The organism is Gaetbulibacter saemankumensis DSM 17032 (genome assembly GCF_000425645.1).
In the GTDB taxonomy this organism is placed as follows: domain Bacteria; phylum Bacteroidota; class Bacteroidia; order Flavobacteriales; family Flavobacteriaceae; genus Gaetbulibacter; species Gaetbulibacter saemankumensis.
Genome location: NZ_KE384430.1, coordinates 1 through 57,671, shown reverse-complemented (window position 1 = coordinate 57,671; position 57,671 = coordinate 1). Strand labels below are relative to the sequence as shown.

The 57,671-nt window shown below is 34.3% G+C and carries 50 protein-coding genes, 1 pseudogene and 2 riboswitches (1 of these 53 running past the window's edge); of the genes and pseudogenes, 32 read left to right on the top strand and 19 right to left on the bottom strand.

Going from position 1 to position 57,671, the window contains the following annotated elements; translation table 11 throughout:
• On the top strand, positions 1–787 hold the 3' portion of the coding sequence (locus H611_RS0106980; RefSeq protein WP_027137680.1) for a M20 family metallo-hydrolase. 281 nt of this gene lie to the left of the window's left edge; the window shows 787 of its 1,068 coding nt (coding positions 282–1,068); the start codon falls outside the window, past its left edge; it ends in the stop codon at positions 785–787.
• Positions 788–822: 35 nt separating this feature from the next.
• Positions 823–2,097: an argininosuccinate lyase gene (gene argH, locus H611_RS0106975; protein WP_027137679.1), complete on the top strand. Its 1,275-nt coding sequence runs from the start codon at positions 823–825 to the stop codon at positions 2,095–2,097.
• A 143-nt stretch (positions 2,098–2,240) separates the two neighbouring features.
• On the opposite strand, the gene leuB is transcribed toward argH, so the two are convergent.
• Positions 2,241–3,359 (bottom strand): 3-isopropylmalate dehydrogenase, encoded by a 1,119-nt coding sequence (gene leuB, locus H611_RS0106970; RefSeq protein WP_027137678.1) that lies wholly within the window; start codon positions 3,357–3,359, stop codon positions 2,241–2,243.
• Between the two features lie 12 nt (positions 3,360–3,371).
• Positions 3,372–4,547 (bottom strand): 2-isopropylmalate synthase, encoded by a 1,176-nt coding sequence (locus H611_RS14100; RefSeq protein ID WP_084158162.1) that lies wholly within the window; start codon positions 4,545–4,547, stop codon positions 3,372–3,374.
• A gap of 148 nt (positions 4,548–4,695) precedes the next feature.
• Between H611_RS14100 and H611_RS0106960 the strand changes: the two genes are divergently transcribed.
• From H611_RS0106960 to H611_RS0106855, 21 genes are all read left to right on the top strand, one after another.
• Entirely contained in the window at positions 4,696–6,249 is a 1,554-nt protein-coding gene (locus H611_RS0106960) for a hypothetical protein (protein WP_027137677.1), read from the top strand.
• Between the two features lie 115 nt (positions 6,250–6,364).
• Positions 6,365–6,487: riboswitch (SAM riboswitch) on the top strand.
• A gap of 115 nt (positions 6,488–6,602) precedes the next feature.
• Entirely contained in the window at positions 6,603–7,877 is a 1,275-nt protein-coding gene (locus tag H611_RS0106955) for an O-acetylhomoserine aminocarboxypropyltransferase/cysteine synthase family protein (RefSeq protein WP_027137676.1), read from the top strand.
• Positions 7,878–7,891: 14 nt separating this feature from the next.
• On the top strand, positions 7,892–11,296 hold the full coding sequence (thrA, locus tag H611_RS0106950) for a bifunctional aspartate kinase/homoserine dehydrogenase I (protein WP_027137675.1): 3,405 nt from the start codon (positions 7,892–7,894) through the stop codon (positions 11,294–11,296).
• Positions 11,297–11,334: 38 nt separating this feature from the next.
• A complete protein-coding gene (locus H611_RS0106945; protein WP_027137674.1) occupies positions 11,335–12,498 on the top strand; it encodes a trans-sulfuration enzyme family protein in 1,164 nt (387 codons plus the stop codon).
• A 13-nt stretch (positions 12,499–12,511) separates the two neighbouring features.
• Positions 12,512–12,922 (top strand): RrF2 family transcriptional regulator, encoded by a 411-nt coding sequence (locus H611_RS0106940; protein ID WP_027137673.1) that lies wholly within the window; start codon positions 12,512–12,514, stop codon positions 12,920–12,922.
• A 182-nt stretch (positions 12,923–13,104) separates the two neighbouring features.
• Entirely contained in the window at positions 13,105–13,350 is a 246-nt protein-coding gene (locus tag H611_RS0106935) for a DUF2061 domain-containing protein (RefSeq protein WP_157515091.1), read from the top strand.
• Between the two features lie 7 nt (positions 13,351–13,357).
• Positions 13,358–13,978: a phosphoadenosine phosphosulfate reductase domain-containing protein gene (locus H611_RS0106930; protein ID WP_027137671.1), complete on the top strand. Its 621-nt coding sequence runs from the start codon at positions 13,358–13,360 to the stop codon at positions 13,976–13,978.
• Between the two features lie 25 nt (positions 13,979–14,003).
• Positions 14,004–14,909 (top strand): sulfate adenylyltransferase subunit CysD, encoded by a 906-nt coding sequence (cysD, locus tag H611_RS0106925; protein WP_027137670.1) that lies wholly within the window; start codon positions 14,004–14,006, stop codon positions 14,907–14,909.
• An 87-nt stretch (positions 14,910–14,996) separates the two neighbouring features.
• The gene (locus H611_RS0106920; protein WP_027137669.1) at positions 14,997–16,244 is read left to right on the top strand and encodes a sulfate adenylyltransferase subunit 1; all 1,248 of its coding nucleotides are present in this window, start codon (positions 14,997–14,999) and stop codon (positions 16,242–16,244) included.
• Positions 16,245–16,273: 29 nt separating this feature from the next.
• The gene (locus H611_RS0106915) at positions 16,274–18,379 is read left to right on the top strand and encodes a HEPN domain-containing protein (RefSeq protein WP_027137668.1); all 2,106 of its coding nucleotides are present in this window, start codon (positions 16,274–16,276) and stop codon (positions 18,377–18,379) included.
• 10 nt (positions 18,380–18,389) lie between these two features.
• Positions 18,390–19,148, top strand: coding sequence for a uroporphyrinogen-III C-methyltransferase (gene cobA, locus H611_RS0106910; RefSeq protein WP_027137667.1), 759 nt, complete (start codon positions 18,390–18,392; stop codon positions 19,146–19,148).
• Positions 19,149–19,163: 15 nt separating this feature from the next.
• Complete coding sequence (locus H611_RS0106905; RefSeq protein ID WP_027137666.1) at positions 19,164–19,742, top strand: precorrin-2 dehydrogenase/sirohydrochlorin ferrochelatase family protein; 579 nt, start codon at positions 19,164–19,166, stop codon at positions 19,740–19,742.
• An 18-nt stretch (positions 19,743–19,760) separates the two neighbouring features.
• Positions 19,761–20,813, top strand: a complete 1,053-nt coding sequence (locus H611_RS0106900) for an NAD(P)/FAD-dependent oxidoreductase (RefSeq protein WP_027137665.1) — start codon at positions 19,761–19,763, stop codon at positions 20,811–20,813.
• 83 nt (positions 20,814–20,896) lie between these two features.
• On the top strand, positions 20,897–21,667 hold the full coding sequence (gene epsC / locus H611_RS0106895; protein ID WP_035483642.1) for a serine O-acetyltransferase EpsC: 771 nt from the start codon (positions 20,897–20,899) through the stop codon (positions 21,665–21,667).
• Positions 21,654–22,544, top strand: a complete 891-nt coding sequence (cysM, locus tag H611_RS0106890; protein ID WP_027137663.1) for a cysteine synthase CysM — start codon at positions 21,654–21,656, stop codon at positions 22,542–22,544. Before epsC ends, cysM begins: the two co-directional genes overlap by 14 nt.
• A gap of 80 nt (positions 22,545–22,624) precedes the next feature.
• A riboswitch (SAM riboswitch) is annotated at positions 22,625–22,734 on the top strand.
• A 50-nt stretch (positions 22,735–22,784) separates the two neighbouring features.
• The gene (locus H611_RS0106885) at positions 22,785–23,792 is read left to right on the top strand and encodes a homocysteine S-methyltransferase family protein (RefSeq protein ID WP_027137662.1); all 1,008 of its coding nucleotides are present in this window, start codon (positions 22,785–22,787) and stop codon (positions 23,790–23,792) included.
• 3 nt (positions 23,793–23,795) lie between these two features.
• Positions 23,796–26,471, top strand: a complete 2,676-nt coding sequence (gene metH / locus H611_RS0106880) for a methionine synthase (RefSeq protein WP_027137661.1) — start codon at positions 23,796–23,798, stop codon at positions 26,469–26,471.
• A 9-nt stretch (positions 26,472–26,480) separates the two neighbouring features.
• Entirely contained in the window at positions 26,481–26,720 is a 240-nt protein-coding gene (locus H611_RS0106875) for a hypothetical protein (RefSeq protein WP_027137660.1), read from the top strand.
• Between the two features lie 281 nt (positions 26,721–27,001).
• Complete coding sequence (metF, locus tag H611_RS0106865; protein ID WP_027137659.1) at positions 27,002–27,958, top strand: methylenetetrahydrofolate reductase [NAD(P)H]; 957 nt, start codon at positions 27,002–27,004, stop codon at positions 27,956–27,958.
• 24 nt (positions 27,959–27,982) lie between these two features.
• A complete protein-coding gene (locus H611_RS0106860; protein ID WP_027137658.1) occupies positions 27,983–29,080 on the top strand; it encodes an acyloxyacyl hydrolase in 1,098 nt (365 codons plus the stop codon).
• Between the two features lies 1 nt (position 29,081).
• Positions 29,082–29,828 carry a head GIN domain-containing protein gene (locus H611_RS0106855; RefSeq protein WP_027137657.1) on the top strand — a complete coding sequence of 249 codons (747 nt, stop codon included), beginning with the start codon at positions 29,082–29,084 and terminating at the stop codon, positions 29,826–29,828.
• Here H611_RS0106855 and H611_RS0106850 read toward each other — a convergent pair.
• The 3 genes from H611_RS0106850 to gldA form a co-directional block, all read right to left on the bottom strand.
• Positions 29,814–31,001 (bottom strand): acetate/propionate family kinase, encoded by a 1,188-nt coding sequence (locus H611_RS0106850; RefSeq protein WP_027137656.1) that lies wholly within the window; start codon positions 30,999–31,001, stop codon positions 29,814–29,816. The two genes, H611_RS0106855 and H611_RS0106850, sit on opposite strands and share 15 nt — an antisense overlap.
• A gap of 3 nt (positions 31,002–31,004) precedes the next feature.
• On the bottom strand, positions 31,005–33,092 hold the full coding sequence (gene pta / locus H611_RS0106845) for a phosphate acetyltransferase (protein WP_027137655.1): 2,088 nt from the start codon (positions 33,090–33,092) through the stop codon (positions 31,005–31,007).
• 192 nt (positions 33,093–33,284) lie between these two features.
• Positions 33,285–34,178, bottom strand: a complete 894-nt coding sequence (gldA, locus tag H611_RS0106840) for a gliding motility-associated ABC transporter ATP-binding subunit GldA (protein ID WP_027137654.1) — start codon at positions 34,176–34,178, stop codon at positions 33,285–33,287.
• A 493-nt stretch (positions 34,179–34,671) separates the two neighbouring features.
• Here gldA and H611_RS0106835 point away from each other — a divergent pair, with 493 nt between their 5' ends.
• The 4 genes from H611_RS0106835 to H611_RS0106820 are packed head-to-tail and all read left to right on the top strand — an operon-like array spanning position 34,672 to position 38,583.
• The gene (locus H611_RS0106835) at positions 34,672–35,499 is read left to right on the top strand and encodes a prephenate dehydratase (protein ID WP_027137653.1); all 828 of its coding nucleotides are present in this window, start codon (positions 34,672–34,674) and stop codon (positions 35,497–35,499) included.
• Entirely contained in the window at positions 35,496–36,641 is a 1,146-nt protein-coding gene (locus H611_RS0106830; protein ID WP_027137652.1) for a pyridoxal phosphate-dependent aminotransferase, read from the top strand. The genes H611_RS0106835 and H611_RS0106830 overlap by 4 nt, the downstream gene beginning before the upstream one ends.
• On the top strand, positions 36,638–37,489 hold the full coding sequence (locus H611_RS0106825; RefSeq protein ID WP_027137651.1) for a prephenate dehydrogenase: 852 nt from the start codon (positions 36,638–36,640) through the stop codon (positions 37,487–37,489). Before H611_RS0106830 ends, H611_RS0106825 begins: the two co-directional genes overlap by 4 nt.
• An 11-nt stretch (positions 37,490–37,500) precedes the next feature.
• Positions 37,501–38,583, top strand: a complete 1,083-nt coding sequence (locus H611_RS0106820) for a bifunctional 3-deoxy-7-phosphoheptulonate synthase/chorismate mutase type II (protein ID WP_027137650.1) — start codon at positions 37,501–37,503, stop codon at positions 38,581–38,583.
• Positions 38,584–38,664: 81 nt separating this feature from the next.
• Here H611_RS0106820 and H611_RS0106815 read toward each other — a convergent pair whose 3' ends face one another.
• Positions 38,665–39,351: a porin family protein gene (locus tag H611_RS0106815; protein ID WP_027137649.1), complete on the bottom strand. Its 687-nt coding sequence runs from the start codon at positions 39,349–39,351 to the stop codon at positions 38,665–38,667.
• A gap of 40 nt (positions 39,352–39,391) precedes the next feature.
• A complete protein-coding gene (locus tag H611_RS0106810; RefSeq protein WP_027137648.1) occupies positions 39,392–39,844 on the bottom strand; it encodes a hypothetical protein in 453 nt (150 codons plus the stop codon).
• Positions 39,845–39,927: 83 nt separating this feature from the next.
• On the opposite strand from H611_RS0106810, the gene rsgA reads away from it, so the two are divergent.
• Both rsgA and dtd read left to right on the top strand, forming a co-directional pair.
• Complete coding sequence (gene rsgA, locus H611_RS0106805) at positions 39,928–40,878, top strand: ribosome small subunit-dependent GTPase A (RefSeq protein WP_027137647.1); 951 nt, start codon at positions 39,928–39,930, stop codon at positions 40,876–40,878.
• Positions 40,875–41,327: a D-aminoacyl-tRNA deacylase gene (gene dtd, locus H611_RS0106800; protein WP_027137646.1), complete on the top strand. Its 453-nt coding sequence runs from the start codon at positions 40,875–40,877 to the stop codon at positions 41,325–41,327. The genes rsgA and dtd overlap by 4 nt, the downstream gene beginning before the upstream one ends.
• A gap of 273 nt (positions 41,328–41,600) precedes the next feature.
• Here dtd and H611_RS0106795 read toward each other — a convergent pair whose 3' ends face one another.
• From H611_RS0106795 to lysS, 7 genes and pseudogenes are all read right to left on the bottom strand, one after another.
• Positions 41,601–41,879, bottom strand: coding sequence for a hypothetical protein (locus H611_RS0106795; RefSeq protein ID WP_027137645.1), 279 nt, complete (start codon positions 41,877–41,879; stop codon positions 41,601–41,603).
• 25 nt (positions 41,880–41,904) lie between these two features.
• Positions 41,905–42,036: pseudogene (locus H611_RS15015) on the bottom strand (phage integrase SAM-like domain-containing protein); the annotation flags it as partial.
• A 12-nt stretch (positions 42,037–42,048) separates the two neighbouring features.
• Positions 42,049–42,456 (bottom strand): Arm DNA-binding domain-containing protein, encoded by a 408-nt coding sequence (locus H611_RS0106790; RefSeq protein ID WP_394330437.1) that lies wholly within the window; start codon positions 42,454–42,456, stop codon positions 42,049–42,051.
• A gap of 82 nt (positions 42,457–42,538) precedes the next feature.
• Positions 42,539–42,733, bottom strand: coding sequence for a hypothetical protein (locus tag H611_RS0106785; protein WP_027137643.1), 195 nt, complete (start codon positions 42,731–42,733; stop codon positions 42,539–42,541).
• 262 nt (positions 42,734–42,995) lie between these two features.
• Positions 42,996–43,625 carry a hypothetical protein gene (locus H611_RS0106780; protein ID WP_027137642.1) on the bottom strand — a complete coding sequence of 210 codons (630 nt, stop codon included), beginning with the start codon at positions 43,623–43,625 and terminating at the stop codon, positions 42,996–42,998.
• Positions 43,626–43,804: 179 nt separating this feature from the next.
• Positions 43,805–45,670 (bottom strand): helix-turn-helix domain-containing protein, encoded by a 1,866-nt coding sequence (locus tag H611_RS14095; protein WP_027137641.1) that lies wholly within the window; start codon positions 45,668–45,670, stop codon positions 43,805–43,807.
• Positions 45,671–45,918: 248 nt separating this feature from the next.
• Positions 45,919–47,610 (bottom strand): lysine--tRNA ligase, encoded by a 1,692-nt coding sequence (lysS, locus tag H611_RS0106770; RefSeq protein WP_027137640.1) that lies wholly within the window; start codon positions 47,608–47,610, stop codon positions 45,919–45,921.
• Between the two features lie 230 nt (positions 47,611–47,840).
• Here lysS and H611_RS14655 point away from each other — a divergent pair, with 230 nt between their 5' ends.
• Positions 47,841–47,999: a YqaE/Pmp3 family membrane protein gene (locus H611_RS14655; RefSeq protein WP_084158160.1), complete on the top strand. Its 159-nt coding sequence runs from the start codon at positions 47,841–47,843 to the stop codon at positions 47,997–47,999.
• A 29-nt stretch (positions 48,000–48,028) separates the two neighbouring features.
• Positions 48,029–48,727, top strand: a complete 699-nt coding sequence (lipB, locus tag H611_RS0106765; protein WP_027137639.1) for a lipoyl(octanoyl) transferase LipB — start codon at positions 48,029–48,031, stop codon at positions 48,725–48,727.
• Positions 48,728–48,746: 19 nt separating this feature from the next.
• Here the strand turns inward: lipB and H611_RS0106760 are convergent, their stop codons facing one another.
• The 5 genes from H611_RS0106760 to H611_RS0106740 all read right to left on the bottom strand — a co-directional run bounded on the left by H611_RS0106760 (position 48,747) and on the right by H611_RS0106740 (position 55,043).
• Positions 48,747–49,709: a bile acid:sodium symporter family protein gene (locus tag H611_RS0106760; RefSeq protein WP_027137638.1), complete on the bottom strand. Its 963-nt coding sequence runs from the start codon at positions 49,707–49,709 to the stop codon at positions 48,747–48,749.
• 17 nt (positions 49,710–49,726) lie between these two features.
• On the bottom strand, positions 49,727–50,527 hold the full coding sequence (gene ppk2 / locus H611_RS0106755; RefSeq protein ID WP_027137637.1) for a polyphosphate kinase 2: 801 nt from the start codon (positions 50,525–50,527) through the stop codon (positions 49,727–49,729).
• A gap of 75 nt (positions 50,528–50,602) precedes the next feature.
• A complete protein-coding gene (locus tag H611_RS0106750; RefSeq protein ID WP_027137636.1) occupies positions 50,603–51,652 on the bottom strand; it encodes a nucleoid-associated protein in 1,050 nt (349 codons plus the stop codon).
• A gap of 285 nt (positions 51,653–51,937) precedes the next feature.
• A complete protein-coding gene (locus H611_RS0106745) occupies positions 51,938–54,367 on the bottom strand; it encodes an RNA polymerase beta'' subunit family protein (RefSeq protein ID WP_027137635.1) in 2,430 nt (809 codons plus the stop codon).
• Positions 54,368–54,443: 76 nt separating this feature from the next.
• A complete protein-coding gene (locus H611_RS0106740; protein ID WP_027137634.1) occupies positions 54,444–55,043 on the bottom strand; it encodes a ribonuclease HII in 600 nt (199 codons plus the stop codon).
• A 455-nt stretch (positions 55,044–55,498) separates the two neighbouring features.
• On the opposite strand from H611_RS0106740, the gene H611_RS0106735 reads away from it, so the two are divergent.
• On the top strand, positions 55,499–57,463 hold the full coding sequence (locus H611_RS0106735; RefSeq protein WP_157515065.1) for a putative porin: 1,965 nt from the start codon (positions 55,499–55,501) through the stop codon (positions 57,461–57,463).
• Positions 57,464–57,671 lie beyond the last annotated feature (208 nt).

Genomic DNA, 57,671 nt, shown 5'->3' with positions numbered 1-57,671 from the left:
ATTATATGGTTTAGGAAGTAATGATGCCGGTGGTTGTTTGGTATCTTTAATAGCAACATTTACCCACTTTTATAACTATGAAAATTTAAAATATAACTTAGTAATTGTAGCATCTGCCGAAGAAGAGAGTAGTGGTCCTAATGGATTAAATAGTATGCTTCCTTTAATTCCTGAGATAGATGTCGCTATTGTTGGAGAACCAACACTTATGAATTTAGCGGTGGCTGAAAAGGGCTTAGTTGTTTTTGATGCTGTGGTTGAAGGTACTCCAAGTCATGCAGCACATCCTAACGATAATAATGCGATTTACAATACCATTGAAGTATTGCAGTGGTTTAAAGATTTTAAATTTGAAAAGGGCTCTGAAGCTTTGGGCGATGTGAAATTAACCGTTACGCAAATTAAGGCGGGATCACAACATAACGTCGTGCCGGCAGATGTAAATTTGGTAATAGACGTTCGCGTTAATGATGCCTATTCAAATGCTGAAATTGCTCAAATATTACAAGATAAATCGCCTTGTACAAAGATAAAGCCGCGTAGCTTACGATTAAATTCGTCTTCTATTCCTATGAATCATGATTTAGTAAAAGCAGGTATTGCCATGGGAAGAACAACATATGGCTCGCCCACCTTATCCGATCAAGCCGTGTTATCTTGTCCATCTCTTAAACTCGGCCCTGGAGATAGTACGCGTTCCCATTCAGCAGATGAGTTTATTTATTTAAACGAAATTGAAGAAGGTATTAAAATATATGTTGAATTATTAAATCGTGTTATTGTTTAATTATTCAACAGTCAAACATATAAAAAGTCAAGAAAATGAAACTCTGGGATAAAGGCATATCAATTGATAAAAAAATAGAGCAGTTTACTGTTGGAAATGATAGAGAAATAGATATTCATATCGCTAAATATGATGTTTTAGCTTCGAAAGCTCATGCTAAAATGTTACACAAGATTGGTATTTTAACAACCATAGAATTGGAGCAGCTTTTAGGGGGATTGCAAATTTTAGAAAATGAAATTGAAGCTGGTGAGTTTGTAATTGATTCGCAATTTGAAGATGTACATTCTAAAATAGAATATGAACTTACAGCAACACTTGGTGATGTGGGTAAAAAAATCCATACAGCACGTTCTAGAAATGATCAAGTATTGGTGGCTTGTCATCTTTATTACAAGGAAAATTTAGCATTGATTAAAGAAAAAACAAAAACCTTTTTCAATACTTTATTAGAGCTTGCCGAGGAACATAAAGAAAAAGTATTACCTGGATATACACATTTACAAGTGGCCATGCCATCATCTTTTGGTTTGTGGTTTTCAGCCTATGCCGAGCTCATGATTGATGATGTGTTTTTATTAGATGCAGCAATAAAAACAGTAGATCAGAATCCATTAGGATCTGCTGCAGGCTATGGAAGCTCGTTTCCTATCGATAGGGAGTTTACTACACGCGAAATGAACTTTGCTACATTAAAATACAATGTAGTTGCAGCACAAATGGGACGTGGAAAAAATGAACGTACTATTGCCGCAGCCTTAGGTAGTTTGGCTAATACGATGGCGCGTTTTGCAATGGATACATGCTTGTATATGAGTCAGAACTTCGGATTTGTGTCTTTCCCAGATGAATTAACGACCGGAAGTAGTATTATGCCACATAAAAAGAATCCAGATGTTTTTGAATTGATTCGTGGTAAGTGTAATAAAATTCAAGCTTTACAAAGTGAAATGGTATTAATAACCAATAATTTGCCAAGTGGTTATCACAGGGATTATCAGTTGTTAAAAGAAAACATGATCGCTGCGTTTGAAGAATTAAAAGATATTTTAGATATTTTCAATTACTCCATTCAGCAAGTTATTGTTAAAGATATTGATATTAATAGCGATTTATATAAATATTTATTTACTGTAGATAATATTAACACCCTTGTGGTAGAGGGACAAACTTTTAGAGAGGCTTATCAAAAAATTGGTGGGCAAGTTCAGGATGGAACTTATGTGCCTGATACTTCAAAAAAGCACACGCATGAGGGTAGTATTCATAACTTATGTTTGGATAAAATAAGAAATAAGTTTCCAGATTAAACCGAGCTGTAAGTTTCTGTAACTAGGCTATTTGATGTTTAAACGGGTGACTTGTTATTTTTATAAAATTGAAAAAGCGCATTAGAAATAATGCGCTTTTAAGGACAATTTAAAGATGTATTTTGGTGACTAACTCAAATAATTTATATAATCGTAGATTGTCCTAAATGTATGTTGGTAAAGTTTAAATTTGTTTCATCGGGATTGTTAATAAAATCTTCAATGAAATCACCTACCTTAGTGGTTGAAATGTTATCATACTTCGTATTTAAATCTGGTGTGGTTATGTGAAGTTTCAACGATTTGTCTACACCTTCTCTAACTAAATCAGCTTCATCGTCTAAGCCAAAATGATCTAATAACATAGCTGCCGATAAAATAGAAGCAATCGGGTTTGCAATACCTTTGTTTGCTGCTTTTGTATAAGCACCGTGTATAGGTTCAAACATTTGATGATTTTCACCTAAAGATGCTGAAGCCAATAATCCGATAGAACCAACAATAACGCTGGCTTCTTCAGAAAGGATATCTCCGAACATGTTTTCAGTTAAAATTACATCAAATTGTTTTGGTTTTATAATGAGTTCCATAGCGGCATTATCAATAAACTGATAGTCTAAAGTAACATCAGGATACTGTTTAGCCACCTCTTGAACAACACGACGCCAAAGCCTCGAACTTTCTAAAACATTAGCTTTGTCGACTAAGGTTACTTTGTGTTTTCTAGATTGCGCTGCTTTAAATGCTAAATGTGCGATACGTTCTATTTCATAACGATGATATTCACAAACATCGGAGGCTGTATTGCCATCTTCACTTAAGGCTTGCTTTCCAAAGTAAATACCACCTGTAAGCTCCCGGTAAATTAAGATATTCGTGCCTTTAATCTGGCTTTTCTTTAAAGACGACTTTGTTAATAAATCTTCATAAGCAATAACAGGTCGTATGTTAGCATATAAACCAAGCAACTTACGAAGCCTTAACAAACCTTGTTCTGGTCTTATCTGAGCATTCGGGTCGATGTCGTACGCTGTATTTCCAATCGCGCCAAATAAAATCGCATCTGCTTTTTCACAAATATCTATGGTTTCTTGAGGCAATGGGTTGCCAGTTTTCTTTATCGCACTATCGCCAACTAATCCATAGTTAAACGTAAATACATGGTTAAATTCCATAGCTATCGCTTTCAGGACTTTTACAGCCTGTGCAGTAACTTCTGGCCCAATGCCATCACCTGGTAAAACAGCTATGTTTAACTTCATATATTTATGGTTTTAAGCAGATACAATTTCTTTGTATAGTTTACTGCTTTCAATTATTTTGTGGATGTCATTATCATCAACTTCTTTTTTCTTATCGGCGAATTCTAAAAAGTTTTGGTAGATTTCATCCAATTGAAGTTTTGTTAATTCGTATCCAACATTTTTTGCTCTGTAGGCTAAAGCGGCTCTTCCACTTCTTGCGGTTAAAACAATAGCAGATTCGGTAACTCCAACAGCTTTAGGGTCAATAATTTCGTATGTTTCACGATTTTTAATAACTCCATCTTGGTGGATTCCAGAACTGTGGGCGAAAGCATTAGCGCCTACAATAGCTTTGTTTGGTTGCGTGTAAATACCCATGTTGTCTGATACTAGTTGACTAATGCCATATAGCATTTCTGTATTAATTCTAGTATCTAAGTTAAGGTATGGGTGTTGTTTTAAAATCATAACCACCTCTTCTAAAGCTGTATTTCCGGCACGCTCTCCAATACCATTAATGGTACATTCAATTTGTCTCGCACCATTAATTACGCCTTCTATAGAGTTGGCAGTAGCAAGACCTAAATCGTTATGACAGTGACACGATAATATTGCTTTATCTATACCTTTTACATTTTCTTTAAGGTATTTTATTTTAGCGCCATACTCACTTGGCAAGCAGTATCCAGTCGTGTCAGGTATGTTTAATACCGTAGCTCCCGCCTTAATTACGGCTTCACAAACTCGAGCTAAATATTCGTTATCGGTTCTACCAGCATCTTCTGCATAAAACTCGACATCTTCAACGAACGATTTAGCATAGCTTACCGCTTTTACGGCACGCTCAATAATATCATCTTGATTAGACTTGAATTTAAATTTTATATGAGACTCTGAAGTTCCAATTCCAGTATGAATTCTTGGAGTTTTGGCATATTTTAAAGCCTCGGCAGCCACTTTTATATCATTTTCAACAGAACGTGTTAAACCACAGACTGTTGCATGTTTTACAACTTTAGAAATGGCTTCTACCGATTTGAAATCTCCAGGACTTGATACAGGAAATCCTGCTTCAATAATATCAACACCTAAATTATCAAGCTGTTCGGCAATGATTAATTTTTGTTCAGTATTTAGTTTGCAACCAGGGACTTGCTCGCCATCGCGAAGCGTAGTGTCAAAAATTTGTACGTTAGTATTAGACATTTAATAAAATAAATTTTCTTTTTGTAATACGAATGTATATTTTGGTTTCGTAAAAGGATAATAGTATTACGTTTTTTTACGATGTTTAACTCTTTAGTAATTTAATTAAATAACTGAATATCAGTAATTTAATATCGGTTTTGGAACTATGACAAAAGAACAAAAAGATAATTTGTTTGTATTGGTTAAATCGCTTTCAAAGTCTGAAAAGCGTCAGTTTAAACTTTATGTAGGAAGATTAGGAGTAAATGAGGATTCTAAATTCTTGTCTTTATTTAATATTCTCGATAAATTAAATACTTACGATGAAGCCGCGATTTTAAAAAAGGGTATTGTTAAGAAGGGACAGCTTTCTAATTTAAAGGCGCATTTGTATAAGCAAATTTTAATTAGTTTGCGCTTAAATCCGTCCCACCAGACAATACGCATACAAATCCGTGAGCAGTTAGATTTCGCAACAATTTTATATCACAAGGGGCTCTATAAGCAAAGTTTAAAAATATTAGATAAGGCTAAAAATTTGGCTATTTCAAATGAAGAGAAAAATGTGGCTTATGAAATCGTGGAATTTGAAAAGATTATAGAATCGCAATATATTACTCGAAGTCTAAGTAATCGCGCCGATGAGTTGTCGATTCAAGCTAAAGAATTAAGTCAGCATAATGTGTTAGCGAGTAAGTTGTCAAATTTATCGCTTCAACTTTACGGATTATTTTTAAAAACGGGCTATGTAAAAAATGATAAAGAGAGTCAACGTGTTATTAAATACTTTAATGCTAGATTACCAAAATATGATATACATACCTTAGGGTTTCGAGAAAAACTTTGGCTTTACAAGGCTTATCTGTGGTATAGTTTTTTAACGCTGGATTTTTTATCCTGTTATAAATATGCGAGTAAGTTAGTTGATTTGTTTTTTGAAAACCGCGAAATGATTATTCTAAATCCGGTATTCTTTTTACGTGGTAATCATTACTTATTAGAGGCATTATTTTATTTAAGGCATTATGAGAAATTTAAAGAGTCTTTAGAAAGATTAGAATGTGTTACTAAGGAAAAATGGTTTCCTTTTGATGATAATATTGATGGCTTAAGTTTCTTGTTTATTTATAATAATAAGTTCAATTTGCATTTTATTGAGGGAAGTTTTAAAGAGGGGGTACCCTTAATTGATGAGGTTTTAGAACGTTTGAAAAATTATAGCGACCGCATTGATGAGCATCATATTATGGTTTTCTATTATAAGATCGCAAGTATGTATTTTGGGGCTGGGGATAATAGAAAATGTATTTGTTTCTTAGAAAAAATTATAAGTAATAAGTCTTTACAAATGCGGGAGGATTTATTGTGTTTTTCGCGAATCTTAAATCTAGTTGCGCATTATGAAGCGGGCATGGATTATAATTTAGATGTGCTTATAAGAAGTACTTATAAGTTTTTAATTAAAATGGAGGACTTGTATGAAGTGCAGAAGGAATTTATTAAATTTTTAAGAGGTCTTGGTGATATATATCCACATGAAGTGCGAGATGAATTCATCAAACTGCATAAAAAACTGAAAGAATTTGAGAATGACCCCTATCAAAGTCGGGCATTCTTATATTTAGATATAATCTCCTGGTTAGAGTCTAAAATACAAAATCAGCCTATTGATTTAATCATTCAGAATAAATTTAAAAAGCGACAACTTAATAAGCATTAACATGTAGGTTTTGGGAAACCTAGACTTAAAATTTTAAAAATTTCTTGTTAAAAATTAGGAATTTTAAAAATTCTAACTGAATATTTGCACTTACAAAGTTCAAAAACTTATTGAAATGTTATCAAGAAAGGCGGAGGGATTAGACCCAATGAAGCCTTAGCAACCCTTTACCTGTAAAGAAGGTGCTAAATTCTACCCCAATTCTAAATAAAAATTAGAATTTTTGGATAGATAACTACAGGAAATTACCAAGGTAATTTAAATTCTTATAACATTTTTCTAGTAAGCATAACATCGAAGTAAGGGTGTTTTTGACTTTTGGTTTATTTATTGTTAACTAAAAACTTAGAAAAATGAGTACACACAAACTAGCTACAAACGCGTTGCACGCAGGTCACGATTTTGCAAATAATGGAGACACTAGAGCAGTTCCTATTTATCAATCAACTTCATATGTTTTTAAGAATTCCGATCATGCGGCAAATTTATTTTCATTAAAAGAATTAGGCTTTATTTATACACGATTAAATAATCCTACTAACCAGATTTTACAAGACCGCTTGGCTGCGCTTGAAGGTGGAGTTGGAGCTGTAGTTTTTGCTTCTGGTACGGCCGCTATTTCTACAGGGTTGTTAACCTTGTTAAAGTCTGGTGACCATATTGTGGCATCTTCCAGTCTGTACGGAGGTACCTATAACCTGTTAAAAGTAACACTGCCAAGGTTAGGGATTACAACAACGTTCGTTGATGCCGATAATCCTGATAATTTTGCAGCGGCTGTTCAAGATAATACAAGAGCATTTTTTGTGGAATCCTTAGGGAATCCAAAACTGGATGTTTTGGATTTACGTTCTATCTCTGCCCATGCTAAGGCCGCAGGTGTGCCATTTATAGTTGATAATACGGTAGCAACACCTGCTTTATTAAATCCTATTGAACATGGTGCGAATATTGTAATTCATTCCTTAACAAAATATATAGGAGGTCAAGGAACTTCTTTAGGAGGAGCCATTATCGATGCAGGTACTTTTGATTGGGCTAATGGTAAATTTCCAGAATTTACAGAGCCATCGGAGGGATATCATGGATTGAAATACTACGAAACGTTGGGCGCAGCATCTTATACTTTTAAATTAATATTGGAAGGCTTAAGAGATTTTGGAGGTGCTTTAAGTCCGTTTAATGCATTTCAAATCATTCAAGGTCTGGAAACCCTTCCGGTACGAATTAAACAACATTGTGAGAATGCGCTTGAAATAGCAACTTGGTTAGAAAAGCAGGATGAAGTTGCATGGGTTAATTATCCTGGATTAGAATCTAGTAAATATAAAAAATTAGCTGATGTTTATTTGCCTAAGGGACAAAGCGGAATTGTTACCTTTGGGGCGAAAGGAGGCTTTGATGCTGCAAAGGCTATTGCCGATAATTCAAAATTATTTTCATTATTGGCTAATATAGGTGATACGAAGTCTTTAATTATTCATCCCGCAAGCACAACACATCAGCAATTAACTGAAAAAGAACAGTTGTCTGCTGGTGTATCGGCAGATTTAATTAGATTGTCTGTTGGATTGGAAGATGTAGAAGATTTAAAGGCCGATTTAAAGCAGGCTTTTCAAAATATTTAAAATTATTAATTGAATTGAAAACAGAATTGCAACATATTGTAATAAAGAACTACGTAACCGAAAGCGGAGTTAATAACCCAGAAATAAAACTGAGTTATCAGGTCTTTGGAAAAGCGTTAGGTACGGCTCCCGTGGTGCTCATTAATCATGCATTAACAGGAAATAGTAACGTGGCAGGAAAAGATGGTTGGTGGAAAGATTTGGTTGGCGATGATAAGGTTATAGATACCACTATTTATACTGTTTTATCCTTTAATATTCCCGGGAATGGTTTCGATGGATTTATTATTGAAAACTATAAGGATTTTGTAGCGCGCGATGTAGCAAAAATATTTTTAATTGGTTTAAAGGAGTTAAATATAGATAAACTTTTTGCTATTGTTGGTGGCTCTCTTGGTGGAGGTATTGCTTGGGAAATGGCCGTACTAAGTCCAGATATTACGGAAAATTTAATTCCAGTAGCGACCGACTGGAAATCTACTGACTGGTTAATTGCAAACTGCCAGATTCAGGAGCAATTCTTATTAAATTCTAAAAATCCAGTGCACGATGCTCGTATGCATGCTATGTTATGTTATCGTACACCAGAATCATTTAAAGAACGATTCCAACGGTCTAAGAATGAAGAGTTGGAAATTTTTAATGTAGAAAGCTGGTTGTTGCATCATGGTAATAAGTTACAGGAGCGTTTCCAGTTATCGGCATATAAACTTATGAATCAGTTGTTGAAATCGATTGATGTTACAAAAAACAGACCGTCCGATTTTAATGTCTTAGAAAATATTCATAGTAATATTCATATTGTAGGTGTCGATTCTGATTTGTTTTTTACGGCTGAAGAAAATCGAGAAACACATAAGCAGCTGGCTTTAACTAATCCGAATGTAACTTATGGAGAAATACATTCGGTGCACGGGCATGATGCCTTTTTAATGGAATATGAACAATTAGAGAAAATTATAGAAGGCATCTTTGTGCCGGATTCTAAAAAAAGAAGAATGAAAGTATTAAAATTTGGAGGTAAATCTTTAGCAAATGGTGATGGGTTAAATACAGTACTATCAATCATTGAAAATAAAGTTAATGAAGGAGAAAAAATAACTGTAGTCGTTTCAGCTAGGGGATCATCCACAGACGATTTAGAAGCTATTTTAGAAAAGGCACTAAACGGAAAAGAATATAAAGATGCTTTAGAGAAATTTAAAGCATATCAGTTGGAACCGTTGAAAACGGTCGATTTTTCAAAGGAATTTGCCAAACTTGATAAATTATTTGAGGGAGTAAGCTTGCTTGGTGATTATAGTGAGAAAACGAAAGATGAAATTCTCGCTCAAGGGGAATTACTTTCAGTGAAATTAATAGCTGGCTTATTAAACGACCATGGTGTAAAAGCGGTTCCTGTAGATTCCAGAGAGCTAATAAAAACAGATGGGAATTTTGGTAATGCACAGCCCATATCAAAGCTTTCAAAGGATAATGTAAAGAACTATTATAAGAATACTGGAGCTGGTGTAGTAAATGTTGTAACTGGTTTTATTGCTTCAAACGATAAAAATGAAACTACGACCTTAGGAAGAAACGGGAGTAATTATACGGCGGCATTATTGGCTAATTATTTAGATGCCGAAGAGTTGCAAAACTATACGCATGTTAATGGTATTTACACAGCTAATCCTGATTTAGTTGAAGACGCAAAAAAAATACGTGAGTTATCATTTGGTGAAGCAAATGAATTAGCAAATTTTGGAACCACGGTTTTACATGCGAAAACAATAATTCCGTTAGTTGAAAAAAATATCAACCTACGTATTTTAAATACCTTTAATGCTAATGATGAAGGTACTTTAATTACAGCTAAGCCAAATTCAAAAGAAGTGACGTCTTTATCTGTTTTAGATAATATGGCTTTAGTGAATTTAGAAGGACGTGGTTTATTAGGAAAAAGTGGTGTAGATGCGAGAATATTTGGTGCTTTAGCTAAAAAGGATATTAGTGTTAGTATTATTTCTCAAGGTTCTTCAGAGCGTGGTATTGGTTTTATAGTAGATGCTAGCCGAGCAACTGAAGCTGTTATAGCATTAGAGCGTGAATTTGAGAACGATTTTTATTCTCAAGATGTGAATAAAATTGGAGTTGTAGATGATGATGTATCTGTAATTTCAATTGTCGGTATCGAATTAAGTTCATTCCATAAACCTTTTAATGCTCTTATTAAAAATCAAATTACACCGTTGTTATTTAATAATACGGTTACTGGTAAGAATGTTAGTTTGGTAGTTAGAAAAGGGGAGCTTCATAAAGCACTGAATGTGATTCATGGTGAGATTTTCGGAATTTCTAAAAAGATTAATATTGCCATTTTTGGGCATGGAGGTGTTGGGGGTGCATTAATTAATCAGATTTTAAAATCTAAAGACGATATAGAAAAACGTAAAGGTGTTAACTTAAATGTTTTTGCTATTGCAAATTCTAAAAAGTTACTTCTTAATAAAAGAGGTGTGACAACTACCTGGAAAGAAGATATTAAAACCTCTGTGTTAGATAGTTCTGTTGAAGATATCATTGCGTTTGCTAAGAACAATCATTTAGAGAACTTAATAGCCGTTGATAATACAGCGAGTCCTAATTTTCATGATAACTATGTGCTTCTAGTTGAAGCTGGATTCGATTTAGTGTCATCAAATAAAATTGCTAATACTATATCGCATAAATTCTATACGGAATTAAGAACTGAGTTAGAAAAACATAATAAGCAATATTTATACGAAACCACTGTTGGTGCAGGTTTACCATTGATTGATACAATTAAGTTGTTACACGAATCAGGCGAAAATATTACTAGAATTCGCGGTGTTTTCTCTGGTACTTTAAGTTATTTATTTAACAATTTTTCTGTTCAGGATAAACCATTTAGTGCTATTGTTCAAGAAACCATTGATAAAGGCTTTACAGAACCAGACCCTAGAGAAGATTTTTCAGGAAATGATGTTGCTAGAAAATTATTAATTCTTGCCAGAGAATTGGATTTACAGAACGAATTTGAAGATGTTGCTGTTCAAAATTTAATTCCTGAAGCCTACAGGAGCATTTCAGTGCCAGAATTTTTAAGTCAGTTAGATGTTTTAGATGAAGAATTTCAGGCTATAAAAGATAATCAGAAAGCAGGTCACGTATTGCGTTATGTGGGTGATTTATCTGGTGATCTATCTCAGGACAAAGGAAATCTGGAAGTGAAATTGGTATCTATTCCAGAAGATAGTACTTTAGGTCATGTAAAAGGTTCAGATGCTATTTTTGAGATATTTACTGAGAGTTATGGCGAGCAACCCATTGTAATTCAAGGTGCCGGAGCAGGAGCAGAGGTTACCGCACGAGGTGTGTTTGGTGATATATTAAGACTGTCAAAACATATAAATTAAAATAGAATTGAACCTTTAGGAGGTTAAAATAAAATGTAATGAGTAAAAAATTTGAAACTTTAGCAATACGAACTCAAACGGAAACATCGCAGTTTTCCGAGCATTCAGTGCCCCTGTATTTAACGTCGGGTTTTGTGTTTGATGATGCCGAAGAAATGCGTGCATCTTTTGCTGAAGAAAAACAACGTGATTTATATAGTCGTTATAGCAACCCAAATGTAAACGAATTCGTAGATAAGGTTTGTGCTATGGAAGGTGCCGAGAGTGGTTATGCATTTGCCAGCGGTATGGCAGCGGTATTTTCAACTTTTGCTACTTTATTAGATGCAGGAGATCATGTTGTATCTTGTAGTTCGGTTTTTGGCGCAACGCATGGATTGTTTACAAAGTATTTTCCAAAATGGAATATCGAGTGTTCGTATTTTAATATCAATGAGGTTGATAAAATTGAAAGTTTAATAAAGCCGAATACGAAATTTTTATACGCTGAAACGCCAACTAACCCTGGTGTTGATGTTATTGATTTAGAATTTTTAAGTGCCATTTGTAAAAAGCATAATATTCTATTAGTAATAGATAATTGTTTTGCAACCCCTTATTTGCAAAATCCAATTAAACATGGTGCTGATATTGTAATTCATTCAGCAACAAAATTAATGGATGGACAAGGACGTGTACTAGGAGGTGTGACCGTTGGTAAAAAGGAATTAATAAGAGAAATTTATTTGTTTTCTCGTCTTACGGGACCTTGTATGAGTCCTTTTAATGCCTGGGTTTTATCCAAATCTTTAGAAACCTTAGCCGTAAGAACCGAAAAACATTGTGAAAATGCACTTAAAATAGCAGAATTTTTAGAAAGCCATCCGAAGGTTAAATGGGTAAAGTATCCGTTTTTAAAGTCGCACCCACAATACGATGTTGCCAAAAAGCAAATGCGTTTAGGAGGTAGTATTGTGGCTTTTGAAGTGGAAGGTGGTGTGGAAGGCGGACGTGCATTTTTCGATAATATAAAAATGTGTTCATTATCGGCTAATTTAGGTGATACACGAACTATTGTTACACACCCTGCAAGTACCACCCATGCTAAAGTAGAGCCAGAAGTAAAGGCGGCTGTTGGAATTACTGACGGGTCGGTGCGTATATCTGCTGGATTAGAACATGTAGATGATATTATTGATGATTTGCGCCAAGCATTAAATTAGTTATATTAGCACCATGCTTTCTAAAAAAACTAAATACGGACTTAAAGCGCTTACCTTCATAGCAAGGGTAGAAGGTGATTCTCCTGTTCAGGTAGGTGAAATAGCTAAAGGTGAAAATATTCCTCAGAAATTCTTAGAGAGTATTTTGTTAACCTTACGTAAATCCGGAATCTTAGGTTCTAAAAAAGGAAAGCATGGTGGTTATTATCTGCGCAAACCACCATCAGAGATACTAATGACCGATGTCATGCGTGTGTTAGAAGGTCCTATTGCTATGGTACCTTGTGTGAGTTTAAACTTCTACGAAAAGTGTGATGATTGCCCGGATGAACATCAATGCAGTGTTCATAAATTAATGATTCAGGTAAGAGATAGTACACTTAAAGTATTTAGAAATACTACATTAGAGGATTTGTCGATTTAAAATTCGATTAAAAATTCTTAAAATAATCTAGATTTTAATTTTATATTTTCAGTTAAACTGAAAAAGATTGCTGTTATCCTAAAAAGTTAAGTTTTAACTTTTATTTGCGATAAAATGTTTTACATTTGTAATCCCTATTAAATTGATAGGATTAATGTAAATTAAATAAAATGATTGGACAGATGCTATTTAAAGGTAAAGAAAAGTCTACTTATAATGAAGACCGTACTGGGGAAAAGCCGTTAAGGAGTATAGTGAAATCTTTAAGCTGGAGAACCGTTGGTACTTTAGATACTATTCTAATTTCATGGTTCATAACCGGAGAGCTCACCTTGGCTTTTTCAATAGGTTCAGTAGAATTGGTAACTAAAATGGTACTTTACTTTTTTCACGAGCGCATCTGGAATTCAATTAAATGGGGTAAATAATAATTAGATGATTACACAAGAAAACATAAACGAGTTAAATAAACTTTATAAAGAAGCTAAGCCTTCAGAAATTATTCAGAAAGCATTCGAATTAAGTCAAGAGGCTGTTGTAACCACCAATTTCAGACCTTACGAGGCTTCAATTTTACATGCAGTAAGCGCAGTTGAATCAAACATACCAGTAATATGGTGCGATACGGGGTATAATACCCCGCAAACATATAAACATGCAGAGCAAGTAATAAAGGATTTAAATTTAAATATCTTTTTATATGTTCCTAAGCAAACGGCGGCGCACCGAGATGTGGTTATGGGAATACCAAACGTTGATGCTCCGGAGCATGCTTTATTTACCGAACAGGTAAAATTGGAGCCTTTTAAACGTGCTATGGAAGAGCATAAACCAGAGGTTTGGTTTACAAATTTGCGTCAGGGACAAACAGCTTTTAGAGATAGTATTGGTATATTTAGCCTAAGTAAAGATGGCGTTTTAAAGGTGAGTCCTTTCTATTATTGGTCTGATGCCGATTTAGATACTTATCTGGAAGACCACAGTTTACCAAATGAATTTAAATATTTCGATCCAACAAAAGCACTAGCGAACAGAGAGTGTGGTTTACACGCTTAAGTTTAAAAATTGATAAAAAAATAAAATGAATAAGGATACATCACATATCAACTCATTAGAGAACGAAGCAATCTATATTATGAGAGAAGTCGCAGCACAGTTTGAAAAACCTGTACTGTTATTTTCTGGAGGAAAGGATTCAATTACTTTGGTAAGATTGGCAGTTAAAGCCTTTTATCCAGCTAAAGTTCCGTTTCCTTTGATGCATATTGATACCGGTCATAACTTCCCTGAAACTATAGAGTTTAGAGATCGTCTTGTTGAAGAATTAGGTCTGGAATTAATTGTTCGTAATGTACAAGATTCTATCGATCAAGGAAAAGTAAAAGAAGAATCTGGACGTTATGCCAGTAGAAATATGCTACAAACGACCACGCTTTTAGATGCGATTGAAGAATTTAAGTTTGATGCCTGTATTGGTGGTGCACGTCGTGATGAAGAAAAAGCAAGAGCTAAAGAGCGTATTTTCTCGGTACGTGACGATTTCGGTCAGTGGGATGAAAAAAATCAGCGTCCGGAATTATTTGATATGTTGAATGGCGAAATCGAGCATGGCCAGAATGTGCGTGTATTTCCCATTTCAAATTGGACAGAATTAGATGTTTGGTCTTATATCGAACAAGAAAATATAGAGATACCATCTATCTATTTTGCGCATAAACGTAAGGTGTTCTTAAGAGATGGTATGATTTGGTCTGCAGATGACGAAGTGGTTTACAGAGATAATCATGAAGAAGTTGTCGAGGAGTTGGTGCGTTTTAGAACCGTAGGGGATATGAGTTGTACAGCAGCCGTATTGTCTGATGCTACAACCATTTCAAAGGTAGTGGAAGAAATTAGAGAATCTACTATATCAGAGCGTGGTGCTCGTATAGACGATAAGCGTTCGGAAGCTGCCATGGAGAAACGTAAACAGCAAGGGTATTTCTAAGATATCTATCAGAAGTTAATCAGCAGAACATTAAATCGAATTAAAAATTAGGCAAGACTTAGGTCTTAGCCATCAGTATAAAATAATATGGAAGTATTAAAAATAGCAACAGCAGGGAGTGTAGATGACGGGAAAAGTACCCTTATCGGACGTATACTGTATGATACTAAATCTTTAACCACAGATAAGTTAGAGGCTATAGAAAAAACAAGTAAGCAACGCGGGTATGATTACTTAGATTTTTCTTTAGCAACCGATGGCTTAGTTGCCGAAAGAGAACAGGGTATTACTATTGATGTGGCGCATATTTATTTTTCAACCAAAAAGAAAAGTTACATAATTGCAGACACTCCAGGGCATGTGGAGTATACCAGAAACATGGTTACTGGAGCCTCTACATCTCAGGCATCTATTATTTTAATTGATGCTAGAAAAGGAGTTATAGAGCAAACCAATCGTCACTTTTTTATCAATAATTTATTGAGAATTAAAGATGTGGTGGTTACTATTAATAAAATGGACTTAGTTGATTATTCTGAAGAGGTTTATAATAAAATTAAAGCCGATTTTGAAGAATTAATGAGTAAGCGCGATTACCAAGATCAAAAAATTACCTTCATTCCGGTAAGTGCCTTAAAAGGTGATAATGTTGTTAATAAGTCTGATAAAATGCCTTGGTATAAAGGTGAAGCTTTATTAGAGCATTTAGAGCAATTAAATAAAGCTGATATATTTAATGTTGGTACACCGCGTTTTCCAGTGCAATATGTTATTCGTCCTAAAACGGAAGATTTTCACGATTTTAGAGGTTATGCAGGAAAGGTGTATGGAGGAAACTTAAGTGTAGGAGATGATGTCATTGTGCTTCCTTCAAAAACCAGATCTAAAATTAAAGATATTTATTTCTACAATGAGAAATACGAAACAGCTTCAAGACGTTCGTCTGTAACCATAACTTTAGAAGACGATATTAATGTAAGTCGTGGGGATATGATTGTTAAGGAAGGCGATTTACCAACTATTGAAAAACAATTTACAGCTAATGTGTGTTGGATGGATTCAAATCAGTTAACGCCTGGAGGAAAGTATATAGTTCAGCATGGTGTAAATAAGGTGTTGGCAAAGGTCGATCGCATTAATCATAAAATTCATCCAGATTATTCTGGTATCGATCACGATGTTACTGGTTTAGGAGTTAACGATATTGCTTCAGTAACATTTAAATTAAATAAACCAATTTTTTACGATCAATTTAAAAATCACAGAACGAATGGTTCTTTTATTTTAATTGATACTCAAACAAACAATACGGTTGGAGCAGGTTTTATTCAGTAATTAACTGCTTTATCCAATAACTAACTATTATGCAAAGTTTTAGAACAGAAATAGAAAATCCCATTGTAGAAAAGGATATTATTGAATTAGCTAAAAAAATCGAGCTGTTCAATAATGGGAAGATTGACGAAGAGAAATTCCGAAGTCTGCGTTTAGCTCGTGGTGTTTATGGTCAGCGTCAGGAAGGGGTTCAAATGATTCGTATTAAATTGCCTTACGGTAAAGTTAAGAGTAAGCAATTACGTCGAATTTCTGATGTGTCTGATGAATATTCACGCGGACGTTTGCACATTACAACGCGTCAGGATATTCAAATTCATTATGTGGATTTAAACAGAACGCCTGAACTTTGGGCAGAATTGGAGCGCGATGAGGTAACCTTAAGAGAAGCTTGTGGTAATACAGTACGTAACGTAACTGCAAGTGAAACAGCTGGTATCGATGTAAACGAACCTTTCGATGTGTCTCCTTATGCAGATGCTTTGTTTCGTTTCTTTTTGAGAAATCCTATCTGTCAGGAAATGGGACGTAAGTTTAAAGTGTCTTTTTCATCGTCTGATGAAGATACGGGATTATCGTACTTGCACGATTTAGGTTTTATTGCAAAAACAAAAGAGGGTATACGTGGGTTTAAAGTGATGATTGGTGGAGGACTTGGTTCGCAGCCACGTCATGCCGATGTACTTTACGATTTTGTTGAAACCGATAAAATTATACCTATAATGGAAGGGGTATTAAGAATTTTCGATCGTCATGGCGAGCGTAAAAGCCGTGCCAAAGCGCGTATGAAATTCTTAATTAAAGATATCGGATTAGAAGCTTTTAGAGCATTGGTTGATGAAGAACAAAATGCTATTGAGTTTAAATCTGTGGCTATCGATGCCGATGCTTATGAAGTATCAACGCCCGTTGAGGTGACGGAGATTCCACAAGTTGAAATTAAAGATCAAAAAGCTTTTGAAACTTGGAAAGCCACCAACTTGGTGCCACAAAAACAGGCAGGATATGTAGCGATTGGAATAAAAGTGTTGTTAGGTGATTTTTATACCGATAAAGCGAGGTTGTTAGCCGATTTAGTTGAACATTATGCTGCTGGTGAAATTCGATTGTCATTACGTCAAAATATCTTAATTCCATTTGTAAAAGAAGAACTAGTACCTTTCTTTTATTCTGAATTGGAAAAATTAGGTTTCGTTGAAGCTGGATATAACAAGGCAGTCGATATTACGGCTTGTCCAGGTACAGATACTTGTAATTTAGGAATTGCCAGTAGTACAGGTATTGCCGACGAGTTAGAGCGTGTTATAAAAGCAGAGTATCCGCAGTATTTAAATAACGATGACGTAGTTATAAAAATTAGTGGTTGTATGAATGCTTGTGGGCAGCATAACATGGCAAACATTGGTTTTCAAGGGATGTCAGTTCGTACGCCAGATAAATTAGTTGCACCGGCATTACAAGTGCTTTTAGGAGGAGGCAATTTGGGTGATGGTAACGGAGTATTTGCCGATAAAGTGGTAAAGGTGCCAAGTCGAAGAGGCCCTGAAGCTTTACGCAGAATTTTAAACGATTACGAAGCAAATGCTAATGGTAAACCATTTGTAGCTTACTATAAAGAAACTGGCGATCGTTATTTTTACGATTTATTAAATGACCTTCAGGATGTTTCAAATTTAACTCAGGAAGATTTTATCGATTGGGGTTCTGAAGAGAAGTATGAAAAGGAAATTGGTATTGGAGAGTGTGCTGGTGTTGTGATCGATTTAATTGCTACCTTATTTTTAGAAAGTGAAGAGAAAATTGAAAATGCACAAGTGTCATTTAATGATAAGGTGTATTCTGCAGCAATATATCACGCATACAGTTCTTTAGTGAATTCTGCGAAGGCATTATTGCTGGCTGAAAACAAGAAAACAAATACCCATGCAGGCATTATAAGTCAGTTTGATGAATTATTTGTAACTTCAGGTAAAATCGATTTAGGACAATCTTTTAGTGATTTAATATATCAAATCAATAAATTTGCTCCTACCGAGGCATTTGCAGCAAAATATATTGAAAATGCAAATACCTTTTTACAACGTGTTAAAGCATTTAGAGAAGAACAAAATGAGCTTAATAGGCAAGCGGTATAAAAAATAAATAATGAGTGTAACCCCAAAATTAACAGTTGTAGGTGCAGGCCCAGGAGATATAGAATTAATAACCTTAAAAGGTATTAGAGCTATCGAATCGGCTGATGTTATTTTATACGATGCGCTTATCAACGAAGACTTACTGAAATATGCTAAGTCTGGTGTTGAGTTAATTTTTGTGGGTAAACGTAAGGGATGCTATGCTTTTCAGCAAGATCAAATTAATGAGTTGATTGTTGCAAAGGCTCAAGAGAAAGGACATGTGGTGCGACTTAAAGGAGGTGATCCATTTATTTTTGGAAGAGGCGCCGAGGAAATTGATTTTGTAAAACCATTCGGGTTGGAAACTTTTGTGGTGCCCGGTATATCGTCGGCACTTGCAGTACCAGCCTATCAAGGAATTCCTTTAACCAAACGAGGTGCTTCGGAGAGTTTTTGGGTTATTACTGGAACAACCAAGCATCACAAATTGTCAGCCGACGTGCCATTAGCAGCAAAATCAACGGCCACAGTGGTTATTTTGATGGGAATGCACAAATTAGCTGAAATTGTTGAAGTATTTTCAAAAGAAAATAAGCAGAATGTACCAATGGCTGTGATTCAAAATGGTACAAGAGAAGATGAAAATGTTGGTATAGGAACAGTAAGCACCATTCAAGCTATTGTTCAACAAAAGCAATTATCGTCTCCAGCGATTATCGTGATTGGGGAAGTGGTTAAACAACGTGTCGAGTTGTCGTCAATTTGTAAGGCTGTGAGTAACCAGTAAATAGAAGTGGTAAGCATGGAAAGAAATAATTTGTATCCTATTTTTTTGAAGCTAAGCAACCTTAACGTATTGATTGTTGGAGGTGGAAATGTGGCTGAAGAAAAATTAACGTTCTTATTAAAATCGAGTCCGGATGCCCATGTAACCATGGTGTCACCAATGTTTAGAGAAGGCACGGTGTCTTTGGCTAAACAAGGAAATGTAAAGCTTATAAAAAGTAGGTACAATAAACGGTTTCTAAAAGGGAAACATATTGTAATTGCAACAACCGATAAGCCTAAGGTTAATGTTAAGGTGCATAAGCATTGTAGAAAACGAAGTATTTTAGTCAATGTGGCCGATAACCCACCCTATTGCGATTTTTATATGGGAGGTATTGTAACCAAAGGGAATGTTAAAGTTGCTATTTCAACTAATGGGAAGTCGCCAACCACAGCAAAAAGATTGCGTCAATTTTTTGAGGATGTTATACCGGAAAATGTAGACGATTTGGTGAAAAATTTAAACGAATATAGAAAAACAATAAAAGGTGATTTTGAGGAAAAAGTGGAAACACTAAACGAATTCACTAAAGGATTAATAGAAAAAAGATAGTTATTAAAAAGTCATAAAATGATTAAAACAGATATACTTATTATAGGTGCGGGACCAACTGGGTTATTTACGGTTTTTGAAGCTGGTTTATTAAAGCTTAAATGCCATTTAATAGATGCTTTACCTCAGCCGGGTGGACAATGTTCGGAGATTTATCCTAAAAAACCAATTTACGATATTCCAGGTTTTCCAGAAATATTGGCTGGTGATTTAACAAAAAACTTGTTAGAACAAGGTAAGCAATTCGAACCAGGATTTACTTTAGGTGAGCGTGCAGAAACCATCGAAAAACAAGACGATGGTTCGTTTATTGTAACCACCAATAAAGGAACAAAACACCACGCGCCTGTTGTAGCTATCGCGGGAGGATTAGGGTCTTTTGAACCAAGAAAGCCGGGCATCGATGGACTTGAAAAATATGAAGATAAAGGTGTTGAGTACATTATTAAAGATCCGGAAATTTATCGCGATAAAAAAGTGGTCATATCAGGAGGAGGAGACTCAGCATTAGATTGGAGTATCTTTTTAACTGATGTAGCTTCCGAAGTAACATTAATCCACAGACGTAATGAGTTTAGAGGGGCTTTAGATTCTGTTGAAAAAGTAAGTGAACTAAAACTTTTAGGTAAAATTAATTTAATTACACCTGCCGAAGTTACTGCTATTCATGGAGAAGATAAGGTGGAAGCTGTTACCATAACTAAAGATGGTGAAGAAACACAATTAGAAACAGATCATTTCATTCCATTATTTGGATTATCGCCAAAATTAGGTCCTATTGGAAATTGGGGATTAGATATTGAAAAGAATGCTATTAAAGTTGATAATTCTCTTAATTATCAAACTAATATACCAGGTATATTCGCCATTGGTGATGTGAATACCTATCCGGAAAAATTAAAGTTAATTCTTTGCGGATTCCATGAGGCAACATTAATGTGTCAGGCGGCTTATAGAATTATCAATCCAGGTAAAAAGTATGTGTTAAAGTATACAACGGTAAGTGGTATTGATGGATTCGATGGGTCTCGTAAAGAAGCACCAAAGGCAGTAGTTCAATCTATTAAATAAAGTGAAGTTTTTATTTGCACTAAATATTGTTGTAAATTTCTTGTCTGAATAGCGACAACTATTACAAACTTTAATTTTTTTATATGAAGCCTTGCAAAGATTTAAACGATAAGTTAATTCAAAAGAAATATAACATCCGTTTAAAAGACGTTGTCAAATCGTTTACCAAAAATCTGTTTTATTATCTGTTCGATGCGCACGATGATGAGCTTGAGTGTCTTAAAAAGACCTTTGTAGAAATCGCCGATAATTTCAATATAGAACAAGGTGAAACAGTTTGGGAAGCGTTCGAAAGTAAGTTTCCAAAAATTAAAGAAAAATTAGAGTTAGATGCCGTGGCTGTTGTTAATTTCGATCCAGCAACTAAAAGTCTTGAAGAGGTGTATTTAGCATGTCCAGGTTTTTATGCCATTTCAATATATCGCTTAAGCCATGAGCTGTATGTGCAACAAGTGCCTATTATTCCTAGAATGATGAGTGAATATGTACATGGGATAACAGGGATTGATATTCACCCTGGTGCTACCATTGGAGATTCCTTCTTTTTAGATCATGGAACGGGAATTGTAATAGGAGAAACGTCCATAATAAAGAACAACGTAAAAATATTTCAAGGGGTAACTTTAGGTGGAATCCAAGTGAAAAAAAGCATGGAATCCACCAAAAGACACCCAACCATAGAAGATAATGTTACCATATATGCTAATGCAACTATCTTAGGTGGCGACATATCAATAGGAGCTAATAGTACCATTGGAGCTAACGTTTGGATTACCCAATCGGTTCCTGAAAATTCGCTGGTAACTTATCAAACGGAAATAAAAATCAGACCCAAAAAGAATGGCATCCGTTAAAGGAATTTTAAATCAAATAGGAAATACACCACTTGTTGAAGCCTCACATTTAGTATCAAAAAAAAATGTAAAGCTTTATTTGAAACTCGAAGGAAATAATCCGGGAGGAAGTGTGAAAGACCGAGCCGCTTATAATATGATTAGCGAAGCATTAAAACGTGGAGCTATCAAAGAAGGTGGCTATTTGGTTGAAGCAACCAGTGGAAATACGGGTATTGCCTTGGCGTTTATTGCTAATTTGTTAGGCTTACATATGGTACTTATTATGCCTGAAAATTCCACCGAAGAACGTGTGAAAACAATGCGTGCTTATGGTGCTGAGGTTATTTTAACTTCGGCTGAAACAGGTATTGAAGGATCGAGAGATTTAGCTTTTAAATTAAGAGACGAAAAAGGATATACTTTACTTAACCAGTTTGAAAATGATGATAACTGGAAAGCACATTATAAAACTACGGGTCCCGAAATTTGGCGTGATACCAACGGTGAGGTTACTCATTTTGTATCGGCCATGGGTACCACTGGAACCATTATGGGGGTCTCAACTTATCTCAAGGAACAAAACAAAAATATTACTATAGTAGGCGCGCAACCTGAAGATGGAGCAAGAATTCCGGGCATTCGTAAATGGTCTCCGGACTATGTGCCTAAATTCTTCAATCGTTCAAAAGTCGATCAAGTCATAGAACTTAACGAACAGGATGCTAAAATTACCACCCAGCGTTTGGCAAAAGAAGCAGGTGTTTTTGCAGGTATGAGTAGTGGTGGTGCTGTGTATTCTGCATTACAAGTAGCAGAATCTATCGATAGTGGAGTTATTGTAGCTATAATTTGCGATCGCGGTGATCGATATTTATCTTCATCCCTATTCGAATAATTCTCCAGTTTTTTTCGATTTAGTATGATTAAAAAAAATATATGTACTATTTTTGCACATTAGTTCATAAACGTTAAATCATGTTATCAAGAAAGGTAGAGGGAATAGACCCGTTGAAGCCTTGGCAACCCTTTATCTTGTAAAGAAGGTGCTACGTTCTACTAATTAAAAATAATTAGAAAGATAACGGAAAGTCTTTTTTTTACTTTTCTTGATGACATACAGATATATAAATGTCAAATGTCAAACATTAAACAAGCTTTAGAACAACGTATTTTAGTATTGGATGGAGCTATGGGTACCATGATTCAGCAATATAAATTTACTGAGGAAGATTTTAGAGGCGAGCGTTTTAAAGATTACCCAACACCATTACAGGGTAATAATGATTTGTTGTCTATTACCCAACCTAAGGCAATTAAAGAAATCCACGCTAAATACTTTGAAGCAGGAGCCGATATAGTGGAAACTAATACGTTTTCTGGTACAACCATTGCCATGGCCGATTATCAGATGGAAGATTTAGTTTATGAGTTAAACTATCAGTCTGCTAAAATTGCCAGGGAAGTTGCCGATGTGTTTACGGCAAAGGAACCACATAAACCGCGCTTTGTGGCGGGAGCCATTGGACCAACAAACCGTACTGCAAGTATGTCTCCAGATGTAAACGATCCAGGATTTAGAGCTGTGACTTTTGATGAATTACGGATTGCTTATAAACAGCAGGTAGAGGCTTTGTTAGATGGTGGTGCCGATATATTATTGGTTGAAACCGTTTTCGATACATTAAACGCGAAAGCCGCTTTATTTGCGATTGAAGAAGTTAAGGATGAGCGTCATATTGATGTGCCCATTATGTTAAGTGGGACTATTACCGATGCTTCAGGAAGAACGTTATCTGGCCAAACAGCTGAAGCTTTTTTAATTTCAGTGTCTCATATTCCGTTATTATCGGTAGGGTTTAACTGTGCTTTGGGGGCAAATTTATTGCAACCTCATTTAGAGGCTATTGCTAATAAAACGGATTTTGCCATTTCAGCACATCCTAATGCAGGATTACCAAATGCTTTTGGAGAATATGATGAATCACCAGAGGAAATGGGAGAGCAAATTGAAGAATATCTGAAGAAGAATCTAATTAACATTATAGGAGGATGCTGCGGTACTACGCCAGAGCATATAAAAGTTATTGCAGATATTGCTGCTAAATACAAACCTAGAAATGTAGTCGAAACGGCAGCACTTTAATCAATGAAAATTAAACAAACTAAATATATGAAGCTTTCTGGTTTAGAGCCTTTGGTTCTAAATGAGAACAGCAATTTTATTAATATAGGAGAACGCACTAACGTTGCAGGGTCGCGTAAGTTTTTGCGGCTTATAAAAGAAGAACAGTTTGATGAGGCTTTAGATATTGCTCGTCATCAGGTTGATGGTGGAGCCCAGATTATCGATATTAATATGGACGACGGATTAATTGATGGTAAAGAATCGATGGTTCGTTTTTTAAATTTAATAGCAGCAGAGCCTGATATTTCTCGTGTGCCTATCATGATCGATAGTTCAAAATGGGAAATTATAGAAGCAGGACTTCAGGTAGTACAGGGTAAATGTGTTGTGAACTCTATTTCTCTAAAGGAAGGTGAAGACAAATTTATCTGGGAGGCAAAACAAATAAAACGTTATGGAGCGGCTGTAATTGTAATGGCTTTCGACGAGGTAGGTCAGGCCGATACTTACGACAGACGAATTGAAATTGCAGCACGTTCGTACGACATATTAGTCAATAAAGTTGGGTTTCCTTCAGAAGATATTATTTTTGATTTAAACGTGTTTCCTGTGGCAACCGGAATGGATGAGCATCGAAAAAATGCCATCGATTTTATTGAGGCCACACGATGGGTACGTCAAAATCTCGAGAATGTTAGCGTAAGTGGAGGGGTGAGTAACGTGTCTTTCTCTTTTAGAGGAAATAATCCAGTACGTGAAGCCATGCACTCGGTATTTTTGTACCATGCTATTCAGGCGGGAATGAACATGGGAATTGTAAACCCAACCATGTTGGAAGTTTACGATGATATTCCTAAAGATTTATTAGAGCATGTTGAAGATGTTGTTTTAGATAGAAGAGACGATGCTACGGAGCGTTTGCTAGAATTTGCTGAAACTGTAAAAGGGACAAAAGTTGAAAGAACTGTTGATCTATCTTGGCGTGAAAATCCAGTACAAGACCGTATTACACATGCCTTAGTTAAGGGGCTTGATGCTTTTATAATAGAGGATATCGAAGAAGCTAGACAACAGGCAGAAAAACCCATTGATGTTATTGAAGGGCATTTAATGATTGGGATGAATGTTGTTGGTGATTTGTTTGGAGCAGGGAAAATGTTTTTGCCTCAGGTGGTAAAATCGGCACGTGTTATGAAAAAGGCCGTAGCCTATTTAAATCCGTTTATTGAAGCTGAAAAATCAGATAAATCAGAACCTGTAGGTAAGGTCTTAATGGCCACCGTTAAAGGGGATGTACACGATATTGGGAAAAATATTGTAAGTGTCGTTCTAGCTTGTAATAACTATGAGATTGTCGATTTAGGGGTCATGGTACCGCCAGAAAAAATTATTGAAACAGCCATTAAAGAGCGAGTTGATGCTATTGGTTTATCTGGATTAATAACACCGTCGTTAGATGAAATGGTGTATTTAGCGAAAGAAATGCAACGGGAAAATTTCGAAATACCATTGTTAATCGGAGGCGCTACAACATCGAAAGCACATACGGCCGTTAAAATTGATAAAGAATATAAAAATGCCGTTGTGCATGTTAATGATGCCTCTCGCGCGGTTACTGTGGTGGGTGATTTGTTAAATAAAAAGACCTCGCATGAATATGTAGCTAAATTAAAAAAGGATTACGATGAGTTTCGTGCTAAATTTTTAACACGTGGTAAAGAAAAATCATTTATATCCTTAGAAACAGCACGCGAGCGTAAATATAAAATTGATTGGGAAACCTCTGAGATTGTAAAACCAAAAGAACTTGGTGTTCAAATCTTAAAGCAGTTGAGTTTAAAAGACTTAGAACGGTTTATCGACTGGAGCCCGTTTTTTAGAAGTTGGGATTTACATGGTAAATATCCAGCCATTTTAGAAGATGAGGTAGTAGGAGAGCAGGCTGTACAGTTGTTTACTGATGCTCAGGCTATGGTTAAGGAAATTATTGCTAAACAATCACTAAAGCCAAAAGCTGTTTTCGGATTGTTTGAAGCCAATAGTATTGATGACGATGATATTTCTGTACAAAAGAAAGGTAAGGAAGTTGCTGTGTTTAGAACATTACGCCAACAATTAAGCAAACGTCAAGGGATTCCAAATTTAGCACTTGCCGATTTTATTGCACCAAAATCGACCGGTAAAACGGATTATATTGGGGCTTTTTGTGTGGCTATTTTTGGAGCTCAAGAGTTAGCCGATAGTTATAAAGCTAAGCATGACGATTATAATGCTATTATGGCTCAGGCTATCGCCGATCGTTTTGCTGAGGCTTTTGCCGAATATTTACATAAGCAAATAAGAACAAAACATTGGGGGTATGCCTCTAATGAAGATTTATCTAACGACGAATTAATTAAAGAAAGTTATAAAGGTATTCGTCCGGCGCCGGGTTACCCGGCCTGTCCAGACCATTTAGAGAAAGAAACCATTTGGGAATTATTAGAAGTGGAAAAATTAATTGGCGTAACCTTAACCGAGAGTTTAGCCATGTGGCCTGCGGCAGCTGTATCGGGGTATTATTTTGCAAACCCGGAAGCTAAGTATTTTGGGTTGGGAAAAATTACGGACGATCAGGTAACCGATTTTGCTAAAAGAAAAGGTATCGATAAGGCTTTGGCGGAAAAATGGTTGCATCCTAATATTGCCGATCAATAATAATAGATTATGAATACTAAATTTATCGAGTTAACATTAGGTAGTTATATGATTTCTCATGGTTATAATGTCAGTAATGAGGAAGTTACAGAAGTGATATCTGTTGATAGATTTTCTAAAAAGCTAATAGCAGTGTCCAGAGTAAAATCTTTAAGTGAAAAATATATATTAACGGATTATGTTGATGGCCGATGGATTTACAGGGAATATTTAGAAGATTACGAGGAAGTTAAATCGCGACTCATTTAGTTGTGTTAGCGATTGAAGCGGCATCCTTTTTTGTATTCAAAAAAGATATAGTTGAAAGCGCGACCCTTGTGATAACACACAAATTAAAAAAATATAATGATTATAAGTTAACAATTTGTTGCACTTTAACTAATACAAAATATAAAATGAAATAAGAAGTTTGCATAAAAAGTAAACCATGAAAAAATTAGGTGTAGAAATTAGATTTTTTCTTCAACTTTTATTGCTTACAGTTTTAGCCTTAGTGGCGGCTTATTTTATGTAATATAATAATAGTAATAATGAAAGTAACCGAACATATTAAAAAAGCTAACGGGAAAACCTTGTTTTCTTTTGAAGTTATTCCTCCTCAAAAGGGTAAAAATATTCAGGATTTATATAATAATATCGATCCGTTAATGGAGTTTAATCCACCATTTATTGATGTTACGACCTCTAGAGAAGAGTATATATATGTCGATAAAGGTAACGGACTTTTAGATAAGCGTATTACACGTATGCGCCCTGGAACCGTTGGAATTTGCGCATCTATAATGCATAAGTACAATGTAGATGCTATTCCGCATTTATTATGTGGTGGGTTTACCAAGGAAGAAACCGAGTATGTTTTAGTCGATTGCCATTATTTAGGTATCGATAATGTGGTGGCTTTGCGTGGCGATTCGAGAAAGGATGAGTCTTATTTTACACCAACCGAAGGAGGGCATGCTTACGCTAGTCAGTTGGTAGAGCAAATCAATAATCTTAATAGCGGGAAGTATTTGCACGACGAAATTAAAGTAGAGCATAACTACGATTTTTGTGTTGGTGTGGCAGGTTATCCTGAAAAGCATATGGAAGCCCCTTCGTTAAATACAGATTTAAAACGATTAAAGGAAAAAGTGGATGCAGGTGCCGATTATGTGGTAACTCAAATGTTTTTTGATAATAAAAAGTATTTCGAATTTGTTGATAAAGCCAGAGCTATTGGGATCGATGTGCCTATTATACCGGGAATCAAACCAATTGCTGTAAAGCGTCATTTGCAGATCTTACCACAGGTATTCAAAATAGATTTACCTGAAGAATTAATTGAAGCTGTAGAGTCATGTAAAGATAATAAGGCCGTTCGCGAGGTTGGGATTGAATTTGCTATACAGCAATCTAAAGAGCTTCGAGATGCGGGTGTTCCGTTTTTACATTACTATTCTATGGGTAAAAGTGATAATATTAAAGCAATAGCCTCGGCTTTATTTTAGAAATACAACCAAGTTGAAGCTTTAATGAAGCAGTTTTTAACCTACACCTTATTTGTTATTTCATGGGTAGTTTTTTCTCAGGATAAAACGCATACCTCTTATGTGGATATTAACTATTTTAAAGGAAATATTGCCGAACATAATTCCGATATTCTACATTTAATTCAAGGACATCCTGAGGGTGTAATTGTAAGTTGGAACAAAAAAACGTTTGGTTTTGAAGATTGGGAACAACGTTATAATTATCCAGATTATGGTGTGTCTTTTATTTATCAGAATTTAAAAAATTCGGTTTTAGGGAATAATTATTCAGTTTACGGGCATTATAATTTTTATTTTCTAAAACGACATCTTGTATTTCGAATAGGACAAGGTTTAGCATACAATACTAATCCCTACGATAAAGAAACTAACTATCGAAATATTGCATTCGGAACACATTTATTAAGTAGTACCTATGCCATCCTTAATTATAAAAAAGAGCGCATTTTCGATAGGTTCGGATTGCAGGCGGGATTGGCATTAATTCATTATTCAAATGCCAATTTTAAGGCGCCCAATGCGAGTGTAAATTCTATAACTGTAAATTTAGGAGTTGTTTATAATCTGGATGAAGCACCGCTTAGTTATCAAAGAAATTTGGTTGGGGTGAAAGAACGGTTTATTCAACCTATTAAATACAATCTTGTAGTTCGAGCGGGTATTAATGAAAGTGATGTAGTTGGTAGTGGGCAGTTTCCATTTTATATAATTTCGGCTTATGCCGATAAACGTATTAGTAGAAAAAGTGCATTGCAATTGGGAACTGATGCGTTTTTCTCCATGTTTTTAAAGGAGTTAATACACTATAAATCGGTGTCGTTTCCAGAAGAGGGCGTGACAGGAGATGAAGATTATAAACGCGTTGGAATTTTTGCGGGGCATGAATTGTTTGTAAATAAATCGTCAATAATAACGCAATTGGGTTATTATGTATATTATCCATTTGATTTTGAAGGAAGAACTTATTTTAGGGTCGGGCTAAAACGGTATTTTTCGGAAAAATGTTTTGCTGCTGTAACTTTAAAATCACATGGTGCTAAGGCGGAAGCTGTTGAATTTGGATTAGGTGTGCGATTATAAAATGAAAAGATTATTATACATATTTGTAATTGTTTTTGTGTTGGCTTGCGATAGTGAACATGCTGGTGATTGCTTTCAGAATACAGGAGATATTATTCAGCAGGAAATTGAAGTTCCAAATTTTAGTAAAGTATTAGTGAATCGTAATGTGGTTTTAGTTTTAAAGCAAGGAGCAGAACAGCAAGTCATCATTGAAACTGGAAAGAATTTATTAAATGATGTTCAGGTAAAGGTGAAGGATGGTAAATTAATCCTCACCGATAACAATTCTTGTAATTATGTGCGTGATTATGGTGTAACTAAAATTTATGTTACCTCACCTAACATTACTGAAATAAGAAGTTCTACGCAATACGATGTTGTTTCTGATGGCGTTTTGAACTATCCAAATCTAACCATTCTATCGGAAGATTTTAATTTTCCTGATAGCTACAATAGTGGGAATTTTAATTTAGAAATTAACAATTTAAGCTTACGTGTAGTTTTTAATAACCTATCGAACTGTTACGTGAAAGGGAATACAAATAATCTTTCTGTGACGCTAGCTTCGGGAACGTCGCGCTTTGAAGGAGGAGATTTAATCGCTCAAAATATTACTTTCTGGAATCGTAGTTCAAATGATATGATACTACATCCTCAACAATCAATAAAAGGAAAAATTTCAGGAACAGGAGATGTTGTTTTAGTGAACACTCCAAGTGTTATTGATGTTGAGGAGCAGTATAAAGGCCGATTAATTATTAACTAAATGCACGGCTTGTTTGGCTATTTCTAATTCTTCGTTTGTAGGAATTACTAGTATTTTCACTTTCGAGTCTTCGCTATGAATTGATTTAATGCCTTTAGAGCGAATGGTATTTTTTTCGGCATCTAATGTTATTCCTAAAAAGTCTAAATCTTCACAGACTAATTGTCGCATGAAATCTGAATTTTCTCCAATCCCCGCTGTAAATACAATAGCATCAAGTCCGTTTAAAATGGTGGCATAGCTTCCTAAGTATTTCTTTATGCGATAGGCGTTCATTTGTAAAGCTAAAATACAGTCCTTGTTGCCTTTGCTTGCCATGATTTCAACATCCCTTAAATCACTATATCCGGTTAATCCTATCATACCACTTTGTTTCTGAAGCATGGTATTAACTTCTTTTAAGTTATATCCTAAATTGTTAACTAAATGAAAGATGATAGACTGGTCGATATCGCCTGAACGTGTTCCCATAATAAGACCATTTACAGGTGAGAACCCAAGGGAATGATCGATACTCTTGCCGTCTTTAATAGCAGTCATACTACAGCCATTACCTAAATGAATGGTTACAATTTTAGAGGTTTTTTTACCAAGGTATTCAATGGCTTTTTCAGAAACGTATTTGTGACTTGTGCCGTGGAAGCCATATACCCTGATTTTATGTTCTGTTAAAAACTCATTAGGGATAGCATATTTGTAGGCATGTTCAGGTATGGATTGGTGGAAAGCTGTATCGAATACCGCAACTTGTTTTGCGTTTTCAAAAATAGATTCAGCAACTTCAATACCTTCTAAATTCGCTGGATTGTGTAATGGAGCCAAAGTCGATAATGATTTAATCTGTTGTTTTACTTCGGCTGTAATTTCGGTAGTATCACTAAAACTACTCCCACCATGAACTACACGATGGCCAACAACTTTAATGTCGTCAGGTGAATCGATTACGCCTGAATCTTTATCTAAAAGATACTTGGAAACCAATTTTAAACCTGCTTTATGGTTTAATATTTGTGATTCAATTTCTATAGATTCTTTGTTGGTTTTATACTTAAAAATAGAATCGTTAAAACCTATACGTTCTATTTGTCCAGAACAAAGAATGGTTTCGTCTGGCATTGAAAATAATTGAAACTTTAAGGAAGAACTTCCAGAGTTTAATACTAATACTTGCATGTTTTAAAGCTCTTGTGCTTGAATGGCGGTTATTATTACGGTACTGTAAATATCGTCTACAGTACAGCCTCTACTTAAATCGTTAACAGGTTTGTTAAGTCCTTGTAATACGGGACCGATAGCTAAGGCACCTGTTTCGCGTTGTACGGCCTTATAAGTGTTATTACCTGTATTTAAATCGGGGAAAATAAGTACGCTGGCATTACCTGCAACTTCAGAATCTGGCATTTTACTTTTTCCGATGCGCGTATCTACTGCGGCATCATATTGAATAGGACCTTCTATTTTAATATTTGGATTTTGAGATTTTACAATCTCTGTGGCTTCTCTAACTTTTTCAACATCAGCTCCTTTTCCTGATGATCCTGATGAGTACGAAAGCATAGCTACTTTAGGGTCGATACCAAAGTTTTTAGCCGTTTCGGCTGAGGAAACAGCAATTTCTGCTAATTGTTCAGCATTGGGATTAGGGTTGATGGCGCAGTCTCCGAAAACAGAAATTCGATCTTCTAAACACATAAAGAATATGGAAGATACGATGTTTACACCTGGTTTTGTTTTAATAAATTGTAATGCAGGACGTAAGGTGTGCTGCGTGGTATGCACAGCCCCAGATACCATACCGTCGGCATGACCTTTGTAAATCATCATAGTACCGAAATAAGAAACATCGGCCATAGCATCACGTGCCATTTCTAAGTTTACGTTTTTATGTTTTCTTAGTTCGTAGAATGTATTAACATAATCGTCGTAATATTCAGATTCAACAGGATTAACAATGTTTATTTTATCTAAGTCTAAAGAGATATCTAATTTTTCAACACGTTCTTTAATTTTATCTGCTTCGCCAATAAGTGTTAAATCAACCACCTGAGCATTTATTAAACGTGATGCCGCACGTAGGACACGTTCATCATAGCCTTCAGGTAATACAATGTGTTTTTTGTCTTTTAAGGCGCGTTGTAATAACATGTATTGGAACATTCTTGGCGTGAATACATCAGATTCGAATGTTATTAATTTATCAGCTAAACTATCAGTGTCAACGTGTTGCTCGAAAGTAGAAATGGCTGTTGTGATTTTTTCAGTATTCTGAGCGTAAATTCTAGATTTAATATTACCAATACTATTACTGGTATAATATGTGCCAGCCCCAACACTAATTATAGGTACTACACTTGATAAACCTTCAATTAACTGTAGTATGGGATCTTCTGGAATTAATCCTCCTGTTAAAACAATTCCAGATATTTTAGGGTAATTTTTAGAAATATTTGCTTGTAGGGCACCCAGAATAATATCGGCACGATCGCCAGGCGTTATTACTAAAGAATTATCTTTTAAATGTGTTAGGTAATTCCGCAATTGCATAGCACCTACACTAAAGTTTTCAATGAGGTTATTAACGAGCTCCTTTCCAAATAAAATATTTCCGTCAAGAGCCTTTACAACTTCTTTTATTGTTGGACTAGCCAAGCTATGTATTTTAGGAATTACTGTAATATCGGTATTTGAAATGCGTTTTTCAAGTAATTGTTTTAATGTATCGACATCATCTAAATTTACTTTGTTAGTAATTATAGATAATACTTCAACACTTTGTTTGAATGTGTCGTGAGCTAGTTGTGCACTGTCTACAATTTCTTTATGAGATTTTTTATCACCCTGCATTACAATAATAACAGGTAAACTTAAATTTTTAGAGATTAAGATGTTTAAATCTAATTCTAAGCTAGAATTTTCATGCGAAAAATCGGTGCCTTCAACAAGGATGAAATCGAATTTATCTTCTAGGTCTTTGTATTTTTTTATAATGCCATCAATTACTTCTCCTGAGCGTCCATTATTGTACAAATCTAGTACTTCACTACGTGTAAAAGCAAAAGTTCTTTTGTAGTTAATATCTAACTCAAAATGAGAAAGTATCGTGTTAATATGATTATCCGTTTCGCCAGATTCTAAATCATTTATTATTGGTCTGAAGTAGCCTACTTTAGCGGTTTTTCCCAAAAGCATACGCATTAAACCTAAAATTATTACAGATTTCCCACTGTTAGGTTCGATGGTTGCTACGTAAATTCCTTTACTCATGTTTCAATGTATTGTTTTATAAAGATAGTATTTTATGAGCTTTTAAAATATTATGCTTATAAATATTTTATGCTTGCATAATACGTGTGCAAAATTAATAGCACATGATACAATGTAAGATGATATTTGTCATACAATTAACAAAAATCGTTATCTAAATCGTTAAATTTATGTGAATTATGTGAGCTTTAATTAGTTAGTTAACTCTCTGAAAAGTGATTCCAGACTCATATTCTTTTGATTTAACTGAAGAATTTTTAATTCGTTGTCGTGGGCAAAATCAAAAACATGCGAACGCATATCATTAGGGGTGTTGAAGGTAATTTCATAAACAAAGTCGTAGGTATTAACAACCTGCTTAACATGAGGTAGATTTAAGAGAAAAGCATCTTCAACGCGATAGTCGAACTCAACAATAACAACCTGCTCTTTTTCATCACGTAACTCTTTTAATTTTTTGTCTGCAACAATTTCTCCCTTGTTAATGATAATAACCCGATCACACATAGCTTCAACCTCCTGCATGATATGGGTTGATAGAAAAACGGTTTTAGTTTGTCCAATCAATTTTATAAGGGATCTGATATCAATTAATTGGTTTGGATCTAAACCCGTTGTAGGTTCATCTAAAATTAATACTTCAGGATCATGTAATAAGGCATTGGCCAATCCTACACGCTGGCGATACCCTTTAGAAAGTTGGCCTATTTTTTTGTGAGCCTCAGGGGTTAACCCGGTTTGTTCGATTACTTCCGCAATACGAAGTTTAGATACTTTATAGATATTGGCATTGAAAGCCAGGTATTCCTTAACATACATGTCTAAATAAAGCGGATTGTGTTCAGGTAGATAGCCCACACTTTTTTGAACCTCTTTTTTATCACTGTCTATGGAATAGCCGTTTACCGTAGCACTACCTTCAGAAGATTTTAAATAGGTGGTTAGAATTTTCATCATAGTCGATTTTCCGGCACCATTAGGACCTAAGAATCCAACAATTTCAGGTTTGTTTACTTTAAATGAAACATTGTTTAAAGCTTTTTGGCTACCATACTGTTTTGAAATTCCGACTACTTGAATAGACATGTTGTAATTGTTTGTTCAAAAATAATAATATTTCTATGCACTGATACGATAGCCTAATCTAAATTTAAAATTTATCTACGATGAAAAATAACTTAAATAGCGATAAACTACCAGAACAAAATTTTAACTAATTTTTAAGATGTGTTAGAAAAATTAAAGATTGATTTCATATTGTATATTTCAAATTAGGGTTTACTGTAAATTCTGTAAAACTTACAATTAAAAAGTAAAAAAAGTTTTTAAAGGATTTTTAAATTTTAAAATATTAATTACTTTAGCCACATAATTATGAGAACAACAGTGTATTATACATATTTTAACAACTGGTTTTATTTCTTTTTTAGCAAAGAAATCGGGGCGTTGTATGTATAATTTATAGCATAAATTAAATATAAGTCTCGATGAAAATCGAGACTTTTTTTTTACAAAACACTCAAAGGTCATCGTAATTTTAAAATAAACAGATATTGTTAGTTAATAAGACTATTAAATTGTGATAAAAACAGTAGCTATACAAGGGGTAAGGGGGTCATTTCATCATATTGTGTCTCAGCAATTTTTTGATGAGTCAGTTGATGTTATTGAGTGTTTAACCTTCGATGGGGTTGTAGATTCTCTTATAACCAAAAGTTGTGATGCTGCCATTATGGCTTTAGAAAACTCAATTGCGGGTTCTATTATTCCTAATTATGCGCTAATAGATAAATTCGGGTTGCATATTGTTGGGGAGCATTATTTAGATATCCAGCATAATTTATTGGCATTGCCAAATCAAATTGTAAAAGACATTAAAGAGGTGTATTCTCATCCAATGGCACTATTGCAATGTAAGGAGTTTTTTAAGTTGCATCCGCATATCAAATTAGTTGAAGATAAAGATACCGCTGAAGTGGCTCAAAGAATTCAAGAGAAACAATTATCGGGTGTTGGTGCTATTGCAAGTGTTAAGGCAGCCGAGATATTTGAATTAGACATTTTAGCGAGAAGCATTCAGACCATTAATCATAACGAAACACGATTTGTTATTGTAAAGCGTGTTAATTCTGAAGTCGCTGAAAATGATATAAATAAAGCGTCAATAAAATTTGAGGCAGATCACAAACGCGGAAGTTTAGCGGCTATATTAAATGTGATGAGCGATTGTAAATTGAATTTAACTAAAATACAATCGTTACCCATTGTTGAAACTCCATGGAAGTATGCCTTTTTTGTAGATATTACTTTTGAGGTTTATAATGATTTTAAAAAGGCAAAATCGTTGATGGATATTATGGCCCTTAATTTTAAGGTGCTTGGTGAATATAAAAAAGGAAAAAAATGATAGAAGTAGCAGATAGGTTACACACGGTTGAGGAATACTACTTCTCTAAAAAATTAAGAGAGGTAAGTGCGCTGGTAGCTAGTGGTAAACCTATAATTAATTTAGGAATAGGTAGCCCAGATTTACAACCGCCACAAAAGGTTATTGAAGCCTTAGTTGAAGGTTTAACAAGTCCTGTGGCGCATAAATATCAAAGTTATCAAGGGCTTCCGGAGTTGCGAGAAGCGATGGCGCAATTTTATAAGAATCACTTTTCAGTGAATGTGAGTCCGGTAACCGAGGTGTTACCATTAATGGGGAGTAAAGAAGGAATTATGCATATTTCTATGGCTTTTCTTAACGAAGGCGATGAAGTGTTAATTCCAAACCCGGGTTACCCTACTTATCAGTCAGTGACTAAATTGTTAGGTGCGAAACCTGTGTTTTATGAATTGGATGAAACCAATAATTGGATGCCCGATTTTAAAGCTTTAGAAGCTATCGATTTATCTAAGGTTAAAATTATGTGGGTAAATTATCCCCATATGCCAACGGGGGCGCAGCCTAGCAAGTATGTTTTCGAAGCGTTAGTGGCATTTGGTAAAAAACATAACATTCTAATTGTGAACGATAATCCTTACAGTTTTGTGTTAAATGATAATCCTAAAAGTATTTTGGCAGTTCCAGGAGCAAAGGATGTTTGTTTAGAGTTGAATTCACTTAGCAAGACCTTTAATATGGCCGGATGGCGCGTTGGTATGGTGTTAGGAAGTAGTGAGAACATAAGTCATGTGTTAAAGGTTAAAAGTAATATGGATTCAGGTATGTTTTACGGAATTCAGAAAGGAGCTATAGAAGCTTTAAAATGCTCAGAAATGTGGTTTGTTACTCTTAATAATGTTTACCAACAGCGCCGTGATTTAGTTTGGAAGATGGCCGAATTGTTAAATTGTACCTACGATAAAAATGCCACTGGTATGTTCGTTTGGGCCAAATTACCTGTGGGAATCGATGCAGAGGATTTTATTGATTCTATTTTAAAGAACAAACATGTATTTATAACACCAGGAACTATTTTCGGAAGTCAGGGAGAAGGGTATATAAGGTTTTCCTTGTGTGCTACTACCGAAGTTTTAGAAGAAGCCATTGAAAGATTGAAATGAAAAATATATACGTAATAGGAGTTGGTTTAATAGGCGGAAGTCTGGCTAAGGATATAAAGGAAAAAAATCCAGACTCTGTAATTTATGGTATTGGCAGAAACCAATCTACTTTGGATGAAGCTTTAGCACTAAAAATTATTGATAAGAAAGCAACATTAGAAGATGTTGTTAATGCTGATTTAGTAATTGTTGCGATTCCAGTTGATGCGACGGTTAAATTATTACCAACGATCTTAGATAAGATTTCTGATGATGCATTGGTAGTTGATGCAGGTTCTACTAAAGCAGATATCTGTAAAGTGGTTGAAAACCATCCGAAACGTCGTAACTTCTTAGCCATGCATCCTATCGCAGGTACAGAATATTCTGGACCATCGGCGGCATTGAGCGGCTTATTCATTGGTAAAACAAATATTATTTGTGAGGTAGAGAAAACCACATTTAAATTACAGGAAAAGGCTTTAGATTTATTTAAATCTATTGGTATGCGTATTCGCTATATGAATCCGGAGGCACATGATAAACACATAGCTTATGTGTCTCATTTGTCGCATATCAGTTCATTTATGCTCGGAAAAACGGTTATTGAAAAGGAAAGAAATGAGCGTGATATTTTCGATATGGCAGGAAGTGGATTTGCTTCAACAGTGAGGCTAGCTAAGAGTTCACCCGAAATGTGGACACCCATATTCCGACAAAATAAGGATAATGTTATTGAAACACTGGAAGAATATATTAATAATCTAACTCATTTTAAAGAACTCATGACAAACAATGATTATGATGCCATTTTTAATGAGATGAAAAACACCAATCATATAAAAGACATATTAAAAGGAATTAGTTAAGTATTAAAATTATGGAAAACAAAAAAGAAATGAGAACCTGGTTAGATGATTTAAATTTAGATCATCCCTTAGTGATTGCAGGTCCATGTAGTGCGGAAACAGAAGAGCAAGTTTTAAAAATAGCTCATGAGCTGAAAGATACAGATGTAAGTTATTTTAGAGCAGGAATCTGGAAACCTAGAACACGCCCTGGTATGTTTGAAGGTGTTGGAGCATTAGGATTAAAGTGGTTGCAAAAAGTAAAGGCCGAAACCGGAATGAAAGTGTGTACTGAAGTAGCAAACGCAGCACATGTAAAGCTAGCTTTAGAGCATGATGTTGATTTACTTTGGATTGGGGCTCGTTCTACTGTAAGTCCATTTATTATGCAAGAGATTGCAGATGCCTTAGAGGGCACGGATAAGCCCGTGTTAATTAAAAACCCCGTAAATCCGGATTTATCATTATGGTTAGGTGGTATTGAAAGAATTTATAATTCGGGAGTTAAAAATATCGGAGCTATACATAGAGGGTTCTCGACGTATCAAAAAACAAAATATCGCAATATTCCTGAATGGCAATTGGCAATTGAGTTTCAAAATCGATTCCCAGATATTCCATTAATTAATGATCCTTCCCATATTACTGGAAAGCGTGATATGATTTTTGATGTATCCCAAGAGGCATTAGATTTAAATTTTGATGGCTTAATGATTGAAACGCATTACGATCCTGAAAATGCTTGGAGTGATGCTGCTCAACAAGTAACACCATCTACATTGGTTCAAATCATGAAAGATTTGAAAATTAGAAAAGAAACTGATTCTGAGGCAGAATACAATAAATCCTTAGATAATTTAAGAGCACAGATAGATGTGATTGATAATCAAATTATCGATTTATTAGGTAAGCGTATGATTGTTGCCGACGGTATTGGGACTCTTAAAAAGGAGAAAAACGTTGCGGTATTACAAAGTAAGCGTTGGAATGAAATTTTAGGAAAAATGGTGCTTGAAGGTGAGCAACATGGCTTAAGTGAAGAATTTATTTTAAAAATGTTTAAAGCAATCCATCAAGAGTCTATAAATCATCAGGAAAAGATTTTAAATGGATAAATAAAAAAGGGCTCGAATCAGCGAGCCCTTTTTTATTTGAATTTATTCAAAGTATTTAATCATTACGTTTTAAAATTTAAATTAATTTTTTCCACCGCCCATCGGGATGTTTACTTTTAAAAAGATGGAATTGTTTCTGGTGTTTTTAAAACCTCTATATACATTTGTAAGTCCGAGGTAATATCTAATTCCTAAGGTTATCCCATTTTCGGCCATTAATTTATAACCAGAGCCTATAGCTATTCCGGAATCAAAAAAGTTAATCCGATCTTTGTTGAACTCTTTTATATTTATTTCTTTCTTATCTGTTTCTGAGTTGAATTCAACCCAGGCGCGATATTTAATTCCGAATTGAGGACCTAATTCCACGTGTATCCTGTTTTTGAAAACATATTTTATTAACGCTGGAGCTATAAAATAATTTATCTTTTGGCTGTATGTTCCGTTTTCTTCATAAGGAATAATACCAAGAAAATTTAATTCGTTCGACGTTAATTTGTCGACACCTAAATTAGATTTTGCCAAAATTCCAGTACTAAGATGCCATTGTGATTTTAATCTTAAATTTAAATAAAACCCAATGTTGAACGAAGTGAGTTTATCACTCGTTTCTAAACCAGAGATGTCAGACCAATTTAGACCTCCATCTAAGCCGAATTCTATACCATCAGAATTTAATTTGTCGCCAAATAGTAAAGAAAGTAATATTTGAGAGTGCATGGTGTAACCTGAAAATAAAAAAACTATGAGAATATAGATTTTTTTCATCGGCTATATTTTGTTGATATTTTAAAAGTTATCAAGTTAGTTATGATTTAAGTCGTTTGAAAATATACCGGGTTATAAAAATTCCATTACCATCATCTTTGCCGGCATCACTTTCAACGGCACTGGTTACAAAGGCTAATTCCCAGCCTTCTTCAATCATGCTGTTTATTTTTGAACTTACAACAGCATCATTAGCTGCAATGTTTTGAAAGCGAATACCCCCAATATTATAGAAGTTTAAAAGTTTTGTTTCTTCGAAATCTTTTACCCGAATATCTCCACGATTAGATTTATTTCGGGTATGGTCGTCTTCAGTTTGTTCGGAAGTGAAATCTTTATAGTCTTTTTCTTCAACTGCAGAAATTAAACGTGACCGTCCTATGCCGTTAGGGACAATAGATTCAATACTTGTTATAACTTTGTATTCGACTTGAGCACCGATGTCTAAAATGGATAATACACCAATTAAAAAAGCGAATAGAATTTTTTTCATAGGCTGTTGATTGTTGATTGATTTACTAATATAAAGAATTAAATGTTTGTAAATTATTTTTTTGCTTTACTTTTGAAGTCGATATGACAGGACTCGTTTATAAATCTACAGGAAGCTGGTATACCGTTAAAACCGAATTGGGTGATACTTATGAATGTCGGATAAAAGGTAAGTTTCGTATTCGTGGTATAAAAAGCACGAACCCCATTGCGGTGGGCGATTATGTGGATTTTGAACTTGAAACAAGTAATAATGAGGTTACAGGAATTATTAATCATATTCACGATCGTACCAATTATATTGTGCGTAAATCGGTGAACTTATCGAAACAAACTCATATAATAGCTTCGAATATCGATCAGGTGTTTTTAATGATTACCATTAATAACCCTCCTACACTAACAAGTTTCATCGATCGGTTTTTAGTTACTGCCAATGCGTATTCAATTAAAACTGTATTACTGTTTAATAAAATCGATACGTATGATGAAGAAACTCTTTTAGAGGTTAAATATTTAGCTCATGTATATCGAAAAATAGGTTACGAATGTATTGGAGTATCTGCGAAAACAGAAAAGAATGTTGATAAGGTAAAGGCTCTAATGAGTGATAAAGTAAGTATGTTTTCAGGACATTCTGGTGTAGGTAAGTCAACTTTGGTAAATGCTATTGAACCAGATTTGAATTTAAAGACAAAAGAAATATCCACATTACATATGCAGGGGCAGCATACTACGACATTTGCTGAAATGTACGATTTAAGTTTTGGGGGTAAAATTATTGATACACCAGGTATAAAAGGCTTTGGAGTGGTTGATATGGACAAAGAAGAAGTTGGCGATTATTTCCCGGAAATTTTTGAACGTAAGCAGGATTGTAAGTTTAACAACTGCCTGCATATTCAAGAACCTAAATGTGCGGTTAAAGAAGCCTTGGAAAATGATGAAATAGCCTATTCCAGATACCGTAGTTATATTCAGATAGTAGAAGGTGATGACGAAAATTACCGAACCGATAATTGGGATAAGGAATGAGAGTGGTGATTCAACGTGTGTCAAAAGCTAGCGTTACTATTGAAGAAAAGAAAGTGGCTTCCATAGGAAATGGATTATTAATTTTATTAGGTATAGTTGCCGAAGATTCGCAAACAGATATTGAGTGGCTTTCTAAAAAAATAACTAATCTTCGCATTTTTTGTGATGATGAGGGGGTTATGAATAAGTCATTAATAGATGTCGGTGGTGATGCCATTGTAGTAAGCCAATTTACTTTACATGCTGCTACAAAAAAGGGAAATCGCCCAAGTTATTTTAAGGCTGCAAAACCAGACGTAGCTATTCCTTTATACGAGGCCTTTGTTAATAAGTTTGAGCTTGATTTAAATAAAAAAGTTCAAACAGGTGCATTTGGTGCCGATATGAAAGTCGAATTAATTAATGACGGTCCGGTAACAATACTTATTGATTCTAAAAACAAAGAATAATATTTTTATATAGGTTAACATCCTTAAAAAGTGGTAAGTTCACTTTATTAGCATATGTTTTTAAGATAATAATATTGATAGGGAATTCCTACTGAACTGTATTTGTCAAGTTCTCTGACTCTATTAATTTTAAGATTGTTAATTAGAAATACTTTATTAAGAGATAGATTCCTAACTAAAAATCCATTGAAATCCTCTATAATATGAAAATAAAAAAGGATCTACTATAAAGTAAATCCTTTTTTAAAAATGTATTATGCGTTAGATGCTTTTTTAAGAAATAAGTTCAACAATTAAGTCGCTATCGGTTTTAATAACGTTAGCTAATTTGTGCTTAGTTAAAGCTTTAATACCTTTATCCCAAGCCTTGTTGCTTAATCCACTTTCTCTTTTAAGAATAGTTAAGGGAAGGCTTTTTTTAGCTTTTAAAACTTCGAAAATAGCTTTCTCGTTATCACTTAATGCAATAGCTTTTTTCTCTGGTCTCATTTGCGGGAAGAATGAAACGTATCCTCTAGAATCGCTGTAAATGTTAGTGTTTTCAGTTATCATGTTGTTTGGCGTGACAAATTCGTGACTAAAACTTCCGTTTATATCCTATTATCTGTAAACATATTTTATTTTTTTGTTTTACGGCTTGGTTTAGAGCCGTGTTAACCTTTTGCAGATAGGTTCTAATAGAATTTTGTGAAAGATTACTAGACAAGAGGTATTCGCTAAATTATTCTAACCAATTTTCAGTTATATCTACAAATTTTAACTTATTACCGTGCAACTCTATAATGTAATTTAAAGTGTTATCCCAAGCAACTTTAGTATTTGGACTTTTCTTTTTTGCCTGTTCTTTGAAGAAATTAATGAAACTTGCCATTTTTAGCTCTCTTGATAATAATCCAGTAGATTTATTTGCCAACTCAATTTCTAAGTCGGCCTTTATTTTATCTACAATTCTTTTCTTTTGTTCTCGTTGTTCTTTAGTATCTGTTGGTAAGAATTCAACATCAGAGATAACCTCTCTCATTCTTTTACCGTTGTGATAAAAATCTAACTGAAACTTATATGGACTGTTCTTTTTGGATGTCCCAGAGTGCTTTGAATACTTTTTACGAAGGTTTACTTTTGTATATATTATCTTACAGATAAATATAATTGGAAATGTTAATTCTTGACAATATTGTGATTATAAACTTGGATTGATTTACTTGAGTTTACTAGTGCTTTTCATAGGAGCCTTTGTTGTGCTTAGTTTTTTTCTTCGGCTTTTTCAAAAAGTTGATTGATAATTTTCTGATATTTTGATATTCTGATGTGTCGAATTCGGATTCTGTAATAAAATCATTGAATGCTCTATTATTCATCCATTCTGGCTTTTCAAAAGGATAACCACCGTGTAACCCCAATGCCATTTCAAATCTCTATTTACTTCCCGTAGCTATCATTTCATCAAATGTTGAATGAGATAGCCATAAAACCATTCGTCTTTTAGCTTCAATATAAATTTAAAAGTATTAAACATTCATGAAGATTTGGATAGATTAGGCATGTTGGGCAGTACCTTTATTATTTACAGAAGTCATTTAGAAATATAGAAAAACGTTTAAGTAAAAAAGGAGGGAATCTTAAGATTCCCTCCTTTTTTTGAATTAGATTTTCCTTTCTTAAAAATTACTATTCCGATGCACTACCAGGTATAATAATTAATCTTCCTATATTAATAAAAAAATCTGTATAAAAAGGGTCATCCCCTTCATTATCAGTAGTTCCTGCATGAACATAGGCATTGGTTTTAGCACTACCGGATGCGCCTTTAAAACGACCAGTGCCTCCTGTAAATATCAAATCGTCATTAAAATGTAATTGATAATCAGGATTATCTCCATTATAAGGCCATATCTGACCTGATTCAATTACAAAATGTAATTCGTCTCCGTTAGCTGCTACAAATTTACCCGTTTCTATAAACCAATAGTTCACAGGAAAAATAACTTCAGGAGTAGGAGCAGAACAAAATCTCATAAAAATTTCTTGAAGCTGGCCCAGATGGATCGATTCTCCATTTCCCTTCATCACCATGGTTTCACTAGAACCAGCGTCACATGGCTGGGAACCTGGAGCCTCTGCACGCCACACGGTAAAGGTAGCTTTAAAAGGTAAACTTTTTTCAACGCTTGATTTTGAATGCAGATAGTCTTTTTCAAGTAAGCTTTGTTCTGTATTGATTTCATCGGTTATGTCCTCACAGCCAGTGAAAAGAAAAAGACTTAATAGGGCTACACTCAATAGTTTAATAGTTTTCATGAATATATGTTTTAAAGGTTATACAATACATTTTATATGTATAAAGATGGTTAAATAATGTACATGACATTAAGTAACTATGTTGCAAAAACATTAATTTTTTTGAAAACTATGTTGCTTAATTAAGCTATGTTGTTAATAGGAAGCTTCCTTAGGGTTTGAGCAGTTTCAATAGAGGGTTATTTGTTAGAAACCGGGCTGTAAGGTAAGTTCATTTTTTTCATTAATGCCATAAACCGTTGATTGGAATGTAAAATATGGGAGGGGTAAGCATATGGGACATCTGCAAGTAGATTTCCTTTGTTGAAACCATCCTCAAGTTTGTCAATGGCTTCATTGTAATTGCCTAAAAAGAATAAACTTTTAACTTTATCCTTAAAACCAAGAACTTGGGGTTGTGATATACACCATTTCATTAGGCCATCTCTTCCCGATAGGTTATATATGCTATCTAACTCTTTATCGGTGATATTGTTTTTTAATAACGGTCTAAATTTTTTTAAGCTTTCTATTGTCAATCGGTCATTTTTAAGCATGTAATGAGCCCAAAATTGATGAAGGTAAGGAACTCTTTTTTCCTTATTCAAGTCTTCCGCAATTTTTGCTTCAGACAAAGCCTCATAAAACTCACCTCTATTTAAATAGAGTTTTGCACTTACTTCCCTAACTATATAAGATAAAGGATCTATCTCAAGGGCTTTGTTTATATGGAATCTTGCTTTTTCATGTTTACCAATGTAGCTAAGATATTCAGAATAACGATGATGTAGAGTGGAGTAGTTTGTTCCAATTTCAAAGGCTCTTGTAAATGCCTTATTAGCTTTTTCCCAATCCCAATCAATATAAAAATAAAGAGTAGCCAGTACTGTATGGGCCTCTACTAAATTGGGGTCTATTTCCAAGGCTTTTAGTGCAAAATATTCGGCTTTTTCTCTATTTTCTTTAATTTCTTCACGGTTTGATGATAACCAGATTTTAAGAAAATAAGTGTCGCCTAGGCCAGCATAAGCAAGCGCGTAATTAGGGTCTTCTTTTACAGCTTTATTAAAATAAGCAATGGCGGTTAAATAGTCTTTGTCTAATCGTTTCCCCCAGTAAAACCTACCTAGTTGATATAGTTTGAATGCCTCTAAATTTTCAGTTAGGTTCTTTTTAATTTCTAAAGTCTCTTGTTCGGAAAGGGTTGCGTTAAGGTCTGAAGCTATTTGGATTGCTATTTCTCTTTGAATATCAAAAATATCGGCAATATCCCTGTCAAAAGTTTTAATCCAAATATGATTATCATGAATAGCATCTATGAGTTGAACCGTAATTCTAGCTTTGTTTTCATATTCTTGAATACTACCTTCCAAAATGTAGGAGACATCCAGTTCTGAAGCTATTGTAGGGACTGTTTTAGATGTGTTATGCTTATAGATTTCTGAAGATGTGCGTGATATAACCTTGAATTCTTTTAAGGTTGCTAGCCTATTTAAAATCCCTTCGACCAGTCCGTCTGCAAAAAACTGATTTTCTTCATCGCCACTTATATTTTTAAAGGGTAAAACAGCAATAGATTTTTCATTTTTAGACAGCACTTCATGTTTTGAATAATTATTTAAAAAAAGGTAAATAGTAATACAAAGAATAACGGCAAGGATAACAGTTTGATAACCTTTAAACTGGCCTTTAAAGTTTAATTTATTTATATTCTTAATGCTCTGTTTATCTTCTTGGTTTAAATGTTTTTTAGCTTCACTTGCAGGATATCCATAATAATCATGAAAGCATTTATGGAAGTATGACGTACTGCCAAAGCCAACTTTATAAGCTATTTCAGAGATCGTATAGTTGTTCTGCTGAAGTAATTTATGTGCTTCTTTAAGCCTAATCTCTCTAATAAACTGGCTTATGGATTGGGATTTTAGTTTTTTTAATTTTCTATGTAAATGAGAACGACTTAGCCCAGCTGATTTTGATAATTCCTCAACTCCAAATTGTTCATTTTGAAGATTATCTAGAACTATCGATTTTAGTTTGGATATTAATTTATCATCCTGAATCATTCTTTGTGAACGGTATTAAGTCTAGTAATTGAAATAAGGTAATCTGTCTTAAAATTAATACACTTAGAGAAAATTTCCAATACTATTTGATACAACTTGATATATTGATGATTAACTGTTTATTAAAAAGCTTAGTTTATATTATACTTAATAGTAAACTGTATCGTTTAATATTTTTAATAGGATAAATGATAATAAAAAAAGGAATCAAATTTGATTCCCCTTTTTTAAATTTTATTAAGGAGTTCTTAAACAACTTCCACAAAAAGGCCATCGTCATTTTTCAAAACCTGCGCTACTTTTTTGCTAGTCAATCCTTTAATGGTTTTATCCCATTTCTTGTTGCTCAGTCCAGATTGCCCTTTAAGCGTGTTTAGGTCTATAGGAGAGTTGGCTTTAAGGAGGCTAAATACCACTTTTTCGTCCTCGCTCAATTCAACCTGTTTTTTCTCTGGTCTCATTTGCGGGAAGAACAATACTTCCTGTATGGATTGATTGTTTGTTAGAAACATAATTAAGCGGTCCATTCCAATACCCATACCAGAAGTAGGAGGCATGCCGTATTCTAAAGCACGTAAAAAGTCGTAATCTATAACACCAGTAGCTTCGTCATCTCCTTTTTTAGCTAATTCCATTTGATGCTCAAAGCGTTCACGTTGATCAATAGGGTCGTTAAGCTCAGAATAGGCATTGGCAATTTCTTTACCACATACCATAAGTTCGAAACGCTCGGTTAATTCCGGATTTTCTCTATGTTCTTTACACAACGGACTCATTTCTTTTGGATAGTCGGTAATAAAGGTTGGCTGTATGTAGTTGCCCTCACATTTTTCACCAAAAATTTCATCTATCAGCTTTCCTTTACCCATGGTGTCATCAACTTCAATTCCCATACCTTTCGCAGCTTCACGGATTTCGGCCTCGGTTTTACCAGTGATATCGAAACCTGTAAACTCTTTAATAGAGTCGGTCATAGATACTCGAGCATAAGGCGCTTTAAAATCTATTTCATGTTCTCCGAAGGTTGCTTTAGAAGTACCGTTTACTGCAATGGCGCAATGCTCCAATAATTGCTCACAGAAATCCATCATCCAATTGTAGTCTTTATAGGCTACATAAATTTCCATAGCCGTAAACTCAGGATTGTGGGTGCGATCCATACCTTCGTTTCTAAAGTTCTTAGAAAACTCATATACACCATCGAAACCACCAACTATAAGACGTTTTAAATAAAGTTCATTGGCAATACGCATGTATAATGGTACGTCTAGTGCATTGTGATGTGTAACAAAAGGTCGTGCAGCAGCACCCCCTGGAATGGGTTGTAACACAGGGGTCTCTACTTCAAAATAGCCAGCATCATTAAAAAACTGACGCATCGCATTGAAAAGTTTGGTGCGTTTTACGAATACATCTTTAACCTGTGGGTTCACAACTAAATCGGCATAACGCTGTCTGTAACGTTGCTCAGGTGACGTAAAGGCATCATAAACAACACCGTCTTTTTCTTTAGGAACGGGTAAGGGTTTTAAGGCTTTACTTAATAATGTAAAATCTTTAACCTTAATGGTTTTTTCACCAACTTTAGTTAAAAATAATTCACCTTCAATTCCTACAAAGTCGCCAAAATCTAGTAATTTTTTAAAGATCTCATTATATTTAGTTTTGTCATCACCAAGGCAGATCTCATCACGGTTAAAATACACCTGGATTCTTCCTTCAGCATCTTGTAACTGAGCAAAACTGGCTTTACCTTGAACACGCATAGACATTAATCGTCCTGCAACAACTACCTGTTTGCCTTCTTCAAAATCTTCCTTTATTTGTTTTGAAGTGTTATTTACTGGGTATAAATCTGCCGGATACGGGTTTATACCTAATTCGCGTAATTTTTCTAATTTTTCTCTACGTACAAGCTCTTGCTCTGATAATTGCGACATATTCTATATTGCTGAGTAAATTTTTAAAGGCACAAAGATACTATTTAAAGCTCGCTTATAAAACATTTTTTTGGGTTGGAAAAACGATATACACTCGTTGATTTTAAGAGGTGTATCTTGATGGAAATAGAGTCTTTATAAATATTAACTTATCTGTCTTCTGAATTGTAACAAATTAAATATTTTTGCGTCATATTAGTGTAGTCAATCAAAAATTAAAAAGTACGTTAATGAGTTTCTGGAGAGTTTTATTGTCTATTATTTGTCCTCCACTTGCCGTAATAGACAAGGGCTGTGGTTCTATATTAATTGTTTTTCTGCTTTGGTTATGTGGTTGGGTGCCAGGGGTTATTGCTGCATTGGTAATTCTTAATAATCCGAAAAACTAAACCATAAAAATGTTGTATTTTTGCACCCTATGAATAAGGATGTTATACTAAAGGATTTAGGCTGTAAGGACTATAAAGAAACCTGGGATTATCAGGAAGATCTTTTTAAAGGTATTGTAGATGCAAAAATAAAAAATCGACGTGAAGATGCCGGAATCGAGACGCCCAATTACTTTTTGTTTGTTGAACATCCGCATGTGTACACGTTGGGGAAGAGTGGAGATGCTGCGAATATGCTACTCGATGAGCGGCAACTCAAAGATAAGGGGGCTACGTTTTATAAAATAAACAGAGGAGGTGATATTACCTATCACGGACCAGGGCAAATAGTGGGTTACCCGATTTTAGATTTAGATAATTTTTTTACAGATATTCATAAGTACCTGCGTTTTTTGGAGGAAGTCATTATTTTAACATTAGCTGAATACGGGTTAAAAGCCGAAAGGAGTGAGGGAGAAACCGGTGTATGGTTAGGTGTAGGTACTCCTTTTGCTAGAAAAATATGCGCCATGGGAGTGCGGGCAAGTCGTTGGGTTACCATGCACGGCTTCGCATTAAATGTAAATGCCGATTTAGGGTATTTCGATAATATCATTCCATGTGGAATTCGCGGTAAAGCAGTTACTTCTTTAAATGTTGAACTTGACCAGGATACTGTTAATATAGATGAAGTAAAAGAAAAACTACTAAAACACTTCAGGGAATTATTTGAAGCTACTTTTATTTAAGATAAATAATATCTGTTTATTAATTATGGCGTTGCCCTAATTTGGTGGCAATAATACTGATGATAAAAATTTGCATGGCATGAAATATCATGAGAGGTAAAAGCACCATGCCAATAGGGAAATTCGTCGGAAATAATATTTTAGAAAATACCGTTCCGTGTACTAGAGATTTTTTTGTACCACAAAATTGAGCCGTAATTTTATCTTCTGTATTAAAACCTAAAAGATTTGAAATAAACCCGGTAAGGTAAAATACCAGATAAAAGAGACCAACAAGAATTGCTGAAATTAATAATAAATCTGTAATACTCACTTCACTAAAAATGTTGTTTTCAAAAGATTCAGCAAAACTTTTATAAATAATTAATAAGATGATCGATTTATCGAACATCGTAAGTTGCGTTTTGTAAATACTTGTGTATTTTCCCCAGAAGCGCTGTAATAAGAGCCCTAATAGTACAGGAATTAAAATTTCAATAATTAATTTGATATAAATAGCACCTAGGTCGAAATCGGATGTCGTAATCTTAGGTAAAAAAAGCTCCATCCAAATAGGTGTTAGGACAATGCCTATTAGACCTGAAATACTGGCGTTAAAAATCGCTGCTGGGATATTACCTTTAGCGATTGATACCATGACTACCGAAGAAGAAACGGTAGAGGGTAAAGCGGCAAGAAACAAAAACGATAGCCAAAAAGTTTCGGCTTCGTTGGAATGAGCGAGTGGTTTACATGCGATTATAATAAGTGGAAACAATATAAAAGTGGAGGCCTGAACTAATAAATGCAACTTCCAGTTTTTCAATCCATCTTTGATTTTAGAGCCACTTAATTTTAGTCCGTAAAAGAAAAATATTAAAGAAATACCAATACTACTTATGCGGTCCAATGGTATTTTGCTGTTTTCATTTCCCCATTCTGGAAAAAAATAAGCTATAATTATTATGGCTATTATAGCTAATACGAAGCGGTCAATTTTCATGGGTGAACCCTTCAAGATTAATATTTTTCAGGAATAAAGGTTTGGTAATTCATTGGAGGACGTACATAGGCTTTATAATCGGGTAATTCGGGTAATTCGATTTCTTCAATTTTCATTTTTTCATAAGGAATCATACTTAATACATGACTAATACAGTTTAATCGTGCTTTTTTCTTGTTATCGGCATTAACGACATACCAGGGCACTTGCTTGGTGTCTGTATGCGCAAACATCGTATCTTTTGCTTGAGAGTATTCAAGCCACCTTGAGCGTGATTCTAAGTCCATTGGACTAAATTTCCAATGTTTTAACGGGTTCGAAATTCGGTTTTTAAAGCGTCTTTCCTGTTCTGCATCGCTTACAGAGAACCAATATTTTAATAATATGATACCCGAACGTACTAACATACGCTCGAATTCTGGGCAGGACCTTAAAAATTCTTCGTATTCTTTCTGAGTACAAAAACCCATAACTTTTTCCACACCGGCACGGTTGTACCAAGATCGGTCGAACAATACAATCTCTCCGGCAGCTGGTAAATATTGTGTATAACGTTGAAAGTACCACTGCGTTTTTTCTTTTTCGGTTGGAATCCCTAGGGCAACGACTTTGCATACGCGCGGATTTAAAGGTTCTGTAAATCGTTTAATGGTGCCTCCTTTACCAGAAGCATCGCGCCCTTCAAATACGATTACTACTTTTAGTCCTTGTTTTTTAACCCATTCCTGCAGATGAACCAATTCGGTATGTAGTTTGGCTAGTTCTTCGTCGTAATTAAATTTTTTCTTTTTTAATGTTTGTTCGCTAGAGTCTTTCATAGCGACAATTTAAGAAAAAAATAGAAGTGAATGTGTTTTGAATCACAATGTGTTATGTTGAAAAGTAATGTTAGTTTATTTTTCAACATTAAAAAATACTTTGTAATAATGCATTTTTCTTTCTTCATCGTAACCACGTTCCATATATTCAGCAGAGGCATCAGGGGCATCAACGTCTATCTTTATTTCAATATTGGTATCTAATTTTATATCCGATTTAAATTTTTTCTTTTCTTTAGTAACAACGCGTTCTGCAACATCAAATTGATTTCGTAGTACGATGTTTTGCTCGTCTTGAAAGGTTTTTTTGTAATCATCAAAAAGCGTTCGGTGTTTCTCTTCTTCAAAAATTTCTTCTTTAAAGCGTTCTACATTTACAAATTCGTTTTCCTTAAAAAAGTCGACCGTACGAGCTAAAAACGTATTTTGCTCCTGAGCACCATAAGTTGATTTTAGAATTTCACTAGAGAAGTCTTTGCATAACTCCATGTATTGTTGAGTATGGTTATTGGCATCATCAGCATACTTAATATTTAAAAATTGATTAATCCAGTACATGGCATCGTAGTTATTATTATCTACACTAAAGATAATATTACCTTCCGAATCGCTCTGGTTTAGAATTAAGCAGCCTTTGTCTACTTTTTTCGAGTTGATTCCTTTTTGTACAACCACATCATAACTATTGTTTTCTAAATAGGTTTGAAAAAAGTTTACTTTATTTTCAATTTTAAAGATGCCCAGTGCATTGGTGGTTATTTCATTAAATTCAATGCCTTCGAACATCACAATTAGTACGTCTCCTGTTTTTATGTTAGCAGAAGTCGATTGCTCGTACAGATGAGTGACAATATGTTTGGAAATTTGTATGAATTCGTCTTCATCATTAAATAGTTGGTTGCTATAACTATTAATTTCGTTGAGAGTAATGTTTGAGTGGTGATTAAATCGATAACTTTGAACAACACTTCCAAAAGGTCTCAGTAAAAAGGGGAGCATAAGATCATAACTAGCTTCATCAAAATCAACCAGCTTTTCTGAAAAAGCATTTTTAGTGTCGTTAAACTTATTACCAACTTTATGAATTATAAACTTTGAAATAGAGGCATTTTTTCTGGAAATCATAGTATTGCTTTTAGATATGCAATAGTACTAAATTCACGAGATATTTACATTAAAAAGCGAACGCCAAAGCATAACTTTGACGTTCTAAGATTTGAGGACTTAGCTTCTATTATTTAGATAGGGTATTACATAATAATTAGAAAGCCGAAGCATCTTGATATTTATGGCTCGGTATCGTAATAGTTTTCTTGTTAGAGATTGATAATAGCTTGCCTAAAGATAAGTATTCATTTGGGCTGTTTTTAAAATGCTACAACTTGTTTTTCAACAAGTTATAAACATCTGTTAATTAATGCGGTATAGTAAAATAGAATTACTTTCACCTTTTGTAACGAATTCTAAATTTCGGTTATTATCTACGTTGTCAAGTATGATTTCTGAGTTGCCATATACCGGGAAATTAGGTAGTAATTTGGCATTACTATCGTATAAATAAACCTTGTGCGATTGTAAGTCGGTAATGGAAATATATATTTTATCATAAATATAGAAGAATCCAGGACGTGTGTAGTTTCCGTAGTCGATATCTATCGTATTGTTTTTTATAAATAATTTGTTTTCACTTTGAGCAACTAAAGTTTTGCTTGAAGTAGTAATATTATGGTTAGCCGATAGGTTTAGATTTTGGTTAGCTATATTGCCTTTTGTATCGATAGAGGTTATCTTACCATCTGCAGTAGTTGTTGTGAAACTATTATTGTATAAATAGACAGGTTGATTAGAATAGCTATGAGAACTTTTTGGTTTTACGCGGGTATGTCCTGTTCGATTTAATATATATAAATGTTCTTTAGTTTTTAAGCAGATATAATCTTTGCTTCCAATTCTAAAATGTTGAGGTGTTGTAATGATAGGGGTTTTAGCCGATTTAAATTTGAAACCTTTTACAGGTTTAGCATTTCGATCGTACATTAATACATGAGTTCCTTGAGTAACTAGAAGCCGATAGTTTTTCTTTTTATCGTAATCGAAAACAGCCAATGGTTGGGTAATCTCATCATTAAAACTCATTGGAAACGGTTTTACATCACGACCATTTCTGTCTAAAACATATACGTGTTTAGGTGTCGCAAAGGCTAGTTGAAGTCGTCCGTTTTTATACATGTCGATTTGTTCTATACGACCTAATATTGGGCCAGAGAGCTGCTTTTTCCAAAGGACTTTTCCTTTATTCGATATTATGTAAAGATTGTTCTTTATATCCTGTACTACAATTTCTTTCTCTTTTGTGATATGATTAACAACAAATTGAGGGTTGTTTATAATATCGGAATCTAGCTTTATATTTAGTTCTTCGGTAATGCCATTTCGAACAGTTCTAGCCTTGCCTTTTTCTATAATGCCATTAACATGCGCAAAGTGTTTATCATAAATAAATTGTACGGCGGAAGTATTATAATTATTGAATTCTAAATTAAGTGATTCGCTAAAATTGTTTTGGATAATCTGATTGAGCATATTAGGTTTTGCTACAAAAAGTAAAGAGGAAGCAGCACTCAATTGCTCGTTAATAGATTGGAAATAAGTTTTCGTTTGTAATGTGGTTTTATTTTGATAATTGGTAATAATGTTTTTCAGCATAGAGATACTATTAGAAAACACAAAATAGTTATCAAGAATACAATAAGAATTTGCATTACCGAATGTGATTAGAGGAGAAAAGTGTTTCTTAAAAGTCTTAGGTTTGCTAAAACTAAAAATGTCCGTTTCACGGAAGGTTTCAATCAGCATTTTTTCTGAGATTAGAGCATCGTCGGTACCTATCAAGTCTATAGAGTTTAAAACTACCGCGCGATTGTTGTCTTCGTAAATAACACCAACTTCAAAAATATTATTAAATAATTCACTATTAAGGTTTAACGAATCTGTATGATTGAATGCATTAAGGTTTGTTTGAAGAGTTTTGTAATTATTAAAAGTAAAGCTTAGAAATCCATCACTATTGGATGGTGTAATCTGTTGCATCTCATTTTCCTGAGGAATGGTGTTTTTGAAAATGTTTATTAGGCTACTAGTCGAATCATTAGCTTTGGTAATACCATTAAAATAAATGCTGTTTTGTGATATTTCAGTATCTAAAGCCAGGTAATTGGTTAAGCTTTTAAGGCCTAATGTGTCATTTTGTAAAATTGTTTTTATAAAAGGGTTTTCGTTTTTTAATAAAATAGAAAGGGTTTTATCATTATCGGTAGTGTTGTAAATTTTTATCAATTCAGGACTAGCCATTGAAGCAGTAAAAACATGTTCTACCAGTTCTTTAGAAGAGGAAGCAAAAAATACGCTGTCTATAACAGTATGATATAGTTTAACATTGTTAATAGCGGTTTTTGTTATGTTGTGCTTGTTGAACTTAAAAACTTCAGACTCATATTTAGTGGTCGAATCTGAAACAAATAAATCTTTATGGTATTTTGTAATTATGGCATATTGCAGTTGTTTTTTTTGCTCTTTAAAACAAATAAGCAGGTCGCCACTCGGTTTTAAAAGTTTAATATTTTGTAAGCTACTGTCCAGATTTTTGTAGGCGTTCGTTTTAGAGAAAGTTTTAATAAAATCGCTGTTTTTTATACTGCTTTTTAAATCTTCAATGTTGGAAGATTTTATAATAACAGAGGTGTTTTCAGGAATGTAATCGACAAGATATATTCTATTTGGGCTGGTGTTTGTACAACTGATGGCTAAAATAAATAGGAGGGACAGACAAAATAATCTCATAAATTGAATTCGTTTATACAAACCTACATATTTTTTCATTTTATCTCATATGAAAAGCCCTTTGAATCGACTTGCTTTAAAAATTTAATTTTAATTGTTCGGGTAAAAGTTTAAATGATTTGCGATGGTATTTAGTGCTGCCATATTTTCTTATCGCTTCACGGTGTTCTTTGGTAGGGTAGCCTTTGTTTTTTTTCCAATTGTACATGGGGAATTCTTCATGAATTTTATTCATGTAAGCATCCCGATAGGTTTTTGCTAAAACCGAAGCAGCTGCAATGCTTAAATATTTGCTATCGCCTTTTACAATGGTGTCGAATGGAATGTTTTCATAAGGTTTAAATCTATTGCCGTCAACAATTATAAATTCGGGTTGAGGTTCTAGTTGCATAATAGATTTATGCATTGCTAGAATGGAAGCATTAAGAATATTTATGGAGTCGATTTCTTCTTCAAAAATATGTGTGACTCCAAAAGTTAAGGCTTCAGTCTCGATAATTGGTTTTAATATATCACGCTTTATTTCACTCAGTTGTTTAGAGTCTGTTAAAAAGTTGTTTTTAAACGATTCAGGTAAAATAACAGCTGCTGCGGTAACCGGTCCAGCCAGACAACCGCGACCTGCTTCGTCTGTGCCACATTCTAAATTAAGTGCTGAATGATTTTTTAATAACATGTAACGTCGATTTTTTTGAAGGCTATTTTTAATCAAAGATAGTAGCTATTTTGTATGTAAGCCTTGCAGTTTAAATTGCCCTAAAAATAGCGATTATATAATTTTTAAAGAATTAAAGTCTAAATTGGTTATATGATAATCGTTGAATGTTCTTTTTGTGTATGTTATAAAAAAATACGTTTTTTTATGTAATATTTTTTTGATTAATTAAATCTAATTTTGTTTATTTGAGATAGAATTTTAACTGTTGTACGCGACTAACTCAAATAAATTTTTAATGACTCGTCTGTATTTTTAAAGGCGAATCTAACTTTGTAACAAAGCCAATATGTTTATATTGGCTTTGTTTATTTAAAATAATTAATGATGCATTCCGTTCAAATAATTACTTTTGCCACAGTAATGAAATTTATTTAGGTGTGAGCTAAGACACCTGGTTTACTTAGAACTCAAATATGCAAATCGACTTTTATAAATCTACAGCCAATAAGCAAATGTTATTCTTCAAACTTATATTGGTAGTTGCGACCTTTTTTCAATTAGGGAGTGTATTTGCTCAAGGTGAAATGAGGCGCATAGAAGATACTTCCAAAAAGAGTAAAAAGAACGATTCTATAAATCAGACAAAGGCTGAAGATTATTTAATCATTTCATACGAAAAAGATACAACCTTTGTCGATACTGCCCTCACGATTAAGAAAGAATATAAATTTAATTATTTAAGAAGAGATGATTTTGGGTTAATGCCGTTTTCTAATTTAGGGCAGACTTACAATAGTTTAACCTATAATTTTCAAAATACGAAGCTTATGCCGTTGTTTGGGGCAAGAGCACGTCATTTTAATTATATGGAAGTAGAAGATATGAAGTACTTCCGAGTACCAACACCATTTACCGAGTTGTTTTTTAAAACAGCTTTTGAGCAAGGCCAATTGGCTGATTCGTTTTTTACGATAAACACATCACCACAAGTAAATTACTCTATTGCATATAAAGGATTAAGGTCTTTGGGTAAATACCAGCATATTTTAACGAGTACTGGGAATTTTAGATTTACCACCAATTATCAAACTAAAAACAGGAGGTATTTGGCCCGAGCCCATATTGTTATGCAGGATCTAATGAATCAGGAAAATGGCGGGTTGCGAGATGAGAGTGTTGAGTATTTTGAGAGCGGCGCAGAAGAATATCTGGATCGATCAATACTTGAAGTGCAATTTGAAGATGCTGAAAGTATTCTAAAAGGAAAACGTTTTCATTTGGAGCACGAATACAAAATTATCGATGCAAATGATTCCTTATCTCATAACAATTTAAGTCTGGGGCATGTTATATCTTTTGAAGATAAGTATTTTGAATATTCACAAAGATCATCGCAAGATTATTTTGGCGATGCCTTTAAGAATTCAAATTTAAAAGATCGTGCAACATTGGAGCATTTTTACAATCAACTTCAATTAAATTACAGTAATAATATAGTTGGTGATTTACAATTTAATATAAGTAATGATAATTATAACTATGGATATAATAAGTTGGTGCTTCTAAATGGTCAGTTAATAACCAATCGTTTAAAAGGTAATGTATATTCAGCGGGTGCGAAGTATCATAAAAAGTATAAAGGTTTCGATCTTTTAGGAGATGCCGGACTTAATATTGCAGGTGATTTTGATGGGAATTATATTAAAGGTATGGCTTCATTTAAGTTGAATGATGATATTTATGCTAACGCCAGTTTAAACCACAGTTCGAAAGTGCCTAATTATAATACATTGCTGTATCAAAGTGATTATGTTAATTATAACTGGCAGAATAGTTTTGATAATGTTAAAACACAGCAATTAGCGTTTCAGCTTAAATATAAAAAACTAGCCGATTTAAAAGTCGATTACTCTACAATTACAGATTATGTGTATTTCAGGGCCGATGAAGCTTCGGGGCAGGTAAGACCATTTCAAAACTCAGGAACTATAAATTACTTGAGGGCTAAGCTAGATAATGAGATTAAGTTCGGGAAGTTTGCTTTAAACAATACTATATTATATCAAAACACCAAGGATGGTAATCAGGTGTTAAATGTGCCAGAGTTTACTACGCGAAATACCTTCTCGTTTACAAGTTATGTTTTTAAAAAGGCGTTATTTTTACAAACAGGATTAACTTTTAATTATTTCACCAATTATTATATGAATGGATATAATCCGGTGCTTGCCGAATTTTACGTTCAAAACGATAAGGAATATGGTAATTTCCCGAGGTTCGATTTCTTTTTAAATGCCAAAGTGCGTCAAACACGTATATATTTAATGGCGGAGCATTTTAATTCGGCTTTTACGGGGTATAATTATTATTCGGCACCAGGTAATCCTTACCGCGATTTTACAATCCGCTTTGGTGTGGTTTGGGATTTCTTTATTTAAAATCATTTGAGCGTTTCCTTGCCATAGGTCAAGGTCGGGCTGTACATTCTATCTTTTTATGGGTGTTTAAAAATGGGAGGGCGTGATGCAGGTTGTAATGTTGTCTATTATATAATGTATCATAGGTGCATGGATGAATCCCATAAAAAGGATGCCATTTCCATCCCTAACGCAGGATTTTAGGGAGGAGTATCATTCAGATTTTAGT

Coding starts and splice junctions, on each gene's coding strand:
- argH (WP_027137679.1), top strand. CDS start 823: ATGAAACTCTGGGATAAAGGCATATCAATTGATAAAAAAATAGAGCAG.
- leuB (WP_027137678.1), bottom strand. CDS start 3,359: ATGAAGTTAAACATAGCTGTTTTACCAGGTGATGGCATTGGGCCAGAA.
- H611_RS14100 (WP_084158162.1), bottom strand. CDS start 4,547: ATGTCTAATACTAACGTACAAATTTTTGACACTACGCTTCGCGATGGC.
- H611_RS0106960 (WP_027137677.1), top strand. CDS start 4,696: ATGACAAAAGAACAAAAAGATAATTTGTTTGTATTGGTTAAATCGCTT.
- H611_RS0106955 (WP_027137676.1), top strand. CDS start 6,603: ATGAGTACACACAAACTAGCTACAAACGCGTTGCACGCAGGTCACGAT.
- H611_RS0106945 (WP_027137674.1), top strand. CDS start 11,335: ATGAGTAAAAAATTTGAAACTTTAGCAATACGAACTCAAACGGAAACA.
- H611_RS0106940 (WP_027137673.1), top strand. CDS start 12,512: ATGCTTTCTAAAAAAACTAAATACGGACTTAAAGCGCTTACCTTCATA.
- H611_RS0106935 (WP_157515091.1), top strand. CDS start 13,105: ATGCTATTTAAAGGTAAAGAAAAGTCTACTTATAATGAAGACCGTACT.
- H611_RS0106930 (WP_027137671.1), top strand. CDS start 13,358: ATGATTACACAAGAAAACATAAACGAGTTAAATAAACTTTATAAAGAA.
- cysD (WP_027137670.1), top strand. CDS start 14,004: ATGAATAAGGATACATCACATATCAACTCATTAGAGAACGAAGCAATC.
- H611_RS0106920 (WP_027137669.1), top strand. CDS start 14,997: ATGGAAGTATTAAAAATAGCAACAGCAGGGAGTGTAGATGACGGGAAA.
- H611_RS0106915 (WP_027137668.1), top strand. CDS start 16,274: ATGCAAAGTTTTAGAACAGAAATAGAAAATCCCATTGTAGAAAAGGAT.
- cobA (WP_027137667.1), top strand. CDS start 18,390: ATGAGTGTAACCCCAAAATTAACAGTTGTAGGTGCAGGCCCAGGAGAT.
- H611_RS0106905 (WP_027137666.1), top strand. CDS start 19,164: ATGGAAAGAAATAATTTGTATCCTATTTTTTTGAAGCTAAGCAACCTT.
- H611_RS0106900 (WP_027137665.1), top strand. CDS start 19,761: ATGATTAAAACAGATATACTTATTATAGGTGCGGGACCAACTGGGTTA.
- epsC (WP_035483642.1), top strand. CDS start 20,897: ATGAAGCCTTGCAAAGATTTAAACGATAAGTTAATTCAAAAGAAATAT.
- cysM (WP_027137663.1), top strand. CDS start 21,654: ATGGCATCCGTTAAAGGAATTTTAAATCAAATAGGAAATACACCACTT.
- H611_RS0106885 (WP_027137662.1), top strand. CDS start 22,785: ATGTCAAACATTAAACAAGCTTTAGAACAACGTATTTTAGTATTGGAT.
- metH (WP_027137661.1), top strand. CDS start 23,796: ATGAAAATTAAACAAACTAAATATATGAAGCTTTCTGGTTTAGAGCCT.
- H611_RS0106875 (WP_027137660.1), top strand. CDS start 26,481: ATGAATACTAAATTTATCGAGTTAACATTAGGTAGTTATATGATTTCT.
- metF (WP_027137659.1), top strand. CDS start 27,002: ATGAAAGTAACCGAACATATTAAAAAAGCTAACGGGAAAACCTTGTTT.
- H611_RS0106860 (WP_027137658.1), top strand. CDS start 27,983: ATGAAGCAGTTTTTAACCTACACCTTATTTGTTATTTCATGGGTAGTT.
- H611_RS0106855 (WP_027137657.1), top strand. CDS start 29,082: ATGAAAAGATTATTATACATATTTGTAATTGTTTTTGTGTTGGCTTGC.
- H611_RS0106850 (WP_027137656.1), bottom strand. CDS start 31,001: ATGCAAGTATTAGTATTAAACTCTGGAAGTTCTTCCTTAAAGTTTCAA.
- pta (WP_027137655.1), bottom strand. CDS start 33,092: ATGAGTAAAGGAATTTACGTAGCAACCATCGAACCTAACAGTGGGAAA.
- gldA (WP_027137654.1), bottom strand. CDS start 34,178: ATGTCTATTCAAGTAGTCGGAATTTCAAAACAGTATGGTAGCCAAAAA.
- H611_RS0106830 (WP_027137652.1), top strand. CDS start 35,496: ATGATAGAAGTAGCAGATAGGTTACACACGGTTGAGGAATACTACTTC.
- H611_RS0106825 (WP_027137651.1), top strand. CDS start 36,638: ATGAAAAATATATACGTAATAGGAGTTGGTTTAATAGGCGGAAGTCTG.
- H611_RS0106820 (WP_027137650.1), top strand. CDS start 37,501: ATGGAAAACAAAAAAGAAATGAGAACCTGGTTAGATGATTTAAATTTA.
- H611_RS0106815 (WP_027137649.1), bottom strand. CDS start 39,351: ATGAAAAAAATCTATATTCTCATAGTTTTTTTATTTTCAGGTTACACC.
- H611_RS0106810 (WP_027137648.1), bottom strand. CDS start 39,844: ATGAAAAAAATTCTATTCGCTTTTTTAATTGGTGTATTATCCATTTTA.
- rsgA (WP_027137647.1), top strand. CDS start 39,928: ATGACAGGACTCGTTTATAAATCTACAGGAAGCTGGTATACCGTTAAA.
- dtd (WP_027137646.1), top strand. CDS start 40,875: ATGAGAGTGGTGATTCAACGTGTGTCAAAAGCTAGCGTTACTATTGAA.
- H611_RS0106795 (WP_027137645.1), bottom strand. CDS start 41,879: ATGATAACTGAAAACACTAACATTTACAGCGATTCTAGAGGATACGTT.
- H611_RS0106785 (WP_027137643.1), bottom strand. CDS start 42,733: ATGGCATTGGGGTTACACGGTGGTTATCCTTTTGAAAAGCCAGAATGG.
- H611_RS0106780 (WP_027137642.1), bottom strand. CDS start 43,625: ATGAAAACTATTAAACTATTGAGTGTAGCCCTATTAAGTCTTTTTCTT.
- H611_RS14095 (WP_027137641.1), bottom strand. CDS start 45,670: ATGATTCAGGATGATAAATTAATATCCAAACTAAAATCGATAGTTCTA.
- lysS (WP_027137640.1), bottom strand. CDS start 47,610: ATGTCGCAATTATCAGAGCAAGAGCTTGTACGTAGAGAAAAATTAGAA.
- H611_RS14655 (WP_084158160.1), top strand. CDS start 47,841: ATGAGTTTCTGGAGAGTTTTATTGTCTATTATTTGTCCTCCACTTGCC.
- lipB (WP_027137639.1), top strand. CDS start 48,029: ATGAATAAGGATGTTATACTAAAGGATTTAGGCTGTAAGGACTATAAA.
- H611_RS0106760 (WP_027137638.1), bottom strand. CDS start 49,709: ATGAAAATTGACCGCTTCGTATTAGCTATAATAGCCATAATAATTATA.
- ppk2 (WP_027137637.1), bottom strand. CDS start 50,527: ATGAAAGACTCTAGCGAACAAACATTAAAAAAGAAAAAATTTAATTAC.
- H611_RS0106750 (WP_027137636.1), bottom strand. CDS start 51,652: ATGATTTCCAGAAAAAATGCCTCTATTTCAAAGTTTATAATTCATAAA.
- H611_RS0106745 (WP_027137635.1), bottom strand. CDS start 54,367: ATGAGATTATTTTGTCTGTCCCTCCTATTTATTTTAGCCATCAGTTGT.
- H611_RS0106740 (WP_027137634.1), bottom strand. CDS start 55,043: ATGTTATTAAAAAATCATTCAGCACTTAATTTAGAATGTGGCACAGAC.
- H611_RS0106735 (WP_157515065.1), top strand. CDS start 55,499: ATGCAAATCGACTTTTATAAATCTACAGCCAATAAGCAAATGTTATTC.